The sequence below is a fragment of the Nocardioides caricicola genome, from assembly GCF_039541135.1.
Classification (GTDB): Bacteria; Actinomycetota; Actinomycetes; order Propionibacteriales; family Nocardioidaceae; genus Nocardioides; species Nocardioides caricicola.
Genome location: NZ_BAABFQ010000007.1, coordinates 1 through 56,928, shown reverse-complemented (window position 1 = coordinate 56,928; position 56,928 = coordinate 1). Strand labels below are relative to the sequence as shown.

Here is a 56,928-nt window from a genome sequence, read left to right as displayed (position 1 = left end):
GGCCAGGTCGGTGAGATCGTCCGCCGGATCGAGGCCAAGGGCTACTCCCTGGTGGCGCTCGACCTGCGCACCGCCACGCCGGAGCTGCTCGCCGAGCACTACGCCGAGCACGAGGGCAAGCCGTTCTACCAGCCGCTCGTCGACTTCATGCTCTCCGGCCCGGTCGTCGCGATCGTGCTGGAGGGGGAGCGCTGCATCGAGGGCTTCCGCTCGCTGGCCGGCGCCACCGACCCGACCGTGGCCGCCCCCGGCACCATCCGCGGCGACCTCGGCCGCGACTGGGGCCTGGCCGTGCAGCAGAACCTGGTGCACGGCTCGGACTCCGAGGAGTCGGCCGCGCGCGAGATCGGGATCTGGTTCCCGGGTCTCTGACCTGCACCAATTCCCCCCGGTGAGGCCGCGTGTCCTCCCGGGCCGCTGCGCCGTGTCTTCGTAGCCTGGTGTCACTTCTTCCCCACCTGCACCAAGGCGACGTGATGGCGAACAGCTTCATCGGCCGCGACATGGCCGTCGATCTCGGCACCGCCAACACGCTGGTCTACGTCCGCGGCAAGGGCGTGCTCGTCGACGAGCCCAGCGTGGTGGCGCTCAACGACACCACCGGCGAGATCCTCGCCGTCGGCCACGAGGCCAAGCGGATGATCGGCCGGACGCCGGACCACATCACCGCGATCCGGCCGCTCCAGGACGGTGTCATCGCCGACTTCGAGGCCACCGAGCAGATGCTGCGGTACTTCATCCAGCAGGTGCACCGCCGTCGCTACTTCGCCAAGCCGCGGATGGTCATCTGCGTCCCGAGCGGGATCACCGCCGTCGAGCAGCGCGCGGTGAAGGAGGCCGGCTACCAGGCGGGCGCACGCCGCGTGTACATCGTCGAGGAGCCGATGGCCGCCGCGATCGGCGCCGGGCTGCCCGTGCACCAGCCGACCGGCAACATGGTCGTCGACGTCGGCGGCGGCACCACCGAGGTCGCGGTCATCTCGCTCGGCGGCATCGTCACGAGCCTGTCGGTGCGCACCGCCGGCGACGACCTCGACCAGGCGATCGTCGCCTGGATGAAGAAGGAGCACTCGCTGATGCTCGGCGAGCGCACCGCCGAGGAGGTCAAGATGACCCTCGGCTCCGCGTTCCCGATGATCGACGAGGCCGAGGCGGAGATCCGCGGCCGGGACATGGTCTCCGGCCTGCCGCGCACGGTCACCGTCTCCAGCAGCGACGTACGCCAGGCGCTCGAGGAGCCCCTGCACATGATCGTGGACGCCGTCCGCGCCACCCTCGACCAGACCCCGCCCGAGCTGGCCGGCGACATCATGGACCGCGGCATCGTGCTCACCGGCGGCGGCGCGCTGCTGCGCGGCCTCGACGAGCGGCTGCGCCACGAGACCGGCATGCCCGTGCACGTCGCCCAGGATCCCCTCACGTCGGTCGCGATCGGCGCCGGCAAGTGCGTGGAGGAGTTCGAGGCCCTGCAGCAGGTGCTGGTCCACGACCAGAGGCGGGTCGGGTGACGGAGAAGCGCTGGCGTGGGCCCCGTGGGCCGAAGCAGTCGCCCGGTCTGCTCGTCGCCCTCGTCCTGGCCAGCCTGAGCCTGATGGCCCTCGACTCGACCGCCGGCGGCCCGGTCGACGGCGCCCGGCGCGCGGTCGGTGAGGTCTTCGGCCCGGTGGAGGTGGCGACCGCGACCGCGGTCCGCCCGTTCACCGCGGTGCCCGACTGGTTCCGCACCAAGGACTCCCTGCAGGAGGACCTGCTCGAGCTGCAGGCCGAGAACTCCCAGCTCCGCTCTGAGGTGGCCACCCAGGACTACAACCGCAACCGGCTCGCGGAGTACGACGGCCTCACCGCAGCGGCCGCCGACCTCGGGTACTCCCTGGTCCCGGCGCGGGTGGTCGGGCTCGGCCCGTCGCAGTCGTTCTCCCACACGGTCACCATCGACGCCGGCTCGGACGCCGGGCTGCGCCCCGACCTCACCGTGATCAACAACGACGGCCTGGTCGGCCGCGTGCTGCGGGTCACCCGCAGCACCGCCACCGTGCTGCTGATCATCGACACCGACTCGGTCGTCGGCGGCCGCGTCGGCGAGAGCATGGAGGTCGGGCTCCTGCACGGCCGCGGCGACCTGGGTAGCGACGGCCGCCTCGACCTCGAGCTCTTCGACGACACCGCCGTACCCGCCAAGCACGACACGGTCGTGACGTGGGGAAGCGAGGGCGGCGGGCCCTACGTCTCCGGCGTGCCCGTCGGCCGCGTGACCAGCGTCTACAGCAGCCTGCGCGAGACCTCGCAGCGCGCGGTGATCGAGCCGTTCGTGGACTTCGGGGCGCTCGACCTCGTCGGCGTCGTCGTGCCGGCCGGCACCGACAGCGACCGCTCCGTCATCGACGCCGACGGGACGCTGCGATGAGGATCCTCGCCGCCGTCGTCGCGGTCTTGGTCGCGCTGGTCCTGCAGGTCTCGGTGTTCTCGCACCTCGCGTGGAGCGGCGTCGTGCCCAACCTGTGCCTGCTCGTCGTGGTCGCCGCCGCCCTGACCCGCGGCTCGCACTTCGCCGCCGCCCTCGGCTTCATCGCGGGCGTCTCGCTCGACCTCGCGCCGCCGGCCGACCACGTCGCCGGCCGCTGGGCGCTGGCGCTGGTGATCGTCGGGTACGTCGCCGGCCGGGTCCGCCGCGACGCGCCCCCCACCGCGACCACGGTGGTCGCGACCGTCGCCGCCGCGTCGTTCGTCGGCACCTCGGTCTTCGCGCTCACCGGCATGGTGCTCGACGACGCGGCCCTGGGCATCCCGGACCTGCTGCAGGTGATCGGTGTCTCGGTGGTCCTCGACGTGCTGCTCACGCCGTTCGTGCTCCCGCCGCTGATGGCGATGTTCCGCAGGCTCGAGCCGGACCGGGCGCTCGCCTGATGGCTCCCCAGAGGTTGGCCGGGCGCTCCGGACGGCTGCGCCTGGTCGTGATCCAGGCGCTGGTGTTCTCGCTGTTCGCGACCCTGTTCGCCCGGCTGTACTTCCTGCAGGTCGTCGACGGCGCGGAGTACCACGCCCAGGCCACGTCGCAGTCGGTGCGCGAGATCGTGGTCCAGCCCCAGCGCGGCCTCATCGTCGACGACCAGGGCCGGCCGCTGGTCACCAACCGGTTGTCGTGGGTGGTCGCGGTCGACCGCACGATGCTCGGCAAGATGACCGAGCGCCAGCAGGAGATCCTCCTCGAGCGGGTCGGCGGCGTGGTCGGCGTGAAGGTGCCGCGGATCCAGCGCCAGCTCGACACCTGGAACGGCTCGCCGTACCAGCCGGTGCCGATCGCCTCCGACGTCGCCCAGCGGGTCGCGCTGCGGATCCTCGAGCAGCCCGAGGACTACCCGGGCATCGTCGTCGACCAGCAGAGCGTGCGCGCCTATCCGGAGCCGTACGGCGTGAACCTCGCGCACGTGCTCGGCTACCTCAGCCCGATCACCGAGGGCGAGCTCGACCAGGCCGAGGAGCGCGACGACGAGTCCGTCAACGGCGCCTCGTCGGTCGGCCGCGCCGGCGTCGAGAAGCAGTACGACAGGTTCCTGCGCGGGATGCCGGGCTACAAGAGCGTCGCGGTCGACTCGATGGGCCGCGTGCTCGGCGACGACGGCGAGGTCGAGGGCGAGCCGGGCGACACGCTGGTCACCAGCATCGACGCCAAGGTGCAGTCGGTCGTCGAGCAGCAGCTGCTCGAGCGGATGCGCTACCAGCGCACCCAGCGCGACCCGGTCACCGGCCGCAACTACGTCGCCGACTCCGGCGCCGCCATCGTCATGGAGGCCGACACGGGCCGGATCGTCGCGATGGCCAGCCAGCCGACGTACGACCCCGGTGTCTGGGTGGGCGGCATCAGCAAGAAGCAGCTCGACCGGCTCTACTCCGACGCCGCCGGGACGCCGCTGCTCGCCCGCGCGACCCAGGGCCAGTTCGCCCCCGGCTCGACGTGGAAGCCCTTCATGACCGCCGGCGCCCTCACGCACGGCTACTCGACCGACACGGTGCTCAACTGCTCCTCGGCGCTGCGCGTCGGCAACCGCGACTTCAAGAACTACGAGTCCGGCGCCTACGGCTACATCGGGTTCGCCAAGGCGCTCGAGGTCTCCTGCAACACCTTCTTCTACCGGATCGGCCTGGACTACTGGCAGCGCTACGGCTCGGACGTCGCCGACGTGGACGCGAAGGACCCGCTCGTCTCCGAGGCCAAGGAGTTCGGCTTCGGCCAGGAGACCGGGATCGACCTGCCGGGGGAGGCGTCGGGCCGGATCGCGGACCGGCAGTGGAAGCGCGACTACTACGAGTCGATGAAGGGCTACTACTGCAAGATCTCGAACAAGCCGCAGGACGCCGACACCAGCGACTTCGTCTACCTGTTCGCCCACGAGTTCTGCGCGGAGGGCTACGCCTACCGCGCCGGTGACGCGGTGAACTTCGCGATCGGCCAGGGCGACACGCTGGTCACCCCGCTCCAGCTGGCGCGGGCGTACGCCGCGATCGCGAACGGCGGCACCCTCTACGCCCCGCGGGTCGCCAAGGCGATCGTCAGCCCGGACGGCGAGGTCGTGCGCCGGATCGCGCCGAAGCCGGTCGGCGAGGTCGACGTCCCGGAGCAGACGCTGGAGTACATCGACTCGGCGCTGAAGGGCGTCGCGGCGAACCCGAGCGGCACGATGAACTGGAAGCTCCAGGGCTTCCCGCTCGACGACGTCGTGATCCGCGCGAAGACGGGCTCGGCCGAGGTGCACGGCAAGCAGACGACCGGCTGGGTCGCGTCGTACACCGACGACTACGTCGTGGTCATGATGATCAGCCAGGGCGGCACGGGGTCCGGCTCGGTCGGCGAGGGGATCCGCAAGGTCTGGGAGACCCTCTACGGCATCGACGGCATGGACGTCGACCCGGACCGCGCCGCGATCCCGGGCGTCACGCCGCCGGAGCGGCTGCCCACGTTCATGCAGGACGGCACGATCCTGCCGCCCGCCCGGCAGGAGGACTGACGTGCTCGCGAAGCCCCGCCTCGACTGGGTCCTGATGCTGGCCGTGCTCGGCCTGGTCGCGCTCGGCAGCGTGCTGGTGTGGTCGGCCACGACCCAGCGCGCCGACCTCACCGGCGGCGACCCGACGGCGTACCTGAAGAAGCAGCTGGTCAACGTCGCGATCGGCCTGGTGCTGATGGTGCTCGTGCTCGCCACCGACCACCGGTGGGTGCGGATCGTCGCGCCGCTGGTGTACGTCGCGTCCGTCGCCGGGCTGGTGCTCGTGCTGACGATGGGCACGGTCGTCAACGGCTCCCGGTCGTGGCTGATGATCGGCGGGATGTCGATCCAGCCGTCGGAGTTCGCCAAGCTCGCGGTGGTGATCGGGATGGCGCTGTGGGTCGCGGAGCGCCACGACGTACGGCGCGGTCGCCCCGGCGGCGCGCTCGGCGACGTCGTCGGGATGCTGGCGATCGCCGGGCTGCCGGCCGCGCTGATCCTGATGCAGCCCGACCTCGGCACGATGCTGGTGCTGTCGGCGACCGTCTTCGGCGTGATCGCGGTGTCCGGTGCGCCGCGCCGCTGGCTGGCGCTGCTCGCCGGGGGAGCGCTCACCGCCGGCGTCGCCGCCGTGGCGGCCGGCGTGCTGAAGCAGTACCAGGTGGACCGGTTCCTCGCGTTCACCAACCCCGACCTCGACCCGCGCGGCGCGGGCTACAACGTCGAGCAGGCCCGGATCGCGGTCGGCAACGGCGGGCTGTTCGGCCAGGGGCTCTTCGACGGGTCGCAGACCCGCGCCGGGTTCGTCCCCGAGCAGCACACCGACTTCGTGTTCACCGTCGCGGGCGAGGAGCTGGGGCTGGTCGGCGCCGGCGTCCTCATCGCGCTGCTGGGACTCGTGATCTGGCGGGCGCTGCGCATCGCCTCCCGGTCCGAGGACGTCTTCGGCCGGCTGGCCGCGGCCGGCATCGCCTGCTGGTTCGGCTTCCAGGCGTTCCAGAACGTCGGGATGTGCCTCGGGATCATGCCGGTCACCGGCGTACCGCTGCCGTTCGTGTCGTACGGCGGCAGCTCGATGTTCGCGGGGATGCTCGCGATCGGCCTGCTGCAGAACATCCACCTGCGCTCGAACGCCGTGCTGCCCACGCGCTACACGATGCCGACGCGCACCCTGGTCAGGGCTTGATCGCGAGGAACACGAACGACGCCAGCAGCACCAGGTGCACGAAGCCCTGGAGCGACTTCGACCGGCCGGGCACCACGGTGAGCACGGCCACGATCACCGAGACCAGCAGCAGCACCATCTGGGTCGGCTCGAGCCCGAGCACGAGGGGTCCGTCGAGCCAGATCGACGCGACCGCGATCGCGGGGATCGTGAGGCCGATGCTCGCCATCGCCGAGCCGTAGGCGAGGTTGAGGCTGGTCTGCACGCGGTTGCGCGCGGCGGCGCGGGCGGCCGCGATCGACTCGGGAAGCAGCACGAGCAGCGCGATCACGACGCCGACGAACGAGTGCGGGAACCCGATCGCCTCCACGGCGTCCTCGATCGGGTACGACTCCACCTTCGCGAGCCCGACGACGGCGACCAGCCCGACGAGCAGCAGGAACAGGCTGGCCAGGGCGGCCCGGTTGCTCGGCGGGTCTGCGTGCCCGTCGCCGTCCTCGTCCACCGGCCAGTCGACCTGTCCGTCCTCGGTGGTGTCGCCCTCCTCGACCGGCAGGAAGAAGTCGCGGTGCTTGACGGTCTGGGTGAAGACGAAGATGCCGTAGAGCGCGAGCGAGGCGATCGCCGCGAAGGTCAGCTGCGCGCCGGAGAACTCCGGCCCGGGCGTGCTGGTCGTGAACCGCGGCAGCACCAGCGTCAGCGCGGCCAGCGCGACGACGGTCATCAGGGCCGCCCCGGTGCCCTCGGGGTTGAAGACCGCCATCCGGTACTTCAGCGCGCCGATCAGCAGCGCGAGACCGGCGATGCCGTTGACGGTGATCATCACGGCCGCGAACACGGTGTCGCGGGCGAGCGCCGAGGTGTCGCTGCCGCTCACCATCAGCGTCACGATCAGCGCCACCTCGATCACGGTCACCGCGACCGCGAGCAGCAGCGACCCGAACGGCTCGCCCACCCGGTGCGCCACGACCTCGGCGTGGTGCACCGCCGAGAGCACGGCGCCGATCAGGAAGATGCCGATCCCGATCGCCACGACCGCACCGGGGTGGCGACCCCAGGAGAGCACGAGCACCACGATCGCTGCGGGCGGCGCGAGGATCGTCCAGTCCAGCCGTCGTCCCAGGATGGTCATGCGGGAACCCTACGGAGTCGCTCCCACGAGTGGCGCCGGTCACGTGGGTTTCGTTGCCGGAGGCAACCTTCGCGGGCCTAGGCTGGCCCGCGATGAGCGACGACAACCGCGCGGGCGACTCCGGCGAGTACACGCACCGGCAGATCCAGGTGATCCTCTCCGGCTTGATGCTGGGCATGTTCCTGGGCGCACTCGACCAGACGATCGTGAGCACGTCGATCCGCACGATCTCCGACGACCTGAACGGGCTCTCGGTGCAGGCGTGGGTGACCACGGCGTACCTCATCACCGCGACGATCACGACGCCGATCTACGGCAAGCTCGGCGACAACTACGGTCGCAAGAAGCTGTTCATGTTCGCGATCAGCGTCTTCATCGTCGGCTCGGCGCTCTGCTCGTTCGCCACCTCGATGCCCCAGCTCGCGGCGTTCCGCGCGTTCCAGGGGCTCGGTGCGGGCGGCCTGTTCACCCTGGTCCTCGCGATCATCGGCGACATCGTGTCGCCGCGCGAGCGGGCCCGCTACACCGGCTACTTCATGGCCATGTTCGGCACGTCGAGCGTGCTGGGACCGCTGATCGGCGGGTTCTTCGCCGGGCAGGAGACCATCCTCGGCATCGACGGCTGGCGCTGGGTGTTCCTGGTGAACGTCCCGGTCGGCATCGCCGCCCTGGCCGTCGTCTCCCGCACGCTGCACATCCACCACACGCCGCGGCACCTGCGGGTCGACTGGTGGGGAGCGATCGCCCTGGTCGTCGCCCTCGTGCCGCTGCTGACCGTCGCCGAGCAGGGCCGCGAGTGGGGCTGGGACTCCACCCGGTCGATCGCGTGCTTCGTGGTCGGGACGATCGGAGCGGTCGCGTTCGTCGTCGCCGAGAAGTACATGGGCGAGGCCGCGCTGATCCCGCTGCGGATCTTCAAGGTCCGCCCGGCCGCGGTCACGATCGCGGCCAGCGTGATCGTCGGCATGGCGATGTTCGGCGGCATCATGCTGCTCCCGCAGTACATGCAGATCGTGCATGGCGCCACGCCCACCGAGGCCGGGCTGCTGATGCTGCCGATGGTGCTCGGCCTGATGGCCGGCTCGATCGGCTCCGGCCAGGTGATCTCGAGGACCGGGCACATCCGGTGGTTCCCGGTCGTCGGCTCGGCCGTGACGGTCGTCGGCCTGCTGCTGCTCTCGCGCTGTGGCGCGGACACCCCGATGATCTGGGTCAGCCTCTCGATGCTGGTGCTCGGCCTCGGTCTCGGCAACTGCCTCCAGCCGATCCTGCTGATCGTGCAGAGCTCGGTGCCGCCGACCGACATCGGGGTGGCCACCAGCTCCGCGACGTTCTTCCGCCAGATCGGCGGCACGCTCGGCGTCGCGGTCTTCCTCTCGGTGCTGTTCAGCACCCTCGGCAGCAACGTCGAGGACGCGATCGCCGCCGACTCCCAGACACCCGAGTGGCAGCAGGCGGTCGCCGAGGGGCACGTCTTCGACCCGTCCACGATCGCCCAGATCCAGGACGACTCCTCGTTCATCGAGGAGCTGCCGCCGGTGTTCGCCCACCCGTTCAAGGTCGGCTTCGCCGAGTCCATGGACCTGGTGTTCCTCCTGGCCGCCGGCGCCGGCGTCCTGGCGTTCCTCATCCTGCTGTTCCTGCCCCCGGTCGAGCTGCGCGCGACGTCCGCGAGCGTCGCGGCACGCGCCGAGTCCGCGCCCTAGGTCGGACCGCGGATCTGTTTGGATAGATGGCATGACCGACCGTGAGATCGAGCCGGACATCGCCGACGCCGTGCACGCCGTGACCAACCGCTACGGCGTCGCCGGGCTGGAGGACCTGATCGCCCTCGCCCAGGAGGAGCTGGTCGTGGCCCGCCGGGCGCTCGAGGAGCTGGCGCCCGGCGCCGACTGAGGGTTCGCCCGACCGCGCGGACGCGTCGTACCCTTGGTGGTTGGTCCCCAACCCCCTGCGAGGTCGTAGCCGCATGTCCGCTCCAGCGAGCGTCTTCCCCCTGCTCGAGCCCCGGCTCCAGTCGGTGTCCAAGCCGATCCAGTACGTCGGCGGCGAGCTCAACTCCACCGTCAAGGACTGGGACTGCGGCTCCGCGACGACGGGGGAGGGCGAGACCGTCCGCTGGGCGCTGATGTACCCGGACGCCTATGAGGTCGGGCTGCCCAACCAGGGCGTGCAGATCCTCTACGAGGTGCTCAACGAGCGCGACTGGATCGTCGCCGAGCGCACCTACGCCGTGTGGCCCGACATGGAGCAGCTGCTGCGCGAGGAGGGGATCCCGCAGTTCACCGTCGACGCCCACCGTCCGGTGCGCGCGTTCGACCTCTTCGGCCTGAGCTTCTCGACCGAGCTCGGCTACACGAACATGCTCAACGCCCTCGACCTCGCGGGCATCCCGCTCCACGCGGCCGACCGCACCGACGAGGACCCGATCGTGCTCGCCGGCGGCCACGCCGCCTTCAACCCCGAGCCGATCGCCGACTTCCTCGACGCCGCCGTGCTCGGCGACGGCGAGGAGGTCGTGCTCGCGATCTCCGAGGTCGTCCGCGACTGGAAGGCCGAGGGTCGCCCCGGCGGCCGCGACGAGGTGCTGCGCCGGCTCGCGGTCAGCGGCAACATCTACGTCCCGCGCTTCTACGACGTCACGTACGCCGCCGACGGCTCGATCGAGGCCGTCGTCCCGAACCGCCCCGGCATCCCGTTCCGCGTCCGCAAGCACACGCTGATGGACCTCGACGCGTGGCCGTACCCCGCCAAGCCGCTGGTGCCGCTCGCCGAGACCGTGCACGAGCGGTTCTCGGTCGAGATCTTCCGCGGCTGCACCCGCGGCTGCCGCTTCTGCCAGGCCGGGATGATCACCCGCCCGGTCCGGGAGCGGTCGATCGAGACGATCGGCGACATGGTCGAGAACGGCATCCGGAAGTCCGGCTTCGAAGAGGTCGGCCTGCTGTCGCTGTCCAGCGCCGACCACACCGAGATCGGCGAGGTCGCCAAGGGGCTGGCCGACCGCTACGACGGCTCCAACGTCTCGCTCTCGCTGCCGTCGACGCGCGTCGACGCCTTCAACATCACGCTCGCCAACGAGTTCTCCCGCAACGGCCGGCGCTCGGGCCTCACGTTCGCGCCCGAGGGCGGCTCGGAGCGGATGCGCAAGGTGATCAACAAGATGGTCACCGAGGAGGACCTGATCCGCACCGTGGCGACGGCGTACTCCCACGGTTGGCGCCAGGTGAAGCTCTACTTCATGGTCGGCCTGCCGACCGAGACCGACGAGGACGTCCTCCAGGTCGCCGAGCTCGCCAAGAAGGTCATCGCCAAGGGCCGCGAGGTCTCCGGCCGCAACGACATCCGCTGCACGGTGTCCATCGGCGGCTTCGTGCCGAAGCCGCACACGCCGTTCCAGTGGGCCGCGCAGCTCGACCACGAGACCACCGACGACCGGCTCCGCAAGCTGCGCGACACCGTCCGCGACGACAAGAAGTACGGCCGCGCGATCGGCTTCCGCTACCACGACGGCAAGCCCGGCATCGTCGAGGGACTGCTGTCGCGCGGCGACCGCCGGGTCGGCCGGATCATCGAGCAGGTGTGGCGCGACGGCGGCCGCTTCGACGGCTGGAGCGAGCACTTCTCCTACGACCGCTGGGTCCAGGCCGCCGAGACCGCGCTGGCCGGCACCGGCGTCGACCTGGCCTGGTACACCACCCGCGAGCGCGAGTACGACGAGGTGCTGCCCTGGGACCACCTCGACTCCGGGCTCGACAAGGACTGGCTGTGGGCCGACTGGGAGGACGCCCTGGCCGTCGGCGACGGCACCTCCGACGTCGAGGTCGAGGACTGCCGGTGGACGCCGTGCTACGACTGCGGCGTGTGCCCCGAGATGGGCACCGAGATCCAGATCGGCCCGACCGGCCGGCAGCTGCTCCCGCTCTCGGTCGTGTAGCGCTGGTCTGATCACCCGATCCGGGGGAGACGTGCCGGCGGGCCTGCGTTCTACGGTCGCAGCAGCGAGTTGACGACCGAGGGAGCACGCCATGTCCAGCACGCCCACGCCTGCTCAGGAGCCGGCAGCCCAGGAGCCGACCACCCAGGAGCGACTCGCCTGGATGGGCCGGAACTCGACGAAGCTCATCCTGGCGCTGATCGCGATCGTCATCGCGGCGGTCGTCGTGATCTTCTCGTTCAGCCTCTTCACCAGCTCGTCGGCCAACCCCGGCAACATGGTGGGCACCGGCACCATGGAGATCGACAACTCCAAGGAGGGCATCGCGATCCTGACGGTCGACAACATGCTCCCGGGCGAGGCGACCACCGGGACCGTGGAGGTCACCAACGTCGGCGACGCCGAGGGTGACTTCGAGCTGACGTCCTCCAACCTCGTCGACACGCCCGCCACCCCGGCGCTCTCGAGCGTGCTGACCCTGGTCGTCACCGACGGGACGACCGAGGTCTACAACGGCGCCCTCGCCGCGGCCGGCACGATCGACCTGGGAACCTGGCAGCCGGACGAGAAGCACACCTACACGTTCACGGTGACGTTCGCCGAGACGGCCGGCAACGAGTACCAGGACTCGCAGACGACCGTCGACTTCACCTGGGACGCCACGCAGAGCACCTCCTGAGGGCCGGATGGCAGCGGCGGATCCGGCCCCGGAGCTGGTCTCGGGCAGGCCCAGCGGCTCCCTGCTGCGCGACCGCAAGCTGATCGCGATCCTGATCGCCGGCGGGGTGATGGCGTTCGTCGTCACCGCCGTCGTCGGGTTCTCCGGAGCGTTCTTCTCCTCGACGTCGCACTCCCCGGGGAACGAGTACTCCGCCGCCGGCATGGGCCTCACGCTGGCTCGGACGGGCGAGCTCGTCGACGGCTCCGGCATGGTGGCCGGTGACAGCAGGAGTGGCACCCAGACCGTCACGAACCAGGGTCATCGCGGCCGGCTGACCCTCGACGCGCGCGGCGTCGACGGGCAGTCCCCGCTCGCGAAGGCGCTCACCGTCGTCGTACAGCAGACCGACCCCGCGCTGGCGCAGCCGGCGTACGACGGCCCGCTCGCCGGACTCGCCCAGGTCCCGCTGGGCACGCTCGCCACCGGTGACCGGCGCAGCTACCGCATCACGGTCACCTGGCCCGCCGGGACCGGCTCAGGGGCGGCCGGTACCAGCACCAGCCTGACGTTCGACTGGCAGATCGAGTCGGTGTCGTGAGCGCGCCGTCCTCCGCCAGGCGTCGGCGGATCATCTCGGGCCTGACGACGGGGGCCATGCTCCTGGCGCTCGCGCTCGCCACGATCATGGTGCTCCCGACCCTGCTGGGCTACGAGCGCTACGTGATCATCAGCGGCTCGATGGAGCCGACCCTGCCGGTGGGCTCGGTCGTGTACGACGAGGTCGTGCCCGTCGACGACCTCGAGGTCGGCGACATCATCACGTTCGTCCCGCCCCCGGAGTACGACATCTCCGCGCCGGTGACGCACCGGATCGTGCGGATCGGCATCGCCGGCGAGGGCTCGGACGTCGCCGGCGAGCGGATCTTCCGCACCCAGGGCGACAACAACGACGCGATGGACCCCTGGCTGATGGTGCTCGACGGCCCGGACCAGGGGCGGGTGGCCCATCACATCCCGTACGTCGGCTACGTCTACATGGCGCTCCAGGTGGGCTGGGTCCAGCTGCTGGTGATCGGCATCCCCGCTGTCGCCCTCATCGTCTACATCGTCGTCACGCTCTGGCGGCTCTCCGGCGACGCCGTCCGCGAGGAGCGCGAGAGCGAGCAGGAGGCCGTGCCATGAGGCGGATGCTGGTCGTCGTGACCGTGATCGCGGCGGTGGTCACCGGATTCGGGACCGGGGCCGCGATCGCCGCGTTCACGGCGCGCGAGTCGAACCCCCAGACCTTCAGCGCCGCCACCCCGGCACCCCCCGCCACGCTCGTGGCGCAGTCGAGGTCGAACGACGGGGGCGTGACCACCAGTGGGTTCCGCTTCGGCCTGAAGCTGGTGAACCGAGGGACGTCGTCGACAGGCCTCGGCACCGTGACGATGCGCTACTGGTTCACCGCGGACGGCGCCCAGCAGATCGCGCCGGCCTGCTACTACGCCACCTTCGGCTGCGGCCAGGTCTCCCTCTCCGTCACCGAGCTCGGCGCGGCCCGCGAGAACGCCGACCACTACCTCCAGGTGTCGTTCAACGGCGGCACGCTGGCGGCGGGCGGCTCCGCGACCCTGGAGGAGCTCGCCGCCATCGACCAGGGCGGCGTCCCCATGACGCAGACCGACGACTGGAGCTTCGTGAACCGGTCGTCGTACGCCGACAGCGCGCGGGTCACCGTGTACGTCGGCGGCCAGCTGGTCTGGGGCACGGAACCGCCTGCGGCGGCCGTGACCGAGGACGTCGAGGTGCAGTACGAGAACCGCGCGGTCGTCCCGACGGACAACGCGCTGGTGCCCACCATCAAGCTCGTCGACGTCGGGAACGTCGACATCGACCTGCGCCGGGTCACCCTCAGGTACTGGTTCACCAAGGACACCGTCGACCAGCAGCTGCTGGGCTTCTGCGACTACGCCCAGGTCGGCTGCGACAAGGTCTCGCTCGGCTTCGTGCCGGTGTCGCCGGCGAGGCCGAAGGCCGACACCTACCTCGAGGTGAAGTTCACCGGCGGGACCATGCCGGCCGAGGGCAGCACGGGTGGGATCCAGATCCGCGTCCACAAGGCCAACTACTCCAACTTCGACGAGACCAACGACTACAGCTGGGGGACCAACACCACGTTCGAGCCGAACCCGAGGATCACCGCCTACCTCGACGGACAGCTGGTCTGGGGGACGCCGCCGTGACCGACGTGCGCGAGCAACCGACCGCTGCCGACCGGCTGCGCTGGCTGCGGAGGAACATGATGGCCTGGGCGTCGGCCCTGGTGCTGCTGGTGGTCGCTGCCGCGGTGGGCGCGAGCTACACCCTCGGCCTGTTCAGCGCGGACTCGGCGAGCCTGAGGAACGTGGTGACGAGCGGGAGCATGACCCAGGTCAACAGCGCGGACAACGCCGCGTTCATGAGCGCGCAGGACCTGGTGCCCGGTGACCACGTCGACGGCGCGGTGACCGTGCGCAACGAGGGAGACGCCACGGGCAGCTTCCGGCTGGTCGCCGCGGACGTCGAGGACGACCCAGGTCCCGGAGGCGGACTGCTGTCCGAGCGGATGACGCTCCGGGTCGTCGAGGTGGGCAGCGGCGAGGAGGTCTACGTCGGGCCCGTCGCCGCCCTCGACGCCGACCTCGGCACCTGGGCGCCCGACGAGGAGCGCGGCTACGAGTTCGTGGCGACCTTCCCGCAGGGGACGGCCGCTGCCGACAACGCCTACCAGCTCTCGTCGTTCACGGTGACGTACGTGTGGGACGCGGTCCAGGCGCCGTGACCGGCGCCAGCTGGTCCTCGACGTACCGCGGCTCGGCGACGTACGCCGCCAGCCAGAACAGCGGCAGCGCGAGGCCGAGCAGCAGCCACAGCGGCGCCGTCCAGCCGTCGGTCCACCCATGGAGGAGACCGACCGCGAAGGGGCCCGCCGCGGCGATCAGGTAGCCGGTCGACTGGGTGAACGCCGACAGCGCGGCGGTGCCCTCGGCGGTGTGGGCGCGCAGCCCGACGAGCGTGAGGATCAGCGGGAACGTGACCGTCGCGACCCCGACGACCACCGCCCACAGCGGTGCCAGGGAGTACGGCGCGACCATCAGCCCGACGTACCCCACCGGGTAGGCCGCGATCACCGGGAACAGCACCCGTCGCGAGTCCGGCGTCCGGGCCAGGACGTTGGGGAGCCACAGCGAGAGCGGGATGCTGGTGCCGGCGACGAGGCCGGCCAGGACACCCGCCTCCGTCGCGGAGTAGCCGCTGTCGCGCCAGAGCTGGGCGAACCAACCGAAGATCGCGTACGCCTGCAGCGACTGCAGGCCGAAGAACAGCGCCATGGCCTGCCCGAGCCGGGTGCGGGCGACGTCGCGGTACCGCACCGTCGCGGGCGTGCGCACGAGGGTGCGGTCGTGGCGGGCCAGCGCGGTCCACGGGAGGGCGGCGATCACCGCCATCACCGCCCACGCGCCGAGGCCCCAGCGCCAGCCGCCCAGCCAGTCCGCCACGGGGACCGTCAGCACGAGCGCACCGGTGAGGCCCGTCGAGAGCGCGGTCGTGTAGATCGCGGTCACCAGACCGATCCGGTCCGGGAAGTGCAGCTTCACCAGCGAGGGGAGGAGCACGTTGGCCATCGCCATCCCGGCGAGCGCGACCAGGGACAGCAGGAGGAACAGCGTCTCGCTGCCGGTCACGGCGCGCCCGAACAGCCCGACGGTGGCGGCCAGCAGCGCCACCAGCGTGACCCGGTGGATGCCGAACCGGGCGGCGGCCGCCGGCGCCGCGGCGCCGAACGCCGCGAAGCCGAGCACGGGCAGCGACGTCAGCAGTCCCGCCGTCGCCGGGGCCATGCCGAACGCCTCACGGACCTCGGCGAGCACGGGCCCGATGCTGACCGCGGCCGGCCGGAGGTTGAGGGACAGCACCACGAGGCCGACCAGGACCAGGGCCGTCGCGCGGCGTGCAGAGGTGCTCACTCGCCCCATCGTCCCAGCCGGGTCGTCGGTGGTCTCCGGCAGGATGTGATCCATGCGCCGGGTCAGTGATGTCGAGAGACGACAGCGGCTCGCCCGCCGACACGCCCTCGCTCCGCAGCACCGCGCGCCCGACCCGGTGGCCGCGACCCGCGCGATGACCGTGCTGCACGCGACGGAGGCGCCCAGCGTCTACCTCTCGCTGTGGGCGCGGGTGGACGGGCTCACCGTCGCCGACGTCGACCGCGCGCTCTACGACGACCGCAGCCTGGTCAAGCAGCTCGCGATGCGCCGCACCCTGTTCGTGTTCCCGCGCGACCTGCTGGCCGCCGCGTGGGGGAGCAGCTCCGCGCGCGTCGCGACCGCGCTGCGCGCCCGCTTCGCCAAGGAGATCGAGCAAGCCGGGTTCACGGCCGACGGCGCGGCCTGGCTGGCCGCCGCCGAGAAGGCCACGCTGGCCCGGCTCGCCGACGGCGCCGAGCTCTCGGCCCAGCAGCTGCGCGAGGAGATCCCCGAGCTCGCCGGCCGGCTCGACGTGGGCAAGGGCAAGTACGCCACCACCGTCTCGCTCGCGCCCCGCGTGCTGACCCAGCTCGGCGTCGAGGGCCAGATCGTGCGGGCCCGCAACGCCGGCCACTGGCGCACCGCCCGCCCGCAGTGGACCGCCACGGAGACCTGGCTCGGCGAGGTCCCGGAGCCCGCCGGGGAGCGGGAGGGGTACGCCGAGCTGGTGCGCCGCTGGCTGCGGACCTTCGGGCCGGGCACCGAGGCCGACGTGGTCTGGTGGCTGGGCTCGACCAAGACCGCCGTACGCGCCGCGCTGGCCGACGTCGGTGCCGTCGAGGTGGAGCTCGCCGGGGGAGGGACCGGCTGGGTGCTTCCCGACGACGTCGAGCCCGAGCCCGAGGTCGAGCCGTCGTCGGCGCTGCTCCCGGTGCTCGACCCGACCGTGATGGGCTGGAAGGAGCGCGGCTTCTACCTCGGCGAGCACGGCCCGATGCTGTTCGACACCAACGGCAACGCCGGCACCACCGCGTGGTGGGACGGCCGGATCGTCGGCTGCTGGGTGCAGGACCCCGACGGCATCGTGGTGCTGAACCTCCTCGAGGACGTCGGCGCCGACGCCCGCGCCGCGCTGGAGGCCGACGCCGCCCGGCTGACCGCGTGGCTCGACGGCCACCGGGTGAGCACGGTCTACCCGTCGATTGCGATGAAGCAGGCGCTCGCCCCGTAACCTTGACCGGTGCGTGACCAGCCCGAGCAGCAAGCCCCTCCCGTCCAGCGGCTGCGGATCCGCTACGCCAAGCGTGGCCGGCTCCGCTTCACCAGCCACCGGGACTTCAGCCGGGCGTTCGAGCGGGCGGTCTTCCGGGCTCGCGTGCCGATGGCCTACTCGTCCGGTTTCCACCCGCACCCGCGGATCTCGTACGCCGGCGCCGCGCCGACCGGGTCCGCGAGCGAGGCGGAGTACCTCGAGATCGGGCTGGCGGAGGTCGTCGACCCCGGCGCGGTGCGCGCGCAGCTCGAGGAGGCGCTCCCGGACGGGCTGGACATCGTCGAGGTCGTGGAGTCCCCGGGCGGGTCGCTGTCCGACCTGCTCGAGGCCAGCCACTGGCTCGCCGACGTCGACGCCGACCCCGCGGCGACGCAGGCGGCGGTGGCGACGTTCCTGGAGACCGACGCGGTCCTGGTCGAGCGGATGACCAAGAAGGGGCTGCGGGAGTTCGACTGCCGCGCCGCGGTCGTCTCGCTGAGCGCCACGCCCCGCGACGGCGGCGGCGCCCGCCTCGACCTCGTGCTGCGACACGCCGTACCGGCCGTCCGGTTCGACGACGTGCTGTCCGGCCTGACGAGCGTCGCCGGGCTCGAGATCGCAGGGGCGCCGCTCCTGACGCGGCTCGCCCAGGGGCCGCTCGACGCCGAGAACGCCACGGTCGGCGACCCGCTTCGTCCGCGCGGTTGACGCCGCCGGACCATCCGTGTGCGATACTCGCCATGGTCGCCCCGGACACCCGGTCCGGAACGACCCGACGACGTTCTCGCCGGTCCACCGAGGCCCGGCACGCTGAAGGCACGAACGTCCGCCAGACCGCGACGCGGCCCACCAGGCCTAGCGACCGCGGCAGGCGGGCCGGGTTGACGCCAGTGACGCACCGCGGAGGGTGTCGCCGCCACACGAAGGCTTTGCGTCACCGGCTCTGAGTTCGCGGGCCGAGGGCGTCGGACCACCCGAGCGCGAGGCGCTCCGGGTCAAGGAGTGCACCACATGCCCGACGAGATCCAGGTCGGCGAGACCGCCGCTCCCGAGCAGGCCCCCACCGAGGCGCCCGCAGAGAAGCCGGCGAAGAAGTCCGCCGCCAAGAAGACCACCGCCAAGAAGGCGACGGCCAAGAAGACCACCGCCAAGAAGACCGCGGAGGAGCCCGACCAGCCGACGCTGGAGGGCACCGAGCCGCCGGCCAAGAAGGCGGCGAAGAAGGCGCCGGCCAAGAAGGCCGCCGCCAAGAAGGCCCCGGCGAAGAAGGCCGCGGCGAAGAAGACCGCCGAGGCGGCTCCTCCCGTCGAGGTGGAGACCGCCGACGAGGCGCCGTCGGCGACCGCGGTGCTGTTCCAGGCACCGCCGACCCCGACCGTCACCCGCCGCACCCGCAAGGCCGCCGCGCCGAAGCCGGAGGCTGAGGACGCTCCGGCCGAGGAGACCCCGGCCGAGGAGTCCCCGGCTGAGGAGTCCCCGGCCGAGGCGAAGCCGGCGAAGAAGACGGCCGCCAAGAAGGCCGCCGCGAAGAAGACCACTGCCAAGAAGGCCGCCGCCAAGCCGGCCGAGGACGACACCGCCGCGGAGACTCCCGCCGAGGAGACCGAGGACGAGCAGGCCGACGACGAGCAGGGTGAGGGCAGCGGCGACGGCCCGGCCCGCCGCCGCCGTCGCCGTGGTGGCCGCCGCCGGCGCAAGCCGGGCGACCACGCCGAGGGCGAGAGCGCCGAGGGCGACTCCGAGGAGTCCACCGACGACGAGAGCGAGGCCGAGGCGGCCGCCGAGGGGGAGAGCGGCGAGACCTCGTCGCGCCGCCGCCGGCGCCGTCGCCGCTCCGGCGAGGACGGTGGCGGCGAGGGGTCCGACGACCCGCAGAACACCGTCACCCGGGTCCGCAGCCGCCGCTCCGCCGAGGACGAGATCACCGCCGTCTCCGGCTCGACCCGCCTCGAGGCCAAGAAGCAGCGCCGCCGCGAGGGCCGCGAGGCCGGCCGCCGCCGCGCGCCGATCGTGAGCGAGGCCGAGTTCCTCGCCCGTCGCGAGTCGGTCGACCGCGTGATGGTGATCCGCCAGCGCGAGGACCTCACCCAGATCGGCGTGCTCGAGGACCGTGTCCTCGTCGAGCACTACGTCGCCCGCGAGTCGCAGACCTCGCTGATCGGCAACGTCTACCTCGGCCGGGTGCAGAACGTGCTGCCCTCGATGGAGGCGGCGTTCATCGACATCGGCAAGGGTCGCAACGCGGTGCTGTACGCCGGCGAGGTCAACTGGTCCCAGCTCGGCCACAAGGACGGCCAGCCCCGCAAGATCGAGTCCGTGCTGTCCTCCGGGCAGACCGTGCTCGTGCAGGTCACCAAGGACCCGATCGGGCACAAGGGCGCCCGGCTCACCAGCCAGGTCAGCCTGGCCGGCCGGTTCCTGGTCTACGTGCCCGACGGCACCACCAGCGGCATCTCCCGCAAGCTGCCCGACACCGAGCGCAGCCGCCTCAAGGCCCTGCTCAAGGAGATCGTCCCGGACACCGCGGGCGTGATCGTCCGCACCGCGGCCGAGGGCGCCAGCGAGGACGAGCTGACCCGCGACGTCGAGCGGCTCAAGGCGCGCTGGGAGGACATCGAGAGCAAGGCGAAGGGCAACGCGCCGCAGCTGCTGTACGGCGAGCCGGACCTGACCCTGAAGGTCGTCCGCGACCTGTTCACCGAGGACTTCTCCAAGCTCGTCATCCAGGGCGACGACGCCTGGGAGACCGTCCAGAGCTACGTCCAGCACGTCGCACCGGACCTCGCCGACCGCCTCGAGCGCTACGAGCCCGGCCCGGACGGCAGCGGCGGCAAGGCCGACGTGTTCGCCGAGTACCGGATCGAGGAGCAGATCGCCAAGGGCCTGGACCGCAAGGTCTGGCTGCCCTCGGGTGGGTCGCTGATCATCGACCGCACCGAGGCGATGACCGTCGTCGACGTGAACACCGGCAAGTTCACCGGCTCCGGGGGCAACCTGGAGGAGACCGTCACCAAGAACAACCTCGAGGCGGCCGAGGAGATGGTGCGCCAGCTCCGGCTGCGCGACATCGGCGGCATCATCGTCATCGACTTCATCGACATGGTGCTCGAGTCGAACCGGGACCTGGTCCTGCGCCGGCTGGTCGAGTGCCTGGGTCGCGACCGCACCCGGCACCAGGTCGCCGAGGTCACCTCGCTCGGCCTGGTCCAGATGACCCGCAAGCGGATCGGCACCGGCCTGGTCGAGTCGTTCAGCGAGAACTGCGAGCACTGCCAGGGCCGCGGCGTGGTGATCCACGACGCGCCGGTCGAGTCCAAGAAGTCCGAGGACGACCGCGGTCGCGGCGGTCGCCGCAGCCGGGGCCGGGGCCGCGGCCAGGACCAGCCGGACAACGGCGGCAACAACGGCAACAACAACGGCGGCAACAACGGCGGCCGGGACGGCCAGAAGGACGGCCCGAAGGACGCCTCCAAGGACAAGGCGCCCTCGCCCAAGGACGTCGCCGCGATGGCCCGCCACGAGGACGCGGCCGGCGAGGCCGCTCCCGAGGTCGAGCCGGTTGCCGAGTCTGTTGCCGAGCCTGAGACGCCGACCGAGGAGCAGGTGCCCGCCACCGCCCCGCAGGTCGTGACCCGCACCCGCAGCCGCCGCAGCGCCAACCGCCCGGCGGCGGCGCCCGAGCCCGAGCCGGTCGTCGTGGCCGAGCCCACCCCGGAGCCCACCCCGGAGCCCACCCCGGAGCCCACCCCGGAACCGGCTGCGCCGGAACCGCCCAAGGTCGTCACCCGCACGCGCGGGCGCAGCGCGACCCGCCCGGCCGGACCGCCGGCGGAGATCGCGGTGGACGACGCAGCAGTGGACGCAGCAGTGGACGCAGCAGTGGATGGTGTCGTGGACGGCGACGCGCACCCGGTCGAGCACGTCCCGATCAAGAAGAAGGGGTCCCGCAAGCGCTGAGCTCGCGGTTTTGCCCTCGGGCGGCCGGGTCCGTAGTATTGACCCTCGGTGCGCCCAGGCGTGCCTCTTCTGCGCGGCGCCCGAATCGGCTGCGCCCCAGACCAAGACACAACATCAGTACCGACGAAGGAGACCGCGGTGTACGCGATCGTGCGCGCAGGCGCCAAGCAGCAGAAGGTTGCCGTGGGCGACGTCATCGAGATCGACAAGGTCACCACGGCGACCGGCGACTCGGTGCAGCTCCCGGTGGTCCTCGTCGTCGACGGTGAGAAGGTCACGTCGGACGCGAAGACGCTCGACAAGGCCTCCGTGACCGTCGAGGTCCTCGGCGCCACCAAGGGTCCGAAGATCGTCATCCAGAAGTACAAGAACAAGACCGGCTACAAGAAGCGCCAGGGTCACCGTCAGAAGTACACCCAGGTCAAGGTCACCGCGATCAACGCGTGATCGAACCGATCACGACAACGACTCCCTCGAAGGACTGAAGAGATGGCACACAAGAAGGGCGCGGCGTCCACCAAGAACGGCCGCGACTCCAACTCCCAGCGCCTCGGCGTCAAGCGGTACGGCGGCCAGGTCGTCAACGCCGGCGAGATCATCGTCCGCCAGCGTGGCACCCACTTCCACCCGGGCGCCGGCGTCGGTCGCGGTGGCGACGACACCCTGTTCGCGCTCGTCGGCGGTGCCGTCGAGTTCGGCACGCGTCGCGGCCGCCGCGTCGTGAACATCGTCCCGGGCGAGTGAGCTGACGCTCGCACCCACGCTTCACCTCGAAGAGCGTCCCGTTTCCGGGGCGCTCTTCGCCATTTGCACCGCAGGTGCACCTTGCGCTCCACCGTTTGCCAGAGAGAGTAGGCATCATGGCCGTCCCCACCTTCGTCGACCGGGTGTCGCTGCACGTCCGCGCCGGCCGCGGCGGGCACGGCGTCGCCTCCGTCCATCGTGAGAAGTTCAAGCCGCTCGGCGGCCCCGACGGCGGCAACGGCGGCCCGGGTGGCTCGGTGATCCTCCGGGTCGACCCGGACGTCACCACGCTGCTGGCCTACCACCACAGCCCCAAGCGCAGCGCCGAGAACGGCGGGCACGGCGCGGGCGACCACAAGAACGGCGGCCACGGCGCCGACCTGGTCCTCCCCGTCCCCGACGGCACGCTGGTGAGCGACCCGCAGGGCAACGTGCTCGCCGACCTGGTCGGTCCCGGCACCGAGCTCGTGGTCGCCCAGGGTGGCCGCGGCGGGCTCGGGAACGCGGCGCTCGCCTCGGCCAAGCGCAAGGCCCCCGGCTTCGCGCTGCTCGGCGAGCCCGGCGACGAGCTCGAGATCGTGCTCGAGATGAAGGTCGTGGCCGACATCGGCCTGGTCGGCTTCCCGAGCGCGGGCAAGTCCAGCCTGATCGCCGCGATCTCGCGGGCCCGGCCCAAGATCGCCGACTACCCCTTCACGACGTTGGTCCCGAACCTCGGCGTGGTGACCGCCGGCGACACGACGTTCACCGTCGCCGACGTCCCCGGCCTGATCGAGGGCGCCAGCGACGGACGCGGGCTCGGCCACGACTTCCTGCGCCACATCGAGCGCTGCGCGGCCCTGGTCCACGTCATCGACACCGCCAGCATCGAGCCCGGCCGCAACCCGGTCGACGACCTCGACGTCATCGAGAACGAGCTCAGCCGGTACGGCGGGCTCGAGGACCGCCCGCGCCTGGTGGCCCTCAACAAGGTCGACGTACCGGACGGGCGCGACATCGCCGGCTTCGTCGTCGACGAGCTGCGCGAGCGCGGCCTGGACGTGTTCGAGGTGTCCGCGGCCTCCGGCGAGGGGATGCGCGAGCTGACGTTCGCGATGGCCCGGATCGTCGAGGCGGCCCGGGCCGCCAAGCCGGTTGTCGAGGCGACCCGGATCGTGCTCCGGCCGCCGTCGGCCGACGGCAAGGACGAGTTCACCGTCACCCAGACCGCGGACGGCTGGCAGGTGCGCGGGGAGAAGCCCGAGCGCTGGATCCGGCAGACCGACTTCAGCAACGACGAGGCGGTCGGCTTCCTCGCCGACCGGCTCAACCGGCTCGGCGTCGAGGACCGCCTGGTGAAGATGGGCGCCGAGGAGGGCGACGCGGTGCTCATCGGCCACCCCGACAACGCCGTGGTGTTCGACTTCAAACCCGGGATCGACGCCGGTGCGGAGATCCTCAGCCGCCGCGGCGAGGACCAGCGCTTCGACGACTCCCGCCCGGCCGCGCGCCGCCGCCGCGCGATCGACGAGGCGATGGACGACCGTGCCGAGGGCGAGACCCGCGCCGACGTCGCCCGCAAGCTGGACAAGCCGGAGACCTACGGCCCGATGTCGTACAAGATCGGCACGGCCGAAGATCCCGACTGGGAAGAACAAGACCCCGGAACATGAGCACCACGCGCCCCGAGGTGACCGCCGCGAAGCGGGTCGTCGTCAAGGTCGGGTCCTCGTCCCTGACCACCGCCGCGGGCGGGATCGACCCGGCCCGGGTGCGCGACCTGGTCGACACCCTGGCCAAGCTGCGCGCGGACGGCGCCGAGGTCGTGCTGGTCTCCTCGGGCGCCATCGCCGCGGGGCTCGCGCCGCTCGGGCTGAGGAAGCGCCCGAAGGCGCTGGCCGCGCAGCAGGCAGCCGCCTCGGTCGGCCAGGGACTGCTCGTGCACCGCTACACCGAGGAGCTGGCCCGGCACGGCGTGATCGCCGGTCAGGTGCTGCTCACCGTCGACGACGTCACCCGGCGCTCGACGTACCGCAACGCCTACCAGACGTTCGCCAAGCTGCTCGAGCTCGGCGTGCTGCCGATCGTCAACGAGAACGACACGGTCGCGACCAGCGAGATCCGCTTCGGTGACAACGACCGGCTGGCCGCGCTGGTCGCGCACCTCGTGCACGCGGACCTCCTGGTGCTGCTGTCCGACGTCGACGGGCTGTACGACGCCGACCCGAGCGACCCCGCCAGCACCATGCTGCGCGACGTCGAGTCGGTCGACGACCTCGCCGACGTGCGGATCGGCAAGGCGGGTGCCGCGGGTGTCGGCACCGGTGGGATGCAGACCAAGGTCGACGCCGCGCGGATCGCGACCGGCGCGGGCATCCCGGTGGTGCTCACCTCGGCCGACCTGGCCGGGTCGGCCCTGGCCGGCGAGCCGGTCGGCACGCTGTTCCACGCGACCGGGCGGCGCCGGCCCACCCGGCTGCTCTGGCTGGCGCACGCCACCGAGCCCAAGGGTGCGGTGGTGCTCGACGCCGGGGCCGTCCGCGCGGTCGTGGAGCGGCGTGCGTCGCTGCTCGCCGCCGGCGTCACCGGTGTCACCGGCACGTTCGTCGCCGGCGACCCCGTCGACCTGGTCGCGCCGGACGGCACGCCCGTCGCCCGCGGCCTGGTGAACTTCGACGCCGACGAGCTGCCGGACCTGCTCGGCCGCTCCAACGAGCGCGAGGTCGTCCACCGCGACGACATGGTCCTGCTGTAGCCGGCCGAGGACGGCCCGAGGACGTAGCCCGGCCACCGTGGCTACCCTGAGTGCCATGTTCCGAGTCCCTGCCGTGGACATCGCGGCGTACGTCGACGACGGCACCGCCGAGGAACGGGCCGTGGTCGCCCGCGAGGTCGACGCGGCCTGCCGCGAGGTGGGCTTCATGCAGCTGGTCGGGCACGGGGTCCCGGCCGACGTGATCGAAGGGCTCGGTGCCGCGATGGACGCGTTCTTCGCGCTCGACGCGGACGTCAAGCGCGGCTACGTGCGCCCCGCGTGCGAGAACCGCGGGTACACGCCGCCGCGGACCGAGTCGCTGAGCCTCAGCCTCGGCGTCGAGCCCGCGAGCCGGATGAACGACTTCTTCGAGGCCTTCAACGTCGGCCGGGCTGCCAGCGAGTACGCCGGCCAGGAGCTCCCGCCCGAGCACTTCGCCGAGAACATCTGGCCCGACGTGGTGGGCTTCGAGGAGCAGGTGGCGGCGTACTTCGCCGAGGCCGGCCGGGTCGCCCGGACCATGACCCGGATCTTCGGCGACGCGCTCGGCCTGCCCGCGAGCTTCTTCCCGGGGCTGACCGCGCCGTCGATCGAGGTGCTCCGGATGAACAACTACGCGCTGGAGCCGGGCACCACCGTCGAGCTGGACGGCGACCTGGTCGGCATGAGCGAGCACACCGACTTCGGCATCGTGACGATCCTGTGGGCCGACCCGATCCGGGGCCTGCAGGTGCTCGACCGGGACGGCGACTGGCACGACGTCGTGCCCGACCCGGGCGCGCTGCTGGTCAACCTCGGCGACCTCACCGCCCGGCTCACCAACGAGCGCTGGCTGTCCACGATGCACCGGGTGAAGCCGCCGGTCGTCGACGGCACCATCGAGCGGCGCCGCTCCGCGGCGTACTTCCACGACGGGAACCCGGGCGCGGTGGTCGCGCCGCTCGAGGGCTGCGTGGACGCGGCGCACCCGCCGCTCTACGACCCCGTCACCGTGGACGAGCACATCCGCGCCAAGCTGGCCGGCTCGCGCGCGGGGCGCCGCAACGACGCGGCGGTGCGGGAGGGTGCTCGCGTGCTGCACGCCCAGCGGTAGGTCGCGCCGCTAGGTTGGGCCGGGTGCGGGCACGGGTGCTGGTCTTCTGGGGGATCGTCGCGCTCCTGCTGGTCCCGGCCGCAGCGCTGACGTTCGCCCGCGCCGTTGAGCCCGATCGCGGGTTCTGGATCCAGCTCGAGGCGTTCACGCCCTTCGGTCTCGTCCTGTACGGCGCGGCCGCGCTGCTGCTCGTCGCGCGGCTGCTGGTGCGGCGCCGGGTCCGGTCGTGGGCCGCCGCGGTCGCGGCGGTGGCCGGGCTGGGACTCGCCGTGCACGCGTGGTGGTATGCACCGCAGCTGACCGGGGCGAACCCACCGCCCGCCCCCGGAGCCGAGCGGGTCGTGGTGATGTCCGCGAACATCTCCTCGGGCGGGGCCGACGGCATCGACCTGGTGCGCCGGGCCACCGAGGAGGACGTCGACCTGCTGGCGGTGCAGGAGATCACGGCGGCCGACCTCGCGGACATGGAGCGCGCGGGGCTGGCCGAGCTGCTGCCGTACCGCGTGGGGGAGCCGGGGACCTTCGGCGACGGCACCATGGTGTTCGCGCGCACCGAGCTGACCGGCGCCGAGCCGCTCGCGACCACCCACGACGGCTGGGTGGTGGAGATGGGCGACCTGACCGTGATGGCCGTCCACCCCTGGGCGCCGACCGAGCCCGAGCTCTGGCGAGAGGAGCTCGCCCTGGTCGAGCAGGCGGTCGGCGAGCACGAGCCCGACCTCGTCGTCGGCGACTTCAACGCGACCCTCGACCATGCCCCGATGCGCGCGCTGGGCGACGTCGGCTACCGCGACGCCGGGGAGCTGGCCAACCAGGGGTGGCAGCCGACCTGGCCCGCGAGCGGCACCGTCGACGTGCTCGGGGTCGGGCTGCCCGCGCTGGTGCAGATCGACCACGTCCTGGTCGGGCCGGAGGTCGCCGCGCTCGGGATGCACACGGTCGAGCTCCCGGACAGCGACCACCGGGCGGTCGTGGCCGAGGTCGCCCGCAAGTGAGGGGTGGTTTACCGACGGTGGTGTGTGGTTATGTTCAGTGCACAGCCGTAGCCCGGGAGGGGTCGCGGCATCTCGGGAGGAGTGACACGCATGCCCGCACGCACCATCGCCGCCATCGCGGCAACCGCCGCCATGGCCACCAGCACCGTTCTCGTCGCCGGAGCACCGGCTCAGGCGAAGCCGGTGTCGGTGAAGACCAGCTACACCTGCGCCACCGTCCTCGGTGACCAGGCCATGGACGTGACCATCAAGCTGGACCTGCCCACCAAGGTCAAGAAGGGCACCAAGGTCAAGGACCGTCCGGTCAACATGGTCGTCGTGGTCCCGGAGTCCCTGGTGACCCCGATGCGCGACGTCCTCGGCATCACGGCCCTCTCCGGCTCGGCCAGCGACATCAAGTACACGGTCGGCGCGACCAAGGTCCCGCTCGCGAACGTGAAGATCCCGCGGACCGACGTGCCGGAGAGCGGCTCGATGACGCTCAAGGCGCGGGGGACCGCGAAGGGCTTCAAGCTCAAGAAGCCGGGCTCGTACGTCGTGAAGGCGCCCCAGGCGTTCACGTTCAACGCCAACGACCAGAACGGCAACCCGGTGCCCAGCTCCCCGTTCGGGTGCGCGCTGGCCGACGGCGCCCCGTCCAAGCTGGGGACCATCAAGGTCACCCGGTAGCAGCACGCGTCGACGGCCCGGTGCTCCGGCACCGGGCCGTTCGCATGCCCGGACCGGTCCACGCCGTACGCTGGTCGGTGCGATGACCAGCCCGACCGTCTACCTCGACCACGCCGCGACCACCCCGATGGTCCCCGCGGCGGTGGAGGCGATGACGGCACACCTGCTCGACGTGGGCAACCCCAGCTCGCTGCACGCCTCCGGCCGGCACGCCCGCCGGGTCGTCGAGGAGTCGCGCGAGCAGATCGCCCAGGCGCTGAACTGTCGCCCCGGCGAGGTGGTCTTCACCTCGGGCGGCACGGAGGCCGACAACCTGGCCGTCAAGGGCATCCACTGGGCCCGCGCCGGCGAGCTCGGCCCCGGCGCCCGGTTGATCACGTCCGCCGTCGAGCACCACGCGGTGCTCGACCCCGTGCACTGGCTGCAGGACAGCGACGAGGCCGAGGTCCGGCTGCTCGCGGTCGACCCGAGCTGCCGCATCGACCTCGACCAGCTGCGGACCCTGGTGGCCGAGCGGCCGGTCTCGCTGATCTCGGTGATGTGGGCCAACAACGAGGTCGGCACCCTGCAGCCGATCGAGGAGGTCGTGGCGATCGCCGCCGAGCACGGCATCCCGGTCCACACCGACGCGGTCCAGGCCGTGGGGCACGTGCCGGTCGACTTCGCCGCGTCCGGCGTGGACGCGCTGACGCTGACCGGCCACAAGCTCGGCGGTCCGTACGGCGTGGGCGCGCTGGTCGTGCGCCGCGAGATCGCGGTGAGCCCGCTCGTGCACGGCGGCGGCCAGGAGCGCGACATCCGCAGCGGCACCCTCGACACCCCCGCGATCGCCGGGTTCGCGGCCGCGGTCGAGCTCGCCGTGAAGCACCAGGCGGAGTCGGCGGCGCGGATCGGCGCGCTGCGCGACGACCTGGTGAAGCGCGTGATCGAGGTGGTGCCGGAGGCGCACCTCCACGGCGACCCGGTCCGCCGGCTGCCGGGGAACGCGCACCTGGGCTTCCCCGGCTGCGAGGGCGACTCGCTGCTGATGCTGCTGGACGCCCGCGGGATCGAGTGCTCGACCGGGTCCGCGTGCTCGGCCGGCGTGCCGCAGCCCTCGCACGTGCTGCTGGCGATGGGCTGCGACGAGGACCAGGCCCGCCACTCGCTGCGGTTCTCGCTCGGCCACACCACCACGCAGGCCGACGTCGACGCGGTCGTCGAGGCGATCGGTCCCGTCGTCGAGCGAGCGAGGGCGGCCAAGCTGTGAGGGTCGTCGCTGCCATGTCCGGCGGCGTCGACTCCGCCGTCGCCGCGGCCCGCGCGGTCGAGGCCGGCCACGACGTCACCGGCATCCACCTGGCGCTGTCGCGCAACCCGGCGTCGTACCGCTCCGGTGCCCGCGGCTGCTGCACGATCGAGGACAGCAACGACGCGCGCCGCGCCGCCGACGTCATCGGCATCCCGTTCTACGTCTGGGACCTGAGCGAGCGGTTCCACGAGGACGTGGTCGAGGACTTCATGGACGAGTACGCCGCCGGCCGCACGCCGAACCCGTGCCTGCGCTGCAACGAGAAGATCAAGTTCGCGGCCGTGCTCGACCGCGCGCTGGGCCTCGGGTTCGACGCGGTGGCGACCGGTCACTACGCCCAGCTGCGGACCGGCGCGGACGGGCTGATCGAGATGCACCGGGCCGTGGACCACGGCAAGGACCAGTCCTACGTGCTGGGTGTGCTCGACCAGGAGCAGCTGCGGCACTCGCTGTTCCCGCTCGGCGACTCGACCAAGGCCGACGTGCGCCGGGAGGCCGCCGAGCGTGGTCTGCTGGTCGCGGACAAGCCGGACAGCCACGACATCTGCTTCGTCGCCGACGGCGACAACGCGGGCTGGCTGCGCGAGAAGCTCGGGGACCGCGCGCCCAACCAGGGCGGCGACATCGTCGACGAGTCCGGCGCGGTCGTCGGGTCGCACCAGGGCACCTACGCGTTCACGATCGGGCAGCGTCGCGGCCTCCGGCTCGGGCACCCGGCGGCCGACGGCAAGCCGCGGTTCGTGCTGGACATCGAGCCGGTCTCCGGCACCGTCACCGTGGGCCCCCGCGAGCGGCTGGCCGTGCACCGGCTCAGCGGCATCAAGCCGCGCTGGTGCGGCACGGTGCCGCGCGAGCTCACCGGCACCGTCCAGCTGCGCGCCCACGGCGAGGAGCTCCCGGCGCGGGTGCGGGTGGGGGACACCGTCGACATCGAGCTGCTCGAGCCGGCGTACGGCATCGCGCCGGGGCAGGCCGCGGTGCTGTACGACGGCACCCGCGTCGTCGGCTCGGCCACGATCGCGACGACCGCATGACGGTCGCGACAGGCGTCGGCTCCTACCCGGGCGAGGACTTCGACGAGGCCCTGCGGGTCGTGCTCGGCGAGCTCACCGACCTCCCGCACCTGCCCGAGGTCCCGGGCCGCGGCATCACCGCCGGCATGGTCGGCCGCGGCCTCGCCGTGGTGGCCGATCTCGGCGTCGACCTGCAGCCGGCGGGATGGCGGCTGACCGACGCGCCCGGGGTCGACCATCGGCGCGCGCGCAGCCTGCTCGCCCAGGACCTCGACGCGCTCGAGGAGCACGGGCAGGGCCTCGCCGGCACGTTCAAGATCCAGGTGTGCGGCCCGTGGACGCTGGCCGCGACCGTCGAGAAGCCGCGCGGCGACAAGGTCCTCTCCGACCACGGCGCCCGGCGCGAGCTCGCCCAGGCGCTGGCCCACGGGCTGGTCGACCACGTCCGCGACGTACGTCGCCGGCTGCCCGCGATCGAGCGGCTCGTCGTGCAGGTCGACGAGCCGGCCCTGGCCGCGGTGCTGGACGCCCAGGTGCCGACCGCGTCCGGCTTCGGCCGGCACCGCAGCGTCGACCGCCCCGAGGCGTCCGAGTCGCTCGGCTGGGTGCTCGGCGCGATCGCCGGTGCGGGCGCCGAGCCGTGGGTGCACAGCTGCGCGCCGGGCACGCCGCTCGGCCTGCTCCGCGGGGCCGGCGCGCGCGGGCTCTCGGTCGATCTCACGATGCTGTCGGCCGCCGACCACGACGCGCTTGCCGAGGCCCTCGACGGTGGCGACACCGTCGCGCTCGGCGTCGTCCCCGGCACGGACCCGGAGACCGGCCTCACCGACGCGCACGTGACGGAGTCGGTGCTGCGCTGGCTCGACATGCTCGGCCTCGACCCCGGCGAGGTCACCGACCGGCTGGTGCTGACGCCGTCGTGCGGACTCGCCGGCGCCTCACCCGGGTGGGTGCGGACCGCGCTCGCGGTGCTGCGGAAGGCCGCCGCGAACCTGTGATTCGCGGGAGCCGGCATGGGTACTGCTCCTCCATGAGTGACCTGACCGGCAAGACCGTGGCCATCATCGTGAGCGACTTCGTCGAGGAGCCCGAGCTCCTCGAGCCGCGCGACCAGCTCAGCCGGGCGGGTGCGACCGTCAAGATCTACTCGGTCAGCGGCGACCCCGTGCAGGCGGTCCAGGGCGACACCGAGCCGACCCAGAAGGTCGAGGTGGACGGCACGCTCGACGACCTCGACCCGGGCACGATCAGCGCGCTCGTGGTCCCCGGGGGCACCGTGAACGCCGACCGGCTGCGGGTCGAGGCCCGCGCGCAGGACATCGCGCGCGACGTCATGGAGCGCCGGGTGCCGCTCGCGGTGATCTGCCACGGCCCGTGGCTGCTGGTGTCGGCCGGCCTGACCCGGGGGCGGCAGCTGACGAGCTTCCACACCCTCGCCGACGACGTCCGCAACTCCGGCGGCACCTGGATCGACGACGAGGTCGTCGTCGACCGCAACCTCATCACCAGCCGCAGCCCCGAGGACCTGCCGGCGTTCATCAAGGCGATCGAGGACGCGCTCTCCTGAACGGCGAAGGCCACCTCGTCGCCGAGGTGGCCTTCGCGTGGGGGGAGAGGGTCAGCCGATGTGGACCGGCGCGCCCTCGGGGCCGTCGGTCGCGAGCTCCTGGTGCTTCACGTTGAGGAAGATCCAGGTGACCAGCGAGGCCACCAGCATCAGGCCGGCCCCGAACAGGAACGCGTCGCTGGCACCGGCCGCGAAGACCTGGTGGCCGGCGACCGTCATCGCCGCAGGGTCGACCGGGACGCCGGCGGCCGCCACGGCCTTCTCGAGGCTCGCGGTGAGGTCGTCCATCGTCTGGGTCGCGATGGTCGCCAGCAGCGAGAGACCCAGCGCACCGCCGACCTGCTGCATGGTGTTCAGCACGCCCGAGCCGATGCCCGAGTCCTCGGCACGCAGGTGGTGCACCGCGGTCAGGGTGAGCGGGACGAACGTCGCACCCATGCCGAAGGCCATCAGCAGGATGTACGGGAACAGGTCGGTCCAGTAGCTGGCGGTGAGGTCCTGGACCGGCAGCGTGGTGTCGCTCGGGATCCGCGAGAAGCCGACCAGGGCGATCGACGCCATCAGGGTGCCGACGCCGGCGAGGATCCGCGGGTCGATCCGGTTGATCAGGTTCGACGAGATCCCGGCGGCGATCACCAGGCCGATGCAGAACGGCAGGAACGCGACGCCGGCCTCGATCGAGCTGTAGCCCATGACCGTCTGGATGTACTGGCTGAGGTAGAAGAACATCGCGAACATCGCGGCCGGGGCGAAGAACATCGCCACGAAGCTGGCTGCGCGGGTGCGGTTGGCGAACACGCGCGTCGGCAGCAGCGGGTGCTCGACCCGGCTCTCGACGAGCAGGAACGTCGCGAGCAGGGCGACACCGGCGGCCAGGCTGGCCAGGGTCCAGGTGTCGGTCCAGCCGTCCTCACCGGCGCGGCTGATGCCGTAGACGAGGCCCAGCAGGCCGAGGGTCCCGGTGACCGCACCGGGCAGGTCGAGCTCGCCGGGGTGCGACTCGGACTCGTTGAGGAAGCGCGGCGCGAGCAGCGCGGCGACGATGCCGATCGGGGTGTTGATCAGCAGGGTGAGCCGCCAGCCCTCGACGGTGGTGCCGAGGATCTCGGGGCTGAGGCCGGTCAGCCAGCCACCGAGGAGCAGGCCGACCGCAGCGCCGACGCCGGACATCGCGGCGTACACCGCGAACGCGCGGTTGCGTGCGGGTCCGGCGGGGAACGTGGTCGCGATCAGCGCGAGGGCCGCGGGAGAGGCGAGCGCGGCGCCGAGACCCTGGAGGGCACGGGCGGCGAGGAGGGTGCCCTCGCTGTTGGCCAGGCCGCCGAGCAGCGATGCGACGGCGAAGATGACCAGGCCGATCATGAAGATCTTGCGGCGGCCGTAGAGGTCACCGAGGCGGCCGCCGAGCAGCAGCAGGCTGCCGAACGCGAGGGCGTAGCCGGTGACCACCCAGGTCAGGTTCTCCGGCGCGATGTCCAGGTCGGTCTGGATGAAGGGGAGCGCGATGTTCACGATGGTGCCGTCGAGCACCACCATGAGCTGCGCCACCGAGATGAGCACGAGTGCCCATCCCAGGTGCTGCTTCTTGCCGGAGCTGGTGCTCGCGGCGCTGGCCACGTCGGTCATCAGAAGGTCCTTCTGTCGGGGTTCAGTGGGAGGGGGCCGGGTCGCGGGTGGCGGCCGGCAGGATGATCTGGTCGATCACGCGGGTGATCAGCTCGGGTGTCGGGGGTTCCCCGAGGATGAACATGCGGTGCAGGACGATCCCGGCGAGCGCGGGCTCGAGCAGGGCCAGGTCGACGTCGTCGCGGAGCTCGCCACGCTCGCGGGCCCGCTCCCAGATCTGCTGGGAGAGGGCGATCTTGGGGCCGACCACCTCGCGGCGGAACGCGTCGGCGAAGTCCTGGTCGCGGGCGATCGCGGTGAGCACGCTCGCGAACCGGGCCACCTCGGTGTGGTCGGACAGTCCACCCATGCCGCAGAACACCGCCATCAGGTCGCTGCGCAGCGAGCCCGTGTCGGGCACGACGTACTCGCCCTTCGGGTGCAGCGCCTCGATCACGAGGCTGACCTTGTTGGTCCACCGGCGGTACAGCGTCGCCTTGGACGCCTTGGCCTTGGCGGCCACGGCGTCCATGGTCAGCCGGTCGTAGCCGACCTCCGCGAGCACCTCCAGGGTCGCCTGGAAGATCTCCTGCTCGCGGTCGCCCTCGACGCGGGGCCGCTCGATGGGGGTCATGGGTGTGTTCGCCTGCCGTTCACATGGATGAAACGAAACGGTTTCGTTTCATCCGGAACAGCGTACGCACGGCCCGCATTCCGGTCCAACCGGGTTTTCTCAGGTTTCTTCCCGGCAGGCGGGGGACTGGTCTAGACCGGAGCGTGCGCGCGGCCGGTCGCGGGAGGTGTCGGCGCGGCCCGGCACAATGGCGTCGTGACCGACCCGCGCGTGGAGCACCAGCGACTGGCCGAGGAGATCGAGGAGGCGCGCTGGCGCTACTTCGTGCTCGACAGCCCGACCATCGACGACGCCGTCTACGACCAGACGATGCGCCGGCTCCAGGACCTCGAGGAGGAGTTCCCGGAGCTCCGGACGCCGGACTCGCCGACCCAGAAGGTCGGTGGTGCGGTGTCGACCGAGTTCACCGCGGTCGCCCACCTGCGCCGGATGGAGAGCCTCGACAACGCCTTCTCGTTCGAGGAGCTCGAGTCGTGGCACGCCCGGCTCGCGCGCGACGGCGTCGAGAGCCCCGCCCTGCTGTGCGAGCTCAAGGTCGACGGCCTCGCGATCAACCTGCTCTACGAAGGCGGCCGCCTGGTCCGGGCGCTCACCCGCGGTGACGGCACCACCGGCGAGGACGTCACGCCGAACGTCAAGACGATCGCGTCGATCCCGCACCGGCTGACCGGCACCGACGAGTTCCCGGTGCCCGAGCTGGTCGAGGTCCGCGGCGAGGTGTTCTTGCCCGTCGAGGCGTTCGAGCGGCTCAACGCCTCGTTGCTGGACGCCGGCAAGGCGCCGTTCGCGAACCCCCGCAACTCCGCCGCCGGCTCGCTGCGCCAGAAGGACCCGCGGGTGACCGCCTCGCGCGCGCTCGACATGGTCTGCCACGGCATCGGGGAGCGCCGCGGCTTCGAGCCGCAGGCGCAGTCGCACGCCTACGACGCGCTGAAGGCGTGGGGCCTGCCGGTCAGCGACAAGGTCAAGGTCGTCCCGACCCTCCAGGACGTCGAGGCCTACATCGAGAACGCCGGCGAGCACCGGCACACGATCGTCCCCTACGAGATCGACGGCGTGGTCGTGAAGGTCGACGACGTCGCGCTGCAGCGCCGGCTCGGCTCGACCAGCCGAGCGCCGCGCTGGGCGATCGCGTTCAAGTACCCGCCCGAGGAGGTCAACGCCAAGCTCCTCGAGATCCGGGTGAACGTCGGCCGCACCGGCCGGGTCACGCCGTACGGCGTCATGGAGCCGACCCTCGTCGCCGGCTCGACCGTCGAGAACGCCACGCTGCACAACTACTACGAGGTCCAGCGCAAGGACGTCCGCCCGGGCGACACGGTGATCCTGCGCAAGGCCGGCGACGTGATCCCGGAGATCCTCGGGCCGGTGCTTGCGCTGCGCCCCGACGGCCTCGCCGAGTGGGTCGGCCCGACGGACTGCCCGGAGTGCGGCACGACGCTGGTGGAGCAGAAGGAGGGCGACAAGGACCGCCGCTGCCCCAACCACCAGTTCTGCCGCGCCCAGGTGCGCGAGCGCGTGTTCCACGTCGCGGGCCGGGGTGCGTTCGACATCGAGGGGCTCGGCTACGAGGCCGCCGTCGCGCTGCTCGACGCCGGGGCGATCGGCAACGAGGGCGACGTGTTCGACCTCGACGCCGAGAAGGTGCTGACCGCGCCGCTGTTCACGCGGGCGCCCAAGAAGGGTGAGGAGGGTCCGCAGCTCAGCGCCAACGGCCAGCGACTGCTCGACAACCTCGCCAAGGCCAAGCAGGTGCCGCTGTGGCGTGTGCTGGTGGCGCTGTCGATCCGGCACGTCGGCCCGACCGCGGCCCGGGCGCTGGCCACCGAGTTCGGCTCGATGGCCGCGATCCGCGCCGCCACCGAGGAGCAGCTGGCCGCCGCCGAGGGCGTCGGCCCGACGATCGCCGAGGCGGTCATCGAGTGGTTCAAGGAGCCCTGGCACGTCGAGATCGTCGACAAGTGGGAGCGCGCCGGCGTCTCGATGGCCGACGAGCGCGACGAGTCCGTGCCGCGCACCCTGGAGGGCCTCACCGTCGTGGTCACGGGGTCGCTGGTCGACTTCAGCCGCGACTCCGCGAAGGAGGCGATCCTGTCCCGCGGCGGCAAGGCGGCCGGCTCGGTGTCCAAGAAGACCGACTACGTGGTGGTCGGCGAGAACGCCGGCTCCAAGGCCGACAAGGCCGAGCAGCTCGGTGTCCCCGTCCTGGACGAGGCGGGCTTCAAGGACCTCCTGGAGAACGGCCCTACGACCACGAGTTGAACGAGCCTCGTTCCAGCCTGAGGTCGTCGCCGGCCGGTACGCCGGTGTCCGTGCACTCGCCGGTGGCCGGGCCGCACGAGACGACCGTGCCGTCCTCCCCGGTGGTCAGCACGTGGCCGTCGGGTGTCCAGCCGGTCGGCTGGAACTCCGTGAGCGTGAGCTCCAGCGGGAGCCGCTCCCCGCTGGCGACGTCGTACACCAGGGCCGTGGTGTCGCTCGACGTGAGCAGGTAGCGGCCGTCGGGCGACACGGTGGCGTACTGCCCGCCGGCGTCCGGGTACGACCCGACCAGGTCGCCGTCGGGCATCGAGCGCACGTGCCACTGCGTGATCTCCACGGGCTCGCTCTCGGGGTCGGGGGCTGTGATGTAGCCCGCCGGCCCGTAGCCCCACGGGACCGAGAAGCCGAGCTCGCGCCGGGGCATCCGCGACACCTCGCCCGTGTCCATGTCTACGGCGACCTCCAGCTGGTCCTGGGTGACGATCACGTACCGGTCGCTGCGGCCGAGCAGCGGCGTCTCCTCGGACTGGAATGGGTCGCCGAGCGGCCGGGTCTCGTCGGTCGCCAGGTCGAGGACCTGGAGCTGGACGTAGCCCTGGTCCTCGACCTCCTCCGCGTACACGAGCTCCGGTGAGCCGGCTTCGGCGGCGATCGCATCGAAGTGGCCGAGGTCGCGGGTCTCGCCGTCCGGCGCGACGAGGGTGAGCCTCGTCGGGTCCTCGATCGAGTCGGGAAGGTTCGCGACGATCGCACCCGCGGACGTGTAGACCAAGGACTGCGCGCCCGGGACCTCGACGGTGCGGTCGCCGATGTGCACGACCTCGTCGGAGATCCACGCGCCCAGCTGCTGGTAGGCCAGCTCGTCGGCGGGCTGGATCGAGTCGTCGCTGTCGCGCCAGCGGTCGACGGCGACGGTCGCCCCGGTCACGACGAGGATCGCAGCGACGGCTCCGACCAGCGCCGTACGCGTGCGCCGGCGGCGCTCCTCGCGGCGTCCGGCCGCGATGAGGTCGCCGGGCATCGGCGGGACGTCGATCGTGTCGGCGCCCTCGTGCAGGAGCGTGGAGAGACGGTCAGTCATGGCGGGCTCCTTCGGTCGACGGGACGACGTCATCGCCCAGGACGGCGCGCAGCTTGGCGAGCGCGTCGGAGGTCTGGCTCTTCACGGTGCCCTCGGAGACGCCGAGCGCACGGGCGACCTCGCGGACGCTCAGGTCGTCGTAGAAGCGGAGCACGACCACCGCGCGCTGCCGGGGCGGGAGCGTGGCGAGCGCCGCGACGACGGCGGGGCCGGTGCTCGGGTCGCGCTCCGTACCGCTCTCGGGCAGCGTCTCGGTCGGCACCTCGTTGCGCCAGGACCGGCGCCGGAACCAGGTGGTCGCGGTGTTGGCCAGCACCACCCGGGCGTATGCCGGCGCGGCGGCCGGGTCCTTGATCCTCCGCCGGGCGGCGTAGGTCTTGGTCAGTGCCGTCTGGGTCAGGTCCTCGGCGAGCTGGTGGTCGCCGAGCATCAGGTACGCCGTGCGGTAGAGCCCCGGCCACGCGGCCTGCGCGAGCTCGGTGAACTCCGCGTCCGTCAGCGTTCTCGCCATCGATCCTCCTCGAGCGGTCACCCGAGAAGACGCGCCGACCTGCAGTTCGGTTGGTCAGCGTCCGGTGGCGATTCCCCACGTGCCGGTGACCAGCGAGAGCTTGGGTCCCACCGTGTGCCCGAGACCAACACATTCCCCGGTGGCGGGGTCGCACACCTCGACCTCCGACGGCTGGCTCGGGAACGGCTTGCCGACCAGGTGCCCGTCCGGGGTCCAGCCGTAGTCGACGACGTCCCGGTCACGGCCGAGGTCGACGTGGTCGCCGGTCTCGACGTTGTAGACGACCATGTCCTGATCGGGCGCCGAGACCGAGAGCCACTTCTCGTCGGGAGAGAGCGACGACTGGTCGTAGATCCCGTCCCCGACGTAGGGCACCTTCAACAGCACCTCCCCGTCGTCGCGGCTGCGGACCTGCCACGCGCCGTCGTCCGAGACGATGTACCGGGAGTCGCCGGCCGCGCCCAGGCCGAGCACTCCGTCGGCCAGCGGAACCTCGGCGCCGGTGCGCCAGTTCGTGGTGACCATGGTTCCCGACCCGGGCTGGCCAGGGTCCGGGGCGAAGTAGCTGACCAGGTCTCCGGACAGCCCGACGATCTTGGCACTGCCGGGCTCGCGGTCGGTGAACGAGTGGACGTACATCTCTTCGTCGCTCTCGAGGTCGAGCACCACGAGCTCCTTGGTCGTGTCGTCGACCGACCGTACGAAGGCGAGGTACGGCGTCGCCGGGTCCGCGGCCACCGACCGCGAGGGATCGGTCACGCCGAGGTCGAGTGCCCGGACCTCGCCGTCCGGGGTCACCAGCGAGATCCGTGGATCGGGCTTCGGCGAGAACTGCGGAGCGCCGACGACCACGCCCGCGGAGGAGTACTGGAGGTCCAGCGCACCGGGGATCACCACGACGTGGTTGCCGACGTGCACCTCGTCGCCGCGCGCCCACGCGCCGAGCTGCTGGTACGCCGCGTCGTCGGGGAGGTCCGCGGGCTCGACCTGGCTGTCGCCCCGCACGGTCGCGGCCACGGTGAGCGTCGTTCCGACCAGCACGATCGCCGCGACCGCGCCGACGACCGCCATCGTGGTCCGGCGCCGCCGGCGCAGGTCGTGGCCGCGGGCGAGCACCGCGTCGGCGGGCGGCCGGGGGACGTCGATGGTCGCCGCCTCCTCGTGGAACAGCATGGTGAGTCGCTCAGTCATGGCGCGCCCCCTCGGTCGTCGGGACGACCTCGTCGCCGAGCCTCAGCCGCAGCCGGGCCAGCGCGTCGGAGGTCTGGCTCTTCACGGTGCCCTCGCTGATCCCGAGAGCCTGGGCGACCTCGCGCACGCTGAGGTCGTCGTAGTAGCGCAGCACCACCACGGCCCGCTGCCGCGGCGCCAGGTCCTGCAGCGCCGTGGCGAGAGCGGTGCGGTTGGTCGGGTCCTGGTCGACACCGGCGTCCGGCAGCACCTCGGTCGGCCGCTCGTTGCGCCACCCGCGCTTGCGGAACCACGCTGCCGCCGTGTTGGCGAGCACCACGCGGGCGTACGCCGGCGCCGCCTCCCGGTCGCGCACCTTGCGCCAGGTCGCGAAGACCTTGGCGAGCGCGGTCTGCACCAGGTCCTCGGCCAGGCCGTGGTCGCCGAGCATCAAGTAGGCCGTGCGGTACAGCCCCGGCCAGCTGGCATGCACGAACTCGGTGAACTCCTCGTCCGTCAGTGCTCTCGCCATCGGTCCTCCTCGAGCGGGTCACAGCAGAAGATGCCGGGACCGCTCGATCGGTTGGGTGCCTAGCTCCCGAAGTTGTCGCCGTGGAAGATCTGCTCCCGCAGGATGTCGCCGTGCCCGGCGTGCCGGGCGAGCTCCTCGATGAGGTGAGCGTAGATCCAGCGCAGCGTCAGCGGACCCCGCCGGTTGTGCAGGGCCAGGTCGTCGAGGGAGTACGCCGCGGCGATCTCGTCGGCCTCGGCCCAGGCGAGGCGGTACGACGCGAGCACGGACTCGACCGTGTCGTCGGGCGTGAGGTACCAGCTCTCCTCGGCCGCCTCCGGGATGCCCAGTTCGCCGCGCGTGCGTCCGGCCAGCGACGCGTGGAACCACACCTTCTCCACGAACACCACGTGCTTCACGATCGACAGCGGGCACGTCAGCGACGGCACCAGCCGGCGCCGGGCCTGCTCCTCCGTCAGACCCTCCAGCACTCCGACGATCGCCTGGCGGTTGTCGTGCAGGAACGCCTCGAGCTGCTCGCGCTCGCTGCCGGTCAGGGTCGCCTCGCTGCGGTAGTCGTCGGTCACGAGGCGCGAGCCTACGACCGCGACCGGTCGGCCGTCCCAGGACGTAAGCCTCTGGCCAACCACCGCCGCCGCGCGGATCGTCGGAGCAACACCCCGACGAGCGAACCGGAGGACGTCATGATCGTCGTAGCACTGCTGCTGGCTGTCGGGATCGTCGTCGCGACCGTGGTCGTGCTCGGCATCATCCGCAGCGTCGGGCAGGACGTGAACAAGCTCGAGGGCGAGCTCCACGGCCCCGCCGCACGGACCGTGCTGTACCCCGTCCCCGCCGGGCGGGACCCGGTCGACCTGATGGTCGCGGCGAGGCACGCCGGCTACCGGAGCATCGAGGAGCACCCGGGTCTGCTCAGGATCGAGTGCCCGCAGGCCGGCGACCCGGAGAAGGTGCGGGCGCTGCTCGACAACGCCTGAGGGATCGGCCGACTGAGGCTCTGGCCGCGATCTCTCCTAGGATTGCGCCCATGCCCGAAATCACCCGAGACGAGGTCGCGCACCTGGCGAACCTCGCCCGGATCGACCTCGACGACGCCGAGCTCGACCACCTCGCACCGCAGCTGTCCGTGATCCTCGAGTCGGTGGCCTCGCTGAGCGGGGTCGCCGCGGGCGACATCCCGCCGACCTCGCACGCGCTGCCGCTCACCAACGTCTTCCGTGAGGACGTCGTGACCCCGGGGCTGACGCCCGAGCAGGCGCTCTCGGGCGCGCCGGAGGTCGAGGAGCAGCGCTTCTCGGTCCCGCGGATCCTGGGGGACGAGCAGTGAGCGCCCCGGGAGCGGAGCGAGCGGCGCGCTTGCTGCGAGCAAGTGCGGCCGAGCTGGCCGACGCGCTCGCCGCCGGTGAGACCACCTCCGTCGAGATCACCCAGGCCCACCTGGACCGGATCGCCGCCGTGGACGGCCCCGTGCACGCGTTCCTGCACGTCGACGCCGAGGGCGCGCTCGCCCAGGCGAAGGCGTCCGACGAGCGCCGCGCCGCCGGCACCCTGCTCTCCGCGCTCGACGGCGTGCCGATCGCGGTCAAGGACGTGCTCGCGACCGAGGGCATGCCGACCACCTGTGGGTCGAAGATCCTCGAGGGCTGGGTCCCGCCGTACGACGCGACCGTGGTGCGTCGCCTCAAGGAGGCCGGCCTGCCGATCCTCGGCAAGACCAACATGGACGAGTTCGCCATGGGCAGCTCGACCGAGCACTCGGCGTACGGCCCGACCCACAACCCGTGGGACCTCGACCGGATCCCGGGCGGCTCCGGCGGTGGCTCGGCGGCCGCGGTCGCCGCGTTCGAGGCGCCGCTCGCGCTCGGCACCGACACCGGTGGGTCGATCCGCCAGCCCGGCGCGGTCACCGGCACGGTCGGCATGAAGCCGACGTACGGCGGCATCTCGCGCTACGGCCTGGTCGCGATGGCCAACTCCCTGGACCAGGTCGGCCCGGTCACCCGGACCGTCCTCGACGCCGCGCTCCTGCACGAGGCGATCGGCGGGCACGACCCGCGCGACTCGACGAGCATCGACCAGCCGCTCCCGCCGCTGGTCGAGGCCGCCCGGCAGGGTCTGACCGGTGACCTCACTGGTCTCAAGGTCGGCGTGGTCACCGAGCTGTCCGGTGACGGGTACCAGCCCGGCGTGCTGGCTCGGTTCCAGGAGGGCGTCGACCTGCTGGTCAAGGCCGGCGCCGAGGTCGTCGAGGTCTCGTGCCCGCACTTCGTGCACGCGCTCGCGACGTACTACCTGATCATGCCGTGCGAGGCGTCCTCGAACCTCGCGAAGTTCGACGCGATGCGGTACGGCCTGCGCGTCTGGCCGTCGGAGGACGCCAGCGCCGAGGAGGTCATGCGCGCGACGCGCGACGCCGGCTTCGGCGACGAGGTCAAGCGCCGGATCATCCTGGGCACCTACGCGCTGTCGAGCGGTTACTACGACGCCTACTACGGCCAGGCGCAGAAGGTGCGCACGCTGATCTCGCGCGACTTCGAGGCGGCGTTCGAGAAGGTCGACGTGCTGGTCTCGCCGACCGCGCCGACCACGGCGTTCAAGCTGGGCGAGAAGCTCGACGACCCGATCGCGATGTACCTCAACGACCTCGCGACCATCCCCGCCAACCTGGCCGGCGTGCCGGGCATCTCGGTCCCGAGCGGCCTCGCCGACGAGGACGGACTGCCCGCGGGCTTCCAGATCCTCGCCCCGGCCCTCGCCGACGACCGCTGCTACCGGGTCGGTGCCGCCCTCGAGGCCGCGCTGCTCGAGCAGTGGGGCGGCCCGCTCGTTCCGAAGGAGATCTGATGAGCGACACCCTGGTTGCCTTCGACGACGTCCTGGCGTCGTACGACCCGGCGTTGGGCCTGGAGGTCCACGTCGAGCTCAACACCAACTCCAAGATGTTCTGCGGCTGCCCGACCGAGTTCGGCGCCGAGCCGAACAGCCAGGTCTGCCCGACCTGCCTCGGCCTGCCGGGCGCCATGCCGGTCGTGAACCGGGTCGCGGTCGAGTCCGCCATCCGCATCGGCCTCGCCCTCAACTGCGAGATCGCCGAGTGGTGCCGCTTCGCCCGGAAGAACTACTTCTACCCGGACATGCCGAAGAACTTCCAGACCTCGCAGTACGACGAGCCGATCGCCTTCGACGGCTGGATGGACGTCGACGTCGACGGGGAGACGTTCCGCGTCGAGATCGAGCGCGCGCACATGGAGGAGGACACCGGGAAGTCGCTGCACGTCGGCGGCGCGACCGGTCGCATCCACGGCGCCAGCCACTCGCTGGTCGACTACAACCGGGCCGGCATCCCGCTGATCGAGATCGTCACCCGGCCGATCACGGGCATGGGCGCCAAGGCACCCGACGTCGCGAAGGCGTACGTCGCGCAGCTGCGCGACCTCATCGTCGCGCTCGGCGTCTCCGACGCGCGCATGGACCAGGGCTCGATCCGCGCCGACGTGAACCTGTCGCTGTCGCCCAAGGGCAGCGGTGTGCTCGGCACCCGTACCGAGACCAAGAACGTCAACTCGCTGCGCTCGGTCGAGCGCGCGGTGCGCTACGAGATGTCGCGGCACGCGGCCGTGCTCGGCGCGGGGGAGACGATCCTCCAGGAGACGCGGCACTGGCACGAGGACACCGGTGTCACCACGAGCGGCCGGGAGAAGTCCGACGCCGAGGACTACCGGTACTTCCCGGAGCCCGACCTGGTGCCGGTGGCGCCGAGTCGCGAGTGGGTCGAGGAGCTGCGCGGCACGCTGCCCGAGAACCCCACCCAGAAGCGCGCCCGGCTGCAGGCCGAGTGGGGCTTCTCCGACTTCGAGATGCGCGACACCGTTGCTGCCGGCGCGCTGCTGATCGTCGAGGAGACCATCAACGCCGGCGCCACGCCGCAGGTCGCCCGCAAGTGGTGGCTCGGTGAGATGGCCCGCCGCGCCAACGAGGCCGGCGTCGAGGTCGGCGCGCTCGGCGTCACGCCCGCGCACGTCGTCCGGGTCCAGGCGCTGGTCGACGAGGGCACCCTGAACGACAAGCTGGCCCGCCAGGTCTTCGACGGGCTGCTGGCCGGCGAGGGCACTCCGGACGAGATCGTCGCGGCCCGTGGGCTCGCGATCGTGTCCGACGACGGCGCGCTCTCGGCCGCGGTCGACAACGCGATCGCCGCGAACCCCGACGTCGCCGACAAGATCCGCGACGGCAAGGTGGCCGCCGCCGGTGCGCTGATCGGCGAGGTCATGAAGGAGATGCGCGGCCAGGCCGACGCCGGCCGGGTGCGGGAGCTGATCCTGGAGAAGCTCACCTGAGCCCGACGGGATAGGCTCGCGCCACAACACAACCACGCCCGCAGCGGGGGAAGCCGGTCCGAGTCCGGCGCTGACCCGCAACCGTAGGCCGCCCGACCAGCTGGTCGGGGGTGAGCCGGAGCACCCGCTGCGTCGCGTCCCGAATTCGCGCTGTCGTGGAACGCAGCTGCGGGAAGGAAATCCATGCGATCCATCGCACGCCGCTCCGCGGCTCTCGTCACGGTGCCCGCCCTGGCCCTGGCCGGCGTCCTCGTGTCCTCCGCCCCGGCCTCGGCGGCCGACCCGGCCCCGGCGACGGCCGCCGCCACCTGGCTGAGCAGCCAGCTCACCGACGGGCTGGTCCTCAGCCCGTACGTCGACGAGAACGGCGTGCCCTACCCCGACTACGGGCTGTCCATCGACGCGGCCATCGCGTTCGACGCGGTCGGTGCCCCGTCCTCGGTGGTCGACGGCATCAGCGACGCCGTCGCCGCGCAGCTCGACTCGTACGTCGCGCCGGGCTTCGGCACGAACGTCTCCGTCGGCAGTGCCGCGAAGTCCGCCGTCCTGGCGCAGCTCACCGACGCCGACCCCACGAGCTTCGGTGGCCGCGACCTGATCGCCGACATCGAGGGCAACATCGCCGAGGACGGCGCTCTCGCCGGCCGGATCCAGGACGACATCGACACCGAGGACCCGTTCGCCAAGGACTACGCCAACGTGTTCGGCCAGGCGTTCGCCGCCCAGGCCCTCGACGCGGTCGGCAGTGCCTCGACCGATGCCGTGACCGACTTCCTGCTCGAGCAGCAGTGCGCCGACGGCTACTTCCGCCAGTTCTTCGCCGAGCCGACCGAGGACGACCAGAGCTGCGACGGCGCCGACGGCCAGCCGAACGTGGACGTGACGGCTCTCGCCGTGGTCGCCCTGCAGTCGCAGCTCGACGACGCCGACGTCGCGCCCCACGTCGAGCGCGCCGTGGACTGGCTGGTCGGCCAGCAGAAGAAGAACGGTGGCTTCGGCTCCGACAGCGACATCCCGGCCGCCAACGGCAACAGCACCGGCGCCGCGGCGTACGCGCTGCTGATCTCCGGCGAGGACGCGGCGGCGGCGAAGGCCGCCTCCTGGCTGCGCGCGCACCAGGCGACCAACGTGGCCAACTGCGTGTACTACGCGAGTGCCGACCTCGGCGCGGTGCTGTACGGCGACGCGGCCCGGACCGCCGCCCAGAGCGGCCCGATGGACGCCGAGCTCCGCTACCAGTCGGTGCGCTCGACCACCCAGGCCCTGCCCGGCCTGCTGGCCGCCCAGGCCGGCCCGGGCACGCCGAACGTGCTGTCCGCGCCCGGCTACGTCAAGGCGGGCGGGACGACCCAGGTCGGCGTCAACGACGCGGCCCCGGGTGAGGCGCTCTGCGCGATGCTCGGCGAGCAGTCGGTCCTCGGTTGGGCGAACGCCTCCGGCGACGCCGGGCTCACGCTGCGGCTGCCGAAGAAGGCGGGCACCAGCACCGTCGAGGTCGCCAACGCCGGTGGCGTCGTCGGCGACGCGGAGCTGACCTCGCTCGGTGCCGCGAAGCTGCCGATCTCGGTGAAGGCGAAGCGGATCGACGCCGGTCAGAAGCAGGTCGTCACCGTCAAGGGTCTCGCCCCGGGCGAGACGGTCCAGGTGGCGATCGCGTGGCCGAGCAAGCGCGGCAGCGCGTCGGGCGAGGCCCAGATCAGCCAGGCGAACCGCAAGGGCGTCTCCAAGGCCACCTTCAAGGTCCCGAACAAGCCGGGCACCGCGAAGGTCACCGCCCAGGGCCAGTTCAAGAACCGCAAGGGCGCCACGTCCTTCACCGTCACCCGCTGACGTGCTGCGCACCGGTGCGCGCATCGCCGCCGCGGTCCTCCTGACCGCGGCGGCGTACGCCGCGACCCCGGTCGCCGCCGCGTCGGCGGCCGGCTGCTCGACCGCCGACGGCGTGACGGTCGTCGTGGACTTCCACGAGCTCGGCGGCGGTGTGCAGACCGGCTGCGTCTCCGACGGGGCGGGGGACACGGCCGCCAGCCTGTTCCCCGCTGCGGGGTTCTCGCTGTCGTTCGTGCAGCGCCAGCCGGGCTTCGTCTGCCGGGTCGACGGGGCGCCCGCCGACGACCCGTGCGTGAACACGCCGCCGGCCGACGCCTACTGGGCCCTGTACTGGTCCGACGGGAAGTCGGGCAGCTGGACGTACGCGACCTCGGGCGTCGGCGGCCTGCGGGTCCCCGACGGCGGGTACGTCGCGCTCTCGTGGCAGGGCAGCGCCGCCCGGTCGGCACCGGGCCTCACGCCCAGCCCCCATGCCAGTGCGACGCCGAGCTCCACCCCGACGCGCACCCCCGCGCCGTCCGCGCAGCCGTCGCAGCACGCGTCGACCGCCCCGAGCACCGCCGCGGGCGCGCCGTCCGAGTCACCGACGGCCTCGCCGTCCGCGGCCGGGGAGAAGAAGCCGCGCGGCGAGAAGTCCCGCACGCCGAAGCCGATCGCCTCCGAGACCCCGTCGGCCGCCCCGACCGCGGAGACCTCGGCCGACGCCGTGCCGACCGCCGCGGAGCCCGGCGACCCCGACGACGGCGGACTGCCCGCGTGGGTGGCCCCGGCCGTGATCGCCGCCCTGTTCGCCGGCGCCGGTGCGGCGGCCGTCGTACGTCGCCGCCGCGGGGTGCCCGGCGCGTGAGCGCCCGCACGTCGCGCGACCTGCACCCGCTGGCCTGGTGGCTGTGGGCGCTGGGGCTCGCCGGCGCCGCGTCGTTCACGACGAACCCGCTGATCCTGCTGATGCTGGTCGGCGTCGCCTGGCTGGTCGTGGTGCTGCGCCGCTCCGACCAGCCGTGGGGCCGCTCGTTCCGCATCTACGTCTGGCTCGGCGTCTGCATCGTCGCGGTCCGGGTGGCGTTCGCGCTGTTCCTGGGCGGCAACTGGCTCGGCGGCCGGGTGCTGCTGGACCTGCCGACCATCCCGCTCCCGGACTGGGTCGCGGGCATCACGCTGCTCGGCCCGGTGTACGCCCAGGCGCTGCTGTTCGCGCTGTACGACGGGCTGCGACTCGCGGCGATCGTGATCATGATCGGCGCCGCGAACTCGCTGGCGAACCCCAAGCGCGTGCTGCGCTCCGTGCCGCCGGCCCTGTACGAGATCGGCACCGCGCTCGTGGTCGCCGTGACCGTGCTGCCGCAGTTCGCCGAGAGCGCGCGCCGGGTGCGCGCCGCGCAGAGCCTGCGGGCGGGGGACACCCGCCGGATCGGGCGGCTGCGCCGGTTCCTCGTGCCGGTGCTGGAGGACGCGCTCGAGCACTCGATGGCCCTGGCCGCGGGCATGGACACCCGTGGCTACGGTCGCGCCGGCGACCTCAGCCGCGCGCAGCGGCGTACGACCGGGGCCTTGATGCTCGCCGGGCTCTGCGGGATCTGCGTGGGCACCTATGCGTTCCTCGACACGACCGTCCCGCGGCTGCTCGCGCTGCCGATGCTCGGTCTCGGCCTCGCCGCCGCGGCCGCCGGGCTGGTCACGGCGGGCCGCCGGGTCGAGCGCACCCGCTACCGGCCCGACCGCTGGCGCGGGCCCGAGGTCGCGGTGGTCGCCTCCGGCCTGCTCGCCGGCGCGATCGGCTGGTGGATGAGCCGCAACCAGCTCGACGTCGCCTACCCCTCCCTCGAGGTGGTGCCGACGGTCAGCGCCGCCGCGCTGGTGCTGGTCGTCGTTGCGCTGGCCGGCCCGTTGGCCACCCCGTCTCCGCGGCTGGCGGTGGCGACGTGATCGAGCTCCGGGGCATCCGCTTCACCTACGACGACGGCCCGGCCGTGCTCGACGGGGTCGACCTGAGCATCGACGAGGGCGAGCTGGTGCTGGTCTCAGGCCCGACCGGCGTCGGCAAGTCCACGCTGCTGGGCGTCGTCACTGGGCTGGTGCCACGGTTCAGCGGCGGGACCCTCGATGGCGACGTGCTGCTCGACGGCGTCAGCATCGTGCACGCGCCACCGCGCGACCGCGCCCACGCGATCGGGTACGTCGGGCAGAACCCCGCGGCGGGCTTCGTGACCGACACGGTCGAGGAGGAGCTCGCCTACGGCATGGAGCAGCTCGGCCTCCCCGCCGAGACCATGCGCCGCCGTGTCGAGGAGACACTCGACCTGCTCGGGATCGCCGACCTGCGCAGCCGCGACCTGCGCACGCTGTCCGGCGGGCAGCAGCAGCGGGTCGCGATCGGCTCCGTGCTCACCATGCACCCGCGGCTGCTGGTCCTCGACGAGCCGACGTCCGCGCTCGACCCGACCGCGGCCGAGGAGGTGCTCGCCACGCTCACCCGGCTGGTGCACGACCTCGGGGTGTCGGTGCTGCTCGCCGAGCACCGGCTGGAGCGCGTCGTCCCGTTCGCCGACCGGATGTGCCTGCTGGAGGGCGCCGGACGGGTACGCGTCGGCGAGCCCGCCGCCCTCCTGGCCGACTCGCCCGTCGTGCCGCCGATCGTGGACCTCGGCCGGGCCGCCGGCTGGAGCCCGCTCCCGCTCAGCGTCCGGGACGCCCGCCGCCGGGCGCGCGGGCTGGCCGACCGGCTCGGTGCGCCGCCCGTGGTGGCCGAGGACGTCGCGTCCACCGCGGTCGACGTACGCCGCCTCGCCGTCGAGCACGGCCGGACCGTCGCCGTGCGTGACGTCGACCTGACGCTCGGCACCGGGCGCGTCACCGCGCTGATGGGGCGCAACGGCTCCGGGAAGTCCTCGCTGATGTGGGCATTGCAGGGCGGCGGCCGGCGCAGCGGCGGCACGGTGTCGGTCGGCGGCGCCGACCCGGCAGGGCTGACCCCGGCCGGCCGGCGCGAGCTGGTCGGGCTGGTGCCGCAGAACGCCGCCGACCTGCTCTACCTCGAGACCGTCGACGAGGAGTGCCTGGCCGCGGACGGCGGCACCGGCCGGGCCCGCGACCTCCTCGAGCGGCTGGTCCCGGGCATCCCCGGCGACCAGCACCCGCGAGACCTGTCGGAGGGGCAGCGGCTCGCCCTGGCGCTGGCCCTGGTGCTCGTCGCCCGGCCGCGGGTGCTGCTGCTCGACGAGCCGACCCGCGGTCTCGACTACGCCGCCAAGCACGTGCTCGCCGGCATCCTGCGCGACCTCGCCGACGCGCAACATGCGGTGCTCGTCGCCACCCACGACGTGGAGTTCGTGGCGCTGGCCGCCGACGACGTCGTGGTGCTCGCCGAGGGCGAGGTGGTCTCGTCGGGTCCGGTGCGCCGCGTGGTCGCCGAGTCGCCGTCGTTCGCCCCCCAGGTCACCAAGATCCTCGGGCCGCCGTGGCTGCGGGTCGACGAGGTGGTGGCGGCCCTGTGAGCGCACCGGCCGTCCGCGTCTCGCCGCGGTCGATCCTCGTCATCGGCGTCGCCTCGGTGGCGGGGCTGATCATGCTGTGCTGGCCGCTGCTGCTGCGCGTGCCCGACGGCGCCCGCGTGGACCCGCCGTTCCTGTTCGTGCTGCTGCTGCCCGTCGTGATCGCGGTCGTGCTCGCCGAGCTCAGCGAGGGCGGCCTGGACAGCCGCGTGCTGGCGATCCTCGGCGTCCTGTCCGCGGTCAACGCGATCCTGCGCGGGCTCTCGCCGGGCCTGGCCGGCGTGGAGCTCACGTTCTTCCTGCTGGTGCTCGCCGGGCGGGTGTTCGGCCCCGGCTTCGGCTTCGTGCTCGGCTGCACGTCGCTGTTCGCGTCGGCCCTGCTCACCGCGGGCGTCGGGCCGTGGATGCCGTACCAGATGCTCTGCTCGGCCTGGGTCGGCATGGGGGCCGGCCTGCTGCCGCGCCGGTTCACCGGACGCGCCGAGATCGCGGTGCTGGCGGCGTACGCCGTGGTCGCGTCGTACGTGTTCGGGCTCTTCATGAACCTCTCGAACTGGCCGTTCCTGCTGGGCGTGCAGGTCTCGGGCCACGAGGGCTCGCTGTCCTACGTCGCGAACGCGCCGCTGCTGGAGAACCTGCACCGGTTCCTCGTCTACACGCTGCTGACCTCGACCGGTGGGTGGGACACGGTCCGCGCGATCACCACGACGGTCGCGATCGTGGTGCTCGGCCCGGCGATCCTGGCGACGCTGCGCCGCGCCTCGCGACGCGCGACCGTGACCGGCGTGGTCACGGGTCGATGAGCAGGATCTTGTCGTCCCCGTCGTTCGGGAAGCCCCGTCCGTCGGTGTTGCTGGTCATCACCCACAGCCGGCCGTCGGGAGCGACCGCGACCGTGCGCATCCGGCCGTAGCGACCCACGAAGAAGTCGGCGGGGTCGCTCGCGCGCTTGCCGCTCACGTCGACGCGCCAGAGCCGCTCGCCGCGCAGCGACGCCATCCACACGTGGCCGTCCAGCCAGGCCAGGCCCGACGGTGACGCCACGTCGGTCGGCCACACGACCTGCGGGTTCGTGAAGTCGCTGTCGTCGCCGCGGCCCTCGACCGCCGGCCAGCCGTAGTTGTCCCCCTTCTCGATCAGGTTCAGCTCGTCCCAGGTCTGGCTGCCGAACTCGGAGGCCCAGAGCCGGCCGTCGTCGTCGAACGCCAGGCCCTGCACGTTGCGGTGCCCCCAGGTCCACACCAGCGAGTCGAAGGGGTTGCCGGGCGCCGGGTCGCCGTCGGTCGTCATCCGCAGGATCTTGCCGCCGAGGCTGCTCCGGTCCTGGGCCAGGTCGGGGTTGCCCGCTTCGCCGGTCGAGGCGTACAGGAAGCCGTCCGGGCCGAACGCCAGCCGCCCGCCGTCGTGGATCGAGCCCTGCGGGATGCCCTCCACGATCACCCGGGGGGTGCCGAGCCGGCCGCCGCGGAGCTCGGCCTTGACGATCCGGTTGTCGGAGCCGGAGCTGAAGTAGAAGTAGAGCAACCGGTCGCTCGCGAAGTCCGGCGACACCGCCACGCCCAGCAGACCGGCCTCGCCGCCGGAGTCGCCCAGGCCGACCGCCGCCTCGATCGTGCCGGCCTGTGTGACGTCGTACGACGGCGCGCGCAGCAGCAGCACCCGCTCGGTATCGCGCTCGGTGACCACGGCGTCGCCGTTCGGCAGGAACGCCAGGCCCCAGGGCGAGGTGAGCCCCGTCGCGATCGCCTTCACCACGCGGGGCGGGCCGGGCCGGTCGGTGCCCCCGGACGTCACCGGGTCGGCGGGCTCCGTCGACTGCGGCGCGGCGGAGTCGGCCGTCGGGGTCGCGGTGATCGTGTCGTCGTCCGGCGGCTGGCCCTCGTCGGAGCCGGTGCACGACGTCAGGAGGGTCGCGGCCAGGATCGCGGCAGCGGCGCTGCGCAGCACGGTCGGCATGCGGTCGATTGTGCCCGACCGCCCTGAAGGGGCAGGACGGTCGGGATCGCTGAGCTCACCGGGCGGCCAGGGAGAGGTGACACGCCCGGCGAGCTCAGCCGTTCGCGGCCTGGGCCACGACCTCCGACATCGCAGTCCCGCGCCGCGCTGCGAGGAACTCGGCGACGTCGTCGCGCTCGGCACGTCGTTGGGCCAGAACGGTGGAGGCGATCATGGCGTTGCGCCGGGCGCCGAGCTGCGACTCGACCGGCCAACGCCGAACCGCACCCCAAGGACGGAGCAGGGTGCGGTCGAACAGGTGGGTGAACATGCGGTGCTCCCCCTGGATCCCGAGGACTGTGAATCAAGCTGAGTGCGTCAAACCTAGGGAGCGGCCGAGACACGCGCGTCAACGTCGTGTGACGGTTGCGTGAATTCGGGCCAGGGGACCCAGCCGTGGTCAGTCGGGGCCAGTCGGGGCCAGTCAGGGTCAGTCGGGAGCGGGCGCCACGGTCCGCTGCGACCGGGTCGCGCCGACGGAGGCGATGATGATGAACACCATCGCGAGCCACTGCTCGCCGGTGAGGAACTCGTCGAGCACGAGGATGCCGGCGAGCGCGGCCGCGGCCGGCTCGAGGCTCATCAGGATCGAGAACACCGACGCCTTCATGGTGCGCAGCGCGACCATCTCGCAGCTGTACGGGATCACCGACGACAGCAGCCCGACCAGGGCGCCGATCATCAGCACGCGCGGGTCGAGGAGGTCGGAGCCGCCCACGCCGATCGCGGCCGGGGTGAGCAGCAGCGCCGCGACCACCGAGGCGACCGCGAGCCCGTCCAACCCGGGCCAGCGCCGCCCGGTCTGCGCGCTCAGCAGGATGTACGCCGCCCAGCACGCCCCGGCGACGAGCGCGAACACCACGCCCGCGACGTTCAGCGACCCGCTCCCGCCGCTGAGCCCGAGCACCGCGACGCCGAGGGCGGCGAGCGCGACCCACACGAGGTCGCGGGACCGCCGGGACCCGACCACGGCGAGCGTGAGCGGGCCGAGGAACTCCAGCGTCACGGCGACGCCGAGGGGGATCCGCTGGAAGGACTGGTAGAACGACCAGTTCATGACGCCGAGCGTCGTACCCAGCGTCACCGCGGCCATCCAGTCCCCGCGCGAGCGTCCCCGCAGGGCCGGGCGGGCGACCAGGACCATGATCAGCGCGCTCGTCGCCAGGCGCAGCCAGACGATCGTGGTCGGCGCGACCTCGTCGAACAGCGACTTCGCGACGCTGGCGCCGAACTGCACCGAGAGGATGCCGAACAGCACCAGCCAGACCGGGGAGATCACCAGGTGCGATGAGTTCCTGGTGGCCACCGGGTCAATCTAGACGGCAGAGTGGGTGCAACAGATCGGAGGGTGCAATGGCAGACCGGACGCTCCTGATGGTGGGGACCCGCAAGGGCCTCTGGATCGGAACCTCGGACGAGGCGCGCGCGGACTGGGAGTTCACCGGTCCGCACTTCGACATGGAGGAGGTCTACTCCTGCCTGATCGACACCCGCGGCGACACCCCGCGGCTGCTCGTCGGGTCGTCGTCCTCGTGGCTCGGGCCGCAGGTCTGGCGCTCCGACGACCTCGGCGCGAGCTGGCAGGAGACCCCGAACGGCGCGATCCGCTTCCCCGACGACACCGGTGCCAAGGTCGAGCGGGTCTGGCAGCTGGTCGCCGGCTCCGAGGACGGCGTCGTGTACGCCGGGACCGAGCCCGGTGCCGTGTGGCGGTCGACCGACCGCGGTGAGACCTTCACGCTCGAGCGGGCGCTGTGGGACCACCCGCACCGGCAGGAGTGGGGTGCCGGCTTCGGCGGCCAGGCGTTCCACACCGTGCTCCCGCACCCCACCGACCCCCGGTCGGTGACCGCGGCGATCTCGTCGGGCGGCGTCTACCAGACCAACGACGGCGGCGAGAGCTGGGAGGCGCACAACCACGGGGTGAAGGCCGAGTTCCTGCCCGAGGGCGCGCAGTACCCCGAGTTCGGCCAGTGCGTCCACAAGATCACCCGGCACCCGAGCCGCCCCGAGCGGATGTTCATGCAGAACCACGGCGGCGTCTACCGCTCCGACGACCACGGCGCCACGTGGGTCTCCATCGCCGACGGGCTGCCGGCGGACTTCGGCTTCCCGATCGTCGTGCACCCGCACGAGCCGGACACCATCTACGTGTTCCCGCTCAACGGCTCCGGTGGCCGGTACCCGCCCGACGGCGAGGCCGGGGTCTGGCGCTCGCGCAACGGTGGAGACACCTGGGAGAGGCTCGCCCAGGGGCTTCCCGACACGTTCTACGTCGCGGTGATGCGCGACGCGATGTGCGCCGACGACCACCAGCGGGCCGGGATCTACTTCGGCGGACGCAACGGGGCGGTGTGGGGCTCGGCGGACGAGGGTGAGTCCTGGTCCCAGGTCGTCGCCGACCTCCCCGACGTGATGGTGGTGCGGGCGGCGGCGATCTGACGACCTAGGTCGAGGCGCCCGCCGACGGGGGTTCCGGGAGGTACGACGGCAGCTCGCCGAGGTCGGCGTCCTCGTGCGGCTGGATCGGCTCCGGGACACCGGCGGTGATCGTGCTGCCGTCGGCGCGGACCCCGCCGATGACCGGGTGGTCGCCGAGCAGGCCGTCGATCCGGGGACCCTGGTCGGCCAGCGGCACGACGACCGGCTCACCGGGGGAGACGACGTACGGCCGGCCGCGCACGAGCAGCGGCACGTCGCGCTCGCCGCTCTCGACGGTGAACGCGATCTGGTCCTCGTCGAGCTCGATGAGGACGCGGGAGCCCTGCCAGCTCAGCCGGAACCGCAGCCCTTCCCACGCCTCGGGGAGCCGTGGGTCGAACGACAGCGCACCGCCGTGGTCGCGCATGCCGCCGAAGCCCTGGACCAGCGCGCCCCAGACGCCGCCTGTGGAGGCGATGTGGAGGCCGTCGACGGTGTTGCCGTGCAGGTTCATCAGGTCGACGTACAGCGCCTGGTGGAAGTAGTCCAGCGCCGCCTCGTGGTACCCCACCTCGGCCGCGATGACGGACTGGACGACCGCCGACAGCGTGGAGTCGCCGGTCGTGATCGGGTCGTAGTACTCGAAGTCGGCGCGCTTCTCCTCGGGCGTGAAGCGGTCGCCCTGCAGGAACAGCGCGAGCACCACGTCGGCCTGCTTGAGCACCTGGAACCGGTAGATCACCAGCGGGTGGTAGTGCAGCAGCAGCGGGCGCAGCTCCTCGGGTGTCTGGGAGAGGTCCCACACCTCGCGGTCGAGGAAGAAGTCGTCCTGCGGGTGGATGCCGAGGCCCGCGTCGTACGGGATCGTCATGCCGTCCGCGCAGCGGCGCCACTCCTTCACCTCGGCCGGGTCGACGCCGAGGCGCGCGGACATCCGGACGTACTCGTCGGGACGCTCGTCGCGCATCCACTCCACGGCGTCGGCGGCCACCTCGAGGTTGTAGCGAGCCATCACGTTCGTGAAGAGGTTGTTGTTGACGACGGTCGTGTACTCGTCGGGCCCGGTGACGCCGTGGATGTGGAACGACTCGTCGCCGTTGCTGCGCCAGAAGCCCAGGTCCGCCCACATCCGGGCGGTCTCCACGAGGATGTCGATGCCCTCGCGCACCAGGAAGCCGCGGTCGCCGGTGGTGAGCACGTACTTCATGAGCGCGTAGGCGATGTCGGCGTCGATGTGCACCTGCGCCGAGCCCGCGGCGTAGTACGCCGACGCCTCCTCGCCGTTGATCGTGCGCCACGGGAACATCGCGCCGCTCTGCGCCATCTCGCGGGCCCGCTCCCGCGCGGCCGGCAGCAGCACCGAGCGGAAGTGCAGGACGTTACGCGCCACCTCCGGCTGGGTGTAGGTCAGGAACGGGATCACGTAGATCTCGGTGTCCCAGAAGAAGTGGCCCTCGTAGCCCGAGCCGGTGACGCCCTTGGCGGGGACGCCGAGGCCGTCGGTGCGGGCGCTCGCCTGGGCGAGGCTGAAGAGGTTGAAGCGGGCGGCCTGCTGGATCGCCGGCTGCCCCGGGATCTCGACGTCGGCGGCAGCCCAGAAGTCGGCGTACCAGCGGCGCTGGTCCTCCATGTAGTGCTCGGCCCCGTGCCGGGCGGCCCGGTCGAGGGTCCGGTCGCACCGGTCCGCGAGCTCCCGGACCGGGACGTCGCGCGAGGTGTGGTAGCTGACGACCTTGGTCAGCCGCACCACGTGGCCCTGCGTGGCGTCGACCCGGAACACGGTCTTGGCCTGGTCGTCGTCGGCGCGCTCGACGACCTCGTGCTCGTCGACGGTCTCGAGGTCGTGGTCGGCGGCGACGGCGATCGTCATGCCGGAGTGCGCGCACTGGTAGCCCAGCAGCATCCGCTCCGAGGTCACGTTGCTCATCCGCGGCAGCAGCACCCGGTCGGCGAACGCGGCCGCCTTGCGCGGGTCGACCGGCGCACCGGAGGGGTCGGTCGGCATCCGGTACTCGTCGATCCCGTCCTGGCGGTTGAGGATCTGCGACGAGATCACGACCGGGGCGTTGCCGCTGAGCAGCTCGACCTCCAGCGTGTAGATCGCCAGGTGCCGCTGGCTCATCGACACCATGCGGGTGCTGTCGATGCGCACCCGCTTGCCTGACGGCGTACGCCAGATCAGGTGCCGGCGCAGGACGCCGTCGCGGAAGTCGAGGCGTCGCTCGTAGTGCTCGAGGTCGGAGGTGCCGAACGTCAGCGGCTCGTCGTCGATGTAGAGCTTGAGCGTCGTGGTGTCGGGCGCGTTGACGATCGTCTGCCCGGTCCGCGCGAACCCGAACGCCGCCTCCGCGTGCCGGATCGGCCAGGTCTCGTGGAAGCCGTTGACGAACGTGCCGTGGGCGTACGCCGGCCGCCCCTCCTCGGGCGTGCCGCGCATGCCGAGGTAGCCGTTGCCGACCGCGAACAGCGTCTCGGTCACGCCGGCGTCGTGCGCGCGGTAGCCGGTCTCCACGAGCGCCCACGGGTCGACCGGGAACCGGCCTCGGTCCATCGGATCGGGGCCGATGTGCTGCTTGTTCACTGAGCTCCTCCCGGCACCAGCTCGGCGAGGTCGGAGACGACGACGCTCGCCCCGGCGTCGGTCAGGGCACCTGGTCCGACGCCCCGGTCGACGCCGACGACGGCGCCGAAGTGGCCGGCCGCGCCGGCGCGCACGCCGGAGACGGCGTCCTCGAGCACGACCGACTCCGCGGCCGTCGCGCCCAGGACCTCGGCGGCGTGCAGGAACGTGTCGGGCGCCGGCTTGCCCGGCAGTCCCAGCTCGGTCGCCACCGCGCCGCTGACCACGGTCTCGAACCGGTCGCTCAGCCCGGCGGCCTCGAGCACCGCGGGGGCGTTGACCGACGAGGAGACGACGGCCAGCGGGAGGCCGAGGGCCTGCAGGTGGTCGAGGAGGAGCACCGAGCCGGGGTACGGCTCGACGCCGTCACGCTCGAGCACGGCGTTGAACGCGTCGTTCTTGCGGTCCCCGAGCTCGACCACGCGCTCCTGCGGCGCGGGGATCCCGCGCGAGGTGAGGAAGTCGCGCACCCCGTCGTACCGCGGCTTGCCGTCGACGTGGGCGTAGTAGTCGGCGTCGGTGTACGGCGCGGTGTCACCCTCGCCGTCCCAGGACTCGAGGAACGCGTTGAACATCTCCGACCACGCGCGCATGTGCACGATGGCCGTCGGCGTCACCACTCCGTCCAGGTCGAACAGCACGGCTCGGTAGTCGGTCCAGTTCAGTGAGGAGCTCACTCGGAAGAGGCTATGGGGTCGACCGTCCGAGTTGCACGCGGGCACCCATGGAATGTCGGCTGGCTGCGGGTTCGCTCGGTTGGGGCGCCGACAGGGCTTTTACGCGGGTACGGCGGGTTCGGGCTGGCGCTGCTTCCCGGCTTTCCGGCCGCTTCTGCGGTGGTTGAGGTGCGAGCGCTAGCGAGCCTCGAAACCACCCGACCGTCGGTTGGCTGCGGGTGGGTTCGGGTTGGCGCTGCTTCCCGGCTTCCGGTCGCTTCTGCGGTGGTTGAGGTGCGAGCGCCAGCGAGCCTCGAAACCACCCGACCGTCGGTTGGCTGCGGGTGGTCTCGGGTTGGCCGCCGTTAGGGCTTTGACGCGGGTGTGGTGGGTTCGGGTTGGCGCTGCTTCCCGGCTCACCGGCCGCTCCTGCGGTGGTTGAGGTGCGAGCGCTAGCGAGCCTCGAAACCACCCGACCGTCGGTTGGCTGCGGGTCCGCCGTGGTTGGCCGCCGACAGGGCTTCTACGCGGGTGGGGTGAGCCGTCCTGACGTTCCCGGACACCTGTTCTGAGGGGGAGACTCCTCGGAGAGAGGAGTCCGT

General features: G+C 72.2%; 53 protein-coding genes (1 of these 53 only partly in view). 39 read left to right on the top strand and 14 right to left on the bottom strand.

Features of this window, described 5'->3' with window-relative positions; all coding sequences use genetic code 11:
- The 6 genes from ndk to rodA form a co-directional block, all read left to right on the top strand.
- Positions 1-372 carry the 3' portion of a nucleoside-diphosphate kinase gene (gene ndk, locus ABD875_RS14310; protein ID WP_345178158.1) on the top strand. Its footprint begins 48 nt before the window's first position, so only the last 372 of its 420 coding nucleotides appear in the window; its start codon lies beyond the left edge, outside the window; its stop codon occupies positions 370-372.
- A 68-nt stretch (positions 373-440) separates the two neighbouring features.
- Complete coding sequence (locus ABD875_RS14305; protein WP_425576195.1) at positions 441-1,508, top strand: rod shape-determining protein; 1,068 nt, start codon at positions 441-443, stop codon at positions 1,506-1,508.
- On the top strand, positions 1,505-2,404 hold the full coding sequence (gene mreC, locus ABD875_RS14300) for a rod shape-determining protein MreC (protein WP_345178155.1): 900 nt from the start codon (positions 1,505-1,507) through the stop codon (positions 2,402-2,404). Before ABD875_RS14305 ends, mreC begins: the two co-directional genes overlap by 4 nt.
- Positions 2,401-2,904 (top strand): rod shape-determining protein MreD, encoded by a 504-nt coding sequence (mreD, locus tag ABD875_RS14295; protein ID WP_345178152.1) that lies wholly within the window; start codon positions 2,401-2,403, stop codon positions 2,902-2,904. The genes mreC and mreD overlap by 4 nt, the downstream gene beginning before the upstream one ends.
- Positions 2,904-5,003 (top strand): penicillin-binding protein 2, encoded by a 2,100-nt coding sequence (gene mrdA / locus ABD875_RS14290; protein WP_345178147.1) that lies wholly within the window; start codon positions 2,904-2,906, stop codon positions 5,001-5,003. Before mreD ends, mrdA begins: the two co-directional genes overlap by 1 nt.
- 1 nt (position 5,004) lies before the next feature.
- Complete coding sequence (gene rodA / locus ABD875_RS14285; RefSeq protein ID WP_345178143.1) at positions 5,005-6,168, top strand: rod shape-determining protein RodA; 1,164 nt, start codon at positions 5,005-5,007, stop codon at positions 6,166-6,168.
- On the opposite strand, the gene ABD875_RS14280 is transcribed toward rodA, so the two are convergent.
- Positions 6,158-7,279, bottom strand: a complete 1,122-nt coding sequence (locus ABD875_RS14280) for a calcium:cation antiporter (RefSeq protein WP_345178141.1) — start codon at positions 7,277-7,279, stop codon at positions 6,158-6,160. The genes rodA and ABD875_RS14280 overlap by 11 nt on opposite strands.
- Positions 7,280-7,371: 92 nt before the next feature.
- Here ABD875_RS14280 and ABD875_RS14275 point away from each other — a divergent pair, with 92 nt between their 5' ends.
- From ABD875_RS14275 to ABD875_RS14240, 8 genes are all read left to right on the top strand, one after another.
- Complete coding sequence (locus ABD875_RS14275) at positions 7,372-8,985, top strand: MDR family MFS transporter (protein WP_345178136.1); 1,614 nt, start codon at positions 7,372-7,374, stop codon at positions 8,983-8,985.
- A 31-nt stretch (positions 8,986-9,016) separates the two neighbouring features.
- Positions 9,017-9,175, top strand: a complete 159-nt coding sequence (locus ABD875_RS14270; protein WP_345178132.1) for a hypothetical protein — start codon at positions 9,017-9,019, stop codon at positions 9,173-9,175.
- 73 nt (positions 9,176-9,248) lie between these two features.
- Positions 9,249-11,216 carry a TIGR03960 family B12-binding radical SAM protein gene (locus tag ABD875_RS14265; RefSeq protein ID WP_345178129.1) on the top strand — a complete coding sequence of 656 codons (1,968 nt, stop codon included), beginning with the start codon at positions 9,249-9,251 and terminating at the stop codon, positions 11,214-11,216.
- Between the two features lie 91 nt (positions 11,217-11,307).
- Positions 11,308-11,895, top strand: coding sequence for a hypothetical protein (locus ABD875_RS14260; protein ID WP_345178125.1), 588 nt, complete (start codon positions 11,308-11,310; stop codon positions 11,893-11,895).
- A gap of 7 nt (positions 11,896-11,902) precedes the next feature.
- Entirely contained in the window at positions 11,903-12,475 is a 573-nt protein-coding gene (locus tag ABD875_RS14255) for a hypothetical protein (RefSeq protein WP_345178121.1), read from the top strand.
- A complete protein-coding gene (locus tag ABD875_RS14250; RefSeq protein WP_345178119.1) occupies positions 12,472-13,059 on the top strand; it encodes a signal peptidase I in 588 nt (195 codons plus the stop codon). The genes ABD875_RS14255 and ABD875_RS14250 overlap by 4 nt, the downstream gene beginning before the upstream one ends.
- The gene (locus ABD875_RS14245) at positions 13,056-14,102 is read left to right on the top strand and encodes a cellulose binding domain-containing protein (RefSeq protein ID WP_345178116.1); all 1,047 of its coding nucleotides are present in this window, start codon (positions 13,056-13,058) and stop codon (positions 14,100-14,102) included. The genes ABD875_RS14250 and ABD875_RS14245 overlap by 4 nt, the downstream gene beginning before the upstream one ends.
- Entirely contained in the window at positions 14,099-14,680 is a 582-nt protein-coding gene (locus tag ABD875_RS14240; RefSeq protein WP_345178114.1) for a hypothetical protein, read from the top strand. The genes ABD875_RS14245 and ABD875_RS14240 overlap by 4 nt, the downstream gene beginning before the upstream one ends.
- Here ABD875_RS14240 and ABD875_RS14235 read toward each other — a convergent pair.
- Complete coding sequence (locus ABD875_RS14235; RefSeq protein ID WP_379187950.1) at positions 14,640-15,875, bottom strand: MFS transporter; 1,236 nt, start codon at positions 15,873-15,875, stop codon at positions 14,640-14,642. The two genes, ABD875_RS14240 and ABD875_RS14235, sit on opposite strands and share 41 nt — an antisense overlap.
- A 43-nt stretch (positions 15,876-15,918) precedes the next feature.
- Between ABD875_RS14235 and ABD875_RS14230 the strand changes: the two genes are divergently transcribed.
- The 14 genes from ABD875_RS14230 (at position 15,919) to ABD875_RS14165 (ending at position 31,181) form a co-directional block, all read left to right on the top strand.
- Positions 15,919-17,097 (top strand): winged helix DNA-binding domain-containing protein, encoded by a 1,179-nt coding sequence (locus ABD875_RS14230; RefSeq protein WP_345178108.1) that lies wholly within the window; start codon positions 15,919-15,921, stop codon positions 17,095-17,097.
- A gap of 9 nt (positions 17,098-17,106) precedes the next feature.
- Positions 17,107-17,826 carry a TIGR03936 family radical SAM-associated protein gene (locus tag ABD875_RS14225; protein ID WP_345178106.1) on the top strand — a complete coding sequence of 240 codons (720 nt, stop codon included), beginning with the start codon at positions 17,107-17,109 and terminating at the stop codon, positions 17,824-17,826.
- Positions 17,827-18,129: 303 nt separating this feature from the next.
- Positions 18,130-21,075: an Rne/Rng family ribonuclease gene (locus ABD875_RS14220; RefSeq protein ID WP_345178104.1), complete on the top strand. Its 2,946-nt coding sequence runs from the start codon at positions 18,130-18,132 to the stop codon at positions 21,073-21,075.
- Between the two features lie 138 nt (positions 21,076-21,213).
- Positions 21,214-21,522, top strand: coding sequence for a 50S ribosomal protein L21 (gene rplU / locus ABD875_RS14215; protein ID WP_345178101.1), 309 nt, complete (start codon positions 21,214-21,216; stop codon positions 21,520-21,522).
- A 42-nt stretch (positions 21,523-21,564) separates the two neighbouring features.
- Positions 21,565-21,819, top strand: coding sequence for a 50S ribosomal protein L27 (gene rpmA, locus ABD875_RS14210; protein WP_243056998.1), 255 nt, complete (start codon positions 21,565-21,567; stop codon positions 21,817-21,819).
- Positions 21,820-21,935: 116 nt separating this feature from the next.
- Entirely contained in the window at positions 21,936-23,471 is a 1,536-nt protein-coding gene (gene obgE, locus ABD875_RS14205; RefSeq protein WP_345178093.1) for a GTPase ObgE, read from the top strand.
- Entirely contained in the window at positions 23,468-24,553 is a 1,086-nt protein-coding gene (gene proB, locus ABD875_RS14200; RefSeq protein ID WP_345178090.1) for a glutamate 5-kinase, read from the top strand. Before obgE ends, proB begins: the two co-directional genes overlap by 4 nt.
- A 55-nt stretch (positions 24,554-24,608) precedes the next feature.
- The gene (locus ABD875_RS14195) at positions 24,609-25,646 is read left to right on the top strand and encodes an isopenicillin N synthase family dioxygenase (RefSeq protein WP_345178087.1); all 1,038 of its coding nucleotides are present in this window, start codon (positions 24,609-24,611) and stop codon (positions 25,644-25,646) included.
- 23 nt (positions 25,647-25,669) lie between these two features.
- Complete coding sequence (locus ABD875_RS14190; protein ID WP_345178084.1) at positions 25,670-26,641, top strand: endonuclease/exonuclease/phosphatase family protein; 972 nt, start codon at positions 25,670-25,672, stop codon at positions 26,639-26,641.
- A gap of 90 nt (positions 26,642-26,731) precedes the next feature.
- Positions 26,732-27,310: a DUF6801 domain-containing protein gene (locus ABD875_RS14185; RefSeq protein WP_345178081.1), complete on the top strand. Its 579-nt coding sequence runs from the start codon at positions 26,732-26,734 to the stop codon at positions 27,308-27,310.
- 82 nt (positions 27,311-27,392) lie between these two features.
- Positions 27,393-28,559 (top strand): cysteine desulfurase family protein, encoded by a 1,167-nt coding sequence (locus tag ABD875_RS14180; RefSeq protein WP_345178078.1) that lies wholly within the window; start codon positions 27,393-27,395, stop codon positions 28,557-28,559.
- A complete protein-coding gene (mnmA, locus tag ABD875_RS14175; protein ID WP_345178076.1) occupies positions 28,556-29,635 on the top strand; it encodes a tRNA 2-thiouridine(34) synthase MnmA in 1,080 nt (359 codons plus the stop codon). Before ABD875_RS14180 ends, mnmA begins: the two co-directional genes overlap by 4 nt.
- Positions 29,632-30,612, top strand: a complete 981-nt coding sequence (locus tag ABD875_RS14170) for a methionine synthase (protein ID WP_345178074.1) — start codon at positions 29,632-29,634, stop codon at positions 30,610-30,612. Before mnmA ends, ABD875_RS14170 begins: the two co-directional genes overlap by 4 nt.
- Before the next feature lie 32 nt (positions 30,613-30,644).
- Positions 30,645-31,181, top strand: coding sequence for a type 1 glutamine amidotransferase domain-containing protein (locus ABD875_RS14165; RefSeq protein WP_345178073.1), 537 nt, complete (start codon positions 30,645-30,647; stop codon positions 31,179-31,181).
- Positions 31,182-31,232: 51 nt separating this feature from the next.
- Here the strand turns inward: ABD875_RS14165 and ABD875_RS14160 are convergent, their stop codons facing one another.
- Together ABD875_RS14160 and ABD875_RS14155 are read right to left on the bottom strand one after the other, a co-directional pair.
- Positions 31,233-32,807, bottom strand: coding sequence for an MFS transporter (locus ABD875_RS14160; RefSeq protein ID WP_345178070.1), 1,575 nt, complete (start codon positions 32,805-32,807; stop codon positions 31,233-31,235).
- A 22-nt stretch (positions 32,808-32,829) separates the two neighbouring features.
- Positions 32,830-33,420 carry a TetR/AcrR family transcriptional regulator gene (locus tag ABD875_RS14155; protein ID WP_345178067.1) on the bottom strand — a complete coding sequence of 197 codons (591 nt, stop codon included), beginning with the start codon at positions 33,418-33,420 and terminating at the stop codon, positions 32,830-32,832.
- 195 nt (positions 33,421-33,615) lie between these two features.
- On the opposite strand from ABD875_RS14155, the gene ligA reads away from it, so the two are divergent.
- Positions 33,616-35,682 carry an NAD-dependent DNA ligase LigA gene (gene ligA, locus ABD875_RS14150; protein ID WP_345178064.1) on the top strand — a complete coding sequence of 689 codons (2,067 nt, stop codon included), beginning with the start codon at positions 33,616-33,618 and terminating at the stop codon, positions 35,680-35,682.
- Here the strand turns inward: ligA and ABD875_RS14145 are convergent.
- Genes ABD875_RS14145 through ABD875_RS14125 form a run of 5 tightly spaced genes read right to left on the bottom strand, consistent with a single transcriptional unit; the run spans position 35,666 to position 39,542 of the window.
- Complete coding sequence (locus ABD875_RS14145; protein ID WP_345178061.1) at positions 35,666-36,763, bottom strand: hypothetical protein; 1,098 nt, start codon at positions 36,761-36,763, stop codon at positions 35,666-35,668. The two genes, ligA and ABD875_RS14145, sit on opposite strands and share 17 nt — an antisense overlap.
- Positions 36,756-37,274, bottom strand: coding sequence for a SigE family RNA polymerase sigma factor (locus ABD875_RS14140; RefSeq protein ID WP_345178059.1), 519 nt, complete (start codon positions 37,272-37,274; stop codon positions 36,756-36,758). The genes ABD875_RS14145 and ABD875_RS14140 overlap by 8 nt, the downstream gene beginning before the upstream one ends.
- A 54-nt stretch (positions 37,275-37,328) precedes the next feature.
- Complete coding sequence (locus ABD875_RS14135) at positions 37,329-38,465, bottom strand: WD40 repeat domain-containing protein (protein ID WP_345178056.1); 1,137 nt, start codon at positions 38,463-38,465, stop codon at positions 37,329-37,331.
- Positions 38,458-38,976 (bottom strand): SigE family RNA polymerase sigma factor, encoded by a 519-nt coding sequence (locus ABD875_RS14130; protein WP_345178053.1) that lies wholly within the window; start codon positions 38,974-38,976, stop codon positions 38,458-38,460. The genes ABD875_RS14135 and ABD875_RS14130 overlap by 8 nt, the downstream gene beginning before the upstream one ends.
- A 59-nt stretch (positions 38,977-39,035) precedes the next feature.
- Positions 39,036-39,542 carry a DinB family protein gene (locus tag ABD875_RS14125; RefSeq protein ID WP_345178050.1) on the bottom strand — a complete coding sequence of 169 codons (507 nt, stop codon included), beginning with the start codon at positions 39,540-39,542 and terminating at the stop codon, positions 39,036-39,038.
- A gap of 117 nt (positions 39,543-39,659) precedes the next feature.
- Here ABD875_RS14125 and ABD875_RS14120 point away from each other — a divergent pair, with 117 nt between their 5' ends.
- From ABD875_RS14120 to ABD875_RS14080, 9 genes are all read left to right on the top strand, one after another.
- Positions 39,660-39,953 carry a hypothetical protein gene (locus ABD875_RS14120; protein ID WP_345178047.1) on the top strand — a complete coding sequence of 98 codons (294 nt, stop codon included), beginning with the start codon at positions 39,660-39,662 and terminating at the stop codon, positions 39,951-39,953.
- A gap of 50 nt (positions 39,954-40,003) precedes the next feature.
- Positions 40,004-40,303 carry an Asp-tRNA(Asn)/Glu-tRNA(Gln) amidotransferase subunit GatC gene (gene gatC, locus ABD875_RS14115; RefSeq protein WP_345178044.1) on the top strand — a complete coding sequence of 100 codons (300 nt, stop codon included), beginning with the start codon at positions 40,004-40,006 and terminating at the stop codon, positions 40,301-40,303.
- Positions 40,304-40,332: 29 nt separating this feature from the next.
- Entirely contained in the window at positions 40,333-41,820 is a 1,488-nt protein-coding gene (gene gatA, locus ABD875_RS14110; protein ID WP_345178041.1) for an Asp-tRNA(Asn)/Glu-tRNA(Gln) amidotransferase subunit GatA, read from the top strand.
- Complete coding sequence (gene gatB, locus ABD875_RS14105) at positions 41,820-43,313, top strand: Asp-tRNA(Asn)/Glu-tRNA(Gln) amidotransferase subunit GatB (protein WP_345178039.1); 1,494 nt, start codon at positions 41,820-41,822, stop codon at positions 43,311-43,313. The genes gatA and gatB overlap by 1 nt, the downstream gene beginning before the upstream one ends.
- A gap of 183 nt (positions 43,314-43,496) precedes the next feature.
- Complete coding sequence (locus ABD875_RS14100; RefSeq protein WP_345178037.1) at positions 43,497-45,143, top strand: prenyltransferase/squalene oxidase repeat-containing protein; 1,647 nt, start codon at positions 43,497-43,499, stop codon at positions 45,141-45,143.
- Between the two features lies 1 nt (position 45,144).
- Entirely contained in the window at positions 45,145-45,990 is an 846-nt protein-coding gene (locus tag ABD875_RS14095; RefSeq protein WP_345178035.1) for a hypothetical protein, read from the top strand.
- Positions 45,987-47,069: an energy-coupling factor transporter transmembrane component T gene (locus ABD875_RS14090; protein WP_345178033.1), complete on the top strand. Its 1,083-nt coding sequence runs from the start codon at positions 45,987-45,989 to the stop codon at positions 47,067-47,069. Before ABD875_RS14095 ends, ABD875_RS14090 begins: the two co-directional genes overlap by 4 nt.
- Complete coding sequence (locus ABD875_RS14085; protein ID WP_345178030.1) at positions 47,066-48,637, top strand: ABC transporter ATP-binding protein; 1,572 nt, start codon at positions 47,066-47,068, stop codon at positions 48,635-48,637. The genes ABD875_RS14090 and ABD875_RS14085 overlap by 4 nt, the downstream gene beginning before the upstream one ends.
- A complete protein-coding gene (locus ABD875_RS14080; RefSeq protein WP_345178028.1) occupies positions 48,634-49,437 on the top strand; it encodes an ECF transporter S component in 804 nt (267 codons plus the stop codon). Before ABD875_RS14085 ends, ABD875_RS14080 begins: the two co-directional genes overlap by 4 nt.
- Here ABD875_RS14080 and ABD875_RS14075 read toward each other — a convergent pair.
- The 3 genes from ABD875_RS14075 to ABD875_RS14065 all read right to left on the bottom strand — a co-directional run bounded on the left by ABD875_RS14075 (position 49,424) and on the right by ABD875_RS14065 (position 51,935).
- Positions 49,424-50,590 carry a PQQ-dependent sugar dehydrogenase gene (locus ABD875_RS14075; RefSeq protein ID WP_345178025.1) on the bottom strand — a complete coding sequence of 389 codons (1,167 nt, stop codon included), beginning with the start codon at positions 50,588-50,590 and terminating at the stop codon, positions 49,424-49,426. The genes ABD875_RS14080 and ABD875_RS14075 overlap by 14 nt on opposite strands.
- A gap of 94 nt (positions 50,591-50,684) precedes the next feature.
- Positions 50,685-50,900, bottom strand: coding sequence for a hypothetical protein (locus ABD875_RS14070; protein WP_345178023.1), 216 nt, complete (start codon positions 50,898-50,900; stop codon positions 50,685-50,687).
- Between the two features lie 159 nt (positions 50,901-51,059).
- Entirely contained in the window at positions 51,060-51,935 is an 876-nt protein-coding gene (locus tag ABD875_RS14065; RefSeq protein ID WP_345178021.1) for an EamA family transporter, read from the bottom strand.
- 47 nt (positions 51,936-51,982) lie between these two features.
- Here ABD875_RS14065 and ABD875_RS14060 point away from each other — a divergent pair, with 47 nt between their 5' ends.
- Complete coding sequence (locus ABD875_RS14060; RefSeq protein ID WP_345178019.1) at positions 51,983-53,071, top strand: WD40/YVTN/BNR-like repeat-containing protein; 1,089 nt, start codon at positions 51,983-51,985, stop codon at positions 53,069-53,071.
- Positions 53,072-53,075: 4 nt separating this feature from the next.
- Here ABD875_RS14060 and ABD875_RS14055 read toward each other — a convergent pair whose 3' ends face one another.
- Entirely contained in the window at positions 53,076-55,601 is a 2,526-nt protein-coding gene (locus ABD875_RS14055; protein ID WP_345180512.1) for a glycoside hydrolase family 65 protein, read from the bottom strand.
- A gap of 26 nt (positions 55,602-55,627) precedes the next feature.
- On the bottom strand, positions 55,628-56,347 hold the full coding sequence (locus ABD875_RS14050; protein ID WP_345178016.1) for an HAD family hydrolase: 720 nt from the start codon (positions 56,345-56,347) through the stop codon (positions 55,628-55,630).
- Positions 56,348-56,928 lie beyond the last annotated feature (581 nt).

Bases quoted from the DNA above. Each gene is read 5' to 3' on its own strand.
- ABD875_RS14100 (WP_345178037.1), top strand. From the start codon at position 43,497: ATGCGATCCATCGCACGCCGCTCCGCGGCTCTCGTCACGGTGCCCGCC.
- mrdA (WP_345178147.1), top strand. From the start codon at position 2,904: ATGGCTCCCCAGAGGTTGGCCGGGCGCTCCGGACGGCTGCGCCTGGTC.
- obgE (WP_345178093.1), top strand. From the start codon at position 21,936: ATGGCCGTCCCCACCTTCGTCGACCGGGTGTCGCTGCACGTCCGCGCC.
- ABD875_RS14155 (WP_345178067.1), bottom strand. From the start codon at position 33,420: ATGACCCCCATCGAGCGGCCCCGCGTCGAGGGCGACCGCGAGCAGGAG.
- ABD875_RS14195 (WP_345178087.1), top strand. From the start codon at position 24,609: ATGTTCCGAGTCCCTGCCGTGGACATCGCGGCGTACGTCGACGACGGC.
- ABD875_RS14280 (WP_345178141.1), bottom strand. From the start codon at position 7,279: ATGACCATCCTGGGACGACGGCTGGACTGGACGATCCTCGCGCCGCCC.
- ABD875_RS14235 (WP_379187950.1), bottom strand. From the start codon at position 15,875: ATGGGGCGAGTGAGCACCTCTGCACGCCGCGCGACGGCCCTGGTCCTG.
- ABD875_RS14275 (WP_345178136.1), top strand. From the start codon at position 7,372: ATGAGCGACGACAACCGCGCGGGCGACTCCGGCGAGTACACGCACCGG.
- gatB (WP_345178039.1), top strand. From the start codon at position 41,820: ATGAGCGACACCCTGGTTGCCTTCGACGACGTCCTGGCGTCGTACGAC.
- proB (WP_345178090.1), top strand. From the start codon at position 23,468: ATGAGCACCACGCGCCCCGAGGTGACCGCCGCGAAGCGGGTCGTCGTC.
- gatC (WP_345178044.1), top strand. From the start codon at position 40,004: ATGCCCGAAATCACCCGAGACGAGGTCGCGCACCTGGCGAACCTCGCC.
- ABD875_RS14265 (WP_345178129.1), top strand. From the start codon at position 9,249: ATGTCCGCTCCAGCGAGCGTCTTCCCCCTGCTCGAGCCCCGGCTCCAG.
- ABD875_RS14170 (WP_345178074.1), top strand. From the start codon at position 29,632: ATGACGGTCGCGACAGGCGTCGGCTCCTACCCGGGCGAGGACTTCGAC.
- ABD875_RS14270 (WP_345178132.1), top strand. From the start codon at position 9,017: ATGACCGACCGTGAGATCGAGCCGGACATCGCCGACGCCGTGCACGCC.
- ABD875_RS14055 (WP_345180512.1), bottom strand. From the start codon at position 55,601: ATGGACCGAGGCCGGTTCCCGGTCGACCCGTGGGCGCTCGTGGAGACC.
- ABD875_RS14140 (WP_345178059.1), bottom strand. From the start codon at position 37,274: ATGGCGAGAACGCTGACGGACGCGGAGTTCACCGAGCTCGCGCAGGCC.
- ABD875_RS14160 (WP_345178070.1), bottom strand. From the start codon at position 32,807: ATGACCGACGTGGCCAGCGCCGCGAGCACCAGCTCCGGCAAGAAGCAG.
- ABD875_RS14220 (WP_345178104.1), top strand. From the start codon at position 18,130: ATGCCCGACGAGATCCAGGTCGGCGAGACCGCCGCTCCCGAGCAGGCC.
- ABD875_RS14075 (WP_345178025.1), bottom strand. From the start codon at position 50,590: ATGCCGACCGTGCTGCGCAGCGCCGCTGCCGCGATCCTGGCCGCGACC.
- ABD875_RS14145 (WP_345178061.1), bottom strand. From the start codon at position 36,763: ATGACTGACCGTCTCTCCACGCTCCTGCACGAGGGCGCCGACACGATC.
- ABD875_RS14130 (WP_345178053.1), bottom strand. From the start codon at position 38,976: ATGGCGAGAGCACTGACGGACGAGGAGTTCACCGAGTTCGTGCATGCC.
- rpmA (WP_243056998.1), top strand. From the start codon at position 21,565: ATGGCACACAAGAAGGGCGCGGCGTCCACCAAGAACGGCCGCGACTCC.
- mreD (WP_345178152.1), top strand. From the start codon at position 2,401: ATGAGGATCCTCGCCGCCGTCGTCGCGGTCTTGGTCGCGCTGGTCCTG.
- ABD875_RS14135 (WP_345178056.1), bottom strand. From the start codon at position 38,465: ATGACTGAGCGACTCACCATGCTGTTCCACGAGGAGGCGGCGACCATC.
- ABD875_RS14255 (WP_345178121.1), top strand. From the start codon at position 11,903: ATGGCAGCGGCGGATCCGGCCCCGGAGCTGGTCTCGGGCAGGCCCAGC.
- ABD875_RS14070 (WP_345178023.1), bottom strand. From the start codon at position 50,900: ATGTTCACCCACCTGTTCGACCGCACCCTGCTCCGTCCTTGGGGTGCG.
- ABD875_RS14180 (WP_345178078.1), top strand. From the start codon at position 27,393: ATGACCAGCCCGACCGTCTACCTCGACCACGCCGCGACCACCCCGATG.
- ABD875_RS14060 (WP_345178019.1), top strand. From the start codon at position 51,983: ATGGCAGACCGGACGCTCCTGATGGTGGGGACCCGCAAGGGCCTCTGG.
- ABD875_RS14260 (WP_345178125.1), top strand. From the start codon at position 11,308: ATGTCCAGCACGCCCACGCCTGCTCAGGAGCCGGCAGCCCAGGAGCCG.
- ABD875_RS14185 (WP_345178081.1), top strand. From the start codon at position 26,732: ATGCCCGCACGCACCATCGCCGCCATCGCGGCAACCGCCGCCATGGCC.
- ABD875_RS14245 (WP_345178116.1), top strand. From the start codon at position 13,056: ATGAGGCGGATGCTGGTCGTCGTGACCGTGATCGCGGCGGTGGTCACC.
- ABD875_RS14230 (WP_345178108.1), top strand. From the start codon at position 15,919: ATGCGCCGGGTCAGTGATGTCGAGAGACGACAGCGGCTCGCCCGCCGA.
- ABD875_RS14120 (WP_345178047.1), top strand. From the start codon at position 39,660: ATGATCGTCGTAGCACTGCTGCTGGCTGTCGGGATCGTCGTCGCGACC.
- ABD875_RS14165 (WP_345178073.1), top strand. From the start codon at position 30,645: ATGAGTGACCTGACCGGCAAGACCGTGGCCATCATCGTGAGCGACTTC.